This is a genomic window from Poseidonocella sp. HB161398, from assembly GCF_005870025.1.
Lineage (GTDB): Bacteria > Pseudomonadota > Alphaproteobacteria > Rhodobacterales > Rhodobacteraceae > Mangrovicoccus.
This window is the reverse complement of the sequence record NZ_VATA01000034.1, coordinates 1-57,085: the sequence shown is the minus strand read 5'-3', so window position 1 is coordinate 57,085 and position 57,085 is coordinate 1. Positions and strand designations below refer to the sequence as shown.

At 70.7% G+C, this 57,085-nt stretch carries 45 protein-coding genes and 1 pseudogene (1 of these 46 cut by a window edge); 23 read left to right on the top strand and 23 right to left on the bottom strand.

Features of this window, described 5'->3' with window-relative positions:
• On the top strand, positions 1-477 hold the end of the coding sequence (locus FGX59_RS22735) for a diacylglycerol kinase family protein (protein WP_138469422.1). It extends 483 nt beyond the left edge of the window; 477 of the gene's 960 nt are visible here — the last part of the coding sequence; its start codon lies off the left edge, out of view; its stop codon occupies positions 475-477.
• Positions 474-1,328 carry a metallophosphoesterase gene (locus tag FGX59_RS22730; RefSeq protein WP_138469421.1) on the top strand — a complete coding sequence of 285 codons (855 nt, stop codon included), beginning with the start codon at positions 474-476 and terminating at the stop codon, positions 1,326-1,328. Before FGX59_RS22735 ends, FGX59_RS22730 begins: the two co-directional genes overlap by 4 nt.
• A gap of 34 nt (positions 1,329-1,362) precedes the next feature.
• Here the strand turns inward: FGX59_RS22730 and FGX59_RS22725 are convergent, their stop codons facing one another.
• A complete protein-coding gene (locus FGX59_RS22725; RefSeq protein WP_138469420.1) occupies positions 1,363-2,865 on the bottom strand; it encodes a CoA-acylating methylmalonate-semialdehyde dehydrogenase in 1,503 nt (500 codons plus the stop codon).
• Between the two features lie 127 nt (positions 2,866-2,992).
• Here FGX59_RS22725 and FGX59_RS22720 point away from each other — a divergent pair, with 127 nt between their 5' ends.
• Entirely contained in the window at positions 2,993-3,880 is an 888-nt protein-coding gene (locus FGX59_RS22720; RefSeq protein ID WP_138469419.1) for a LysR family transcriptional regulator, read from the top strand.
• Between the two features lie 424 nt (positions 3,881-4,304).
• Positions 4,305-8,876, top strand: a complete 4,572-nt coding sequence (locus FGX59_RS22715; protein ID WP_138469418.1) for a M10 family metallopeptidase C-terminal domain-containing protein — start codon at positions 4,305-4,307, stop codon at positions 8,874-8,876.
• A gap of 19 nt (positions 8,877-8,895) precedes the next feature.
• Here the strand turns inward: FGX59_RS22715 and FGX59_RS22710 are convergent, their stop codons facing one another.
• Entirely contained in the window at positions 8,896-9,522 is a 627-nt protein-coding gene (locus FGX59_RS22710) for a TetR/AcrR family transcriptional regulator (RefSeq protein WP_138469417.1), read from the bottom strand.
• A gap of 178 nt (positions 9,523-9,700) precedes the next feature.
• On the opposite strand from FGX59_RS22710, the gene FGX59_RS22705 reads away from it, so the two are divergent.
• The 3 genes from FGX59_RS22705 to FGX59_RS22695 all read left to right on the top strand — a co-directional run bounded on the left by FGX59_RS22705 (position 9,701) and on the right by FGX59_RS22695 (position 15,217).
• On the top strand, positions 9,701-10,849 hold the full coding sequence (locus FGX59_RS22705; protein WP_138469416.1) for an efflux RND transporter periplasmic adaptor subunit: 1,149 nt from the start codon (positions 9,701-9,703) through the stop codon (positions 10,847-10,849).
• A 47-nt stretch (positions 10,850-10,896) separates the two neighbouring features.
• Positions 10,897-14,025 (top strand): efflux RND transporter permease subunit, encoded by a 3,129-nt coding sequence (locus FGX59_RS22700; RefSeq protein ID WP_138469415.1) that lies wholly within the window; start codon positions 10,897-10,899, stop codon positions 14,023-14,025.
• 160 nt (positions 14,026-14,185) lie between these two features.
• Complete coding sequence (locus FGX59_RS22695) at positions 14,186-15,217, top strand: hypothetical protein (RefSeq protein WP_138469414.1); 1,032 nt, start codon at positions 14,186-14,188, stop codon at positions 15,215-15,217.
• Positions 15,218-15,221: 4 nt separating this feature from the next.
• Here FGX59_RS22695 and FGX59_RS22690 read toward each other — a convergent pair whose 3' ends face one another.
• Positions 15,222-18,065, bottom strand: a complete 2,844-nt coding sequence (locus tag FGX59_RS22690; RefSeq protein ID WP_240722657.1) for an FAD-binding and (Fe-S)-binding domain-containing protein — start codon at positions 18,063-18,065, stop codon at positions 15,222-15,224.
• A 66-nt stretch (positions 18,066-18,131) separates the two neighbouring features.
• On the opposite strand from FGX59_RS22690, the gene FGX59_RS22685 reads away from it, so the two are divergent.
• The gene (locus FGX59_RS22685) at positions 18,132-19,058 is read left to right on the top strand and encodes a LysR family transcriptional regulator (RefSeq protein ID WP_138469412.1); all 927 of its coding nucleotides are present in this window, start codon (positions 18,132-18,134) and stop codon (positions 19,056-19,058) included.
• Here the strand turns inward: FGX59_RS22685 and FGX59_RS22680 are convergent.
• On the bottom strand, positions 19,055-19,672 hold the full coding sequence (locus tag FGX59_RS22680) for a LysE family translocator (RefSeq protein WP_138469411.1): 618 nt from the start codon (positions 19,670-19,672) through the stop codon (positions 19,055-19,057). The two genes, FGX59_RS22685 and FGX59_RS22680, sit on opposite strands and share 4 nt — an antisense overlap.
• A 353-nt stretch (positions 19,673-20,025) precedes the next feature.
• Here FGX59_RS22680 and FGX59_RS22675 point away from each other — a divergent pair, with 353 nt between their 5' ends.
• Entirely contained in the window at positions 20,026-21,243 is a 1,218-nt protein-coding gene (locus FGX59_RS22675; RefSeq protein ID WP_138469410.1) for a YbfB/YjiJ family MFS transporter, read from the top strand.
• Here FGX59_RS22675 and FGX59_RS22670 read toward each other — a convergent pair.
• Positions 21,218-21,565 (bottom strand): RidA family protein, encoded by a 348-nt coding sequence (locus FGX59_RS22670; RefSeq protein ID WP_138469409.1) that lies wholly within the window; start codon positions 21,563-21,565, stop codon positions 21,218-21,220. The two genes, FGX59_RS22675 and FGX59_RS22670, sit on opposite strands and share 26 nt — an antisense overlap.
• A gap of 274 nt (positions 21,566-21,839) precedes the next feature.
• Here FGX59_RS22670 and FGX59_RS37725 point away from each other — a divergent pair, with 274 nt between their 5' ends.
• Positions 21,840-21,980 (top strand): hypothetical protein, encoded by a 141-nt coding sequence (locus FGX59_RS37725; protein WP_171060789.1) that lies wholly within the window; start codon positions 21,840-21,842, stop codon positions 21,978-21,980.
• A gap of 419 nt (positions 21,981-22,399) precedes the next feature.
• On the opposite strand, the gene ggt is transcribed toward FGX59_RS37725, so the two are convergent.
• From ggt to FGX59_RS22640, 6 genes are all read right to left on the bottom strand, one after another.
• Positions 22,400-24,067, bottom strand: coding sequence for a gamma-glutamyltransferase (ggt, locus tag FGX59_RS22665; protein WP_138469408.1), 1,668 nt, complete (start codon positions 24,065-24,067; stop codon positions 22,400-22,402).
• A gap of 121 nt (positions 24,068-24,188) precedes the next feature.
• Complete coding sequence (locus FGX59_RS22660; RefSeq protein ID WP_138469407.1) at positions 24,189-25,583, bottom strand: FGGY family carbohydrate kinase; 1,395 nt, start codon at positions 25,581-25,583, stop codon at positions 24,189-24,191.
• Positions 25,584-25,586: 3 nt separating this feature from the next.
• Positions 25,587-26,807 carry an NAD(P)/FAD-dependent oxidoreductase gene (locus FGX59_RS22655; protein WP_138469406.1) on the bottom strand — a complete coding sequence of 407 codons (1,221 nt, stop codon included), beginning with the start codon at positions 26,805-26,807 and terminating at the stop codon, positions 25,587-25,589.
• Positions 26,804-28,168 carry an NAD(P)/FAD-dependent oxidoreductase gene (locus FGX59_RS22650; protein WP_240722655.1) on the bottom strand — a complete coding sequence of 455 codons (1,365 nt, stop codon included), beginning with the start codon at positions 28,166-28,168 and terminating at the stop codon, positions 26,804-26,806. Before FGX59_RS22650 ends, FGX59_RS22655 begins: the two co-directional genes overlap by 4 nt.
• Before the next feature lie 192 nt (positions 28,169-28,360).
• Positions 28,361-29,143, bottom strand: coding sequence for a DeoR/GlpR family DNA-binding transcription regulator (locus FGX59_RS22645; protein ID WP_138469405.1), 783 nt, complete (start codon positions 29,141-29,143; stop codon positions 28,361-28,363).
• A 93-nt stretch (positions 29,144-29,236) separates the two neighbouring features.
• Positions 29,237-31,021, bottom strand: coding sequence for an SLC13 family permease (locus tag FGX59_RS22640; RefSeq protein ID WP_138469404.1), 1,785 nt, complete (start codon positions 31,019-31,021; stop codon positions 29,237-29,239).
• A gap of 292 nt (positions 31,022-31,313) precedes the next feature.
• On the opposite strand from FGX59_RS22640, the gene FGX59_RS22635 reads away from it, so the two are divergent.
• The 8 genes from FGX59_RS22635 (at position 31,314) to FGX59_RS22600 (ending at position 39,774) form a co-directional block, all read left to right on the top strand.
• Positions 31,314-32,618 carry an extracellular solute-binding protein gene (locus FGX59_RS22635; RefSeq protein WP_138469403.1) on the top strand — a complete coding sequence of 435 codons (1,305 nt, stop codon included), beginning with the start codon at positions 31,314-31,316 and terminating at the stop codon, positions 32,616-32,618.
• Positions 32,619-32,849: 231 nt separating this feature from the next.
• Positions 32,850-33,671 carry a carbohydrate ABC transporter permease gene (locus FGX59_RS22630; RefSeq protein WP_138469439.1) on the top strand — a complete coding sequence of 274 codons (822 nt, stop codon included), beginning with the start codon at positions 32,850-32,852 and terminating at the stop codon, positions 33,669-33,671.
• A 9-nt stretch (positions 33,672-33,680) separates the two neighbouring features.
• Positions 33,681-34,523 (top strand): sn-glycerol-3-phosphate ABC transporter permease UgpE, encoded by an 843-nt coding sequence (ugpE, locus tag FGX59_RS22625; RefSeq protein ID WP_138469402.1) that lies wholly within the window; start codon positions 33,681-33,683, stop codon positions 34,521-34,523.
• A gap of 12 nt (positions 34,524-34,535) precedes the next feature.
• Positions 34,536-35,633: a sn-glycerol-3-phosphate import ATP-binding protein UgpC gene (locus tag FGX59_RS22620; RefSeq protein ID WP_138469401.1), complete on the top strand. Its 1,098-nt coding sequence runs from the start codon at positions 34,536-34,538 to the stop codon at positions 35,631-35,633.
• A gap of 128 nt (positions 35,634-35,761) precedes the next feature.
• Entirely contained in the window at positions 35,762-36,727 is a 966-nt protein-coding gene (locus tag FGX59_RS22615; protein WP_138469400.1) for a GAF domain-containing protein, read from the top strand.
• Between the two features lie 111 nt (positions 36,728-36,838).
• The gene (gene adh / locus FGX59_RS22610) at positions 36,839-38,356 is read left to right on the top strand and encodes an aldehyde dehydrogenase (RefSeq protein ID WP_138469399.1); all 1,518 of its coding nucleotides are present in this window, start codon (positions 36,839-36,841) and stop codon (positions 38,354-38,356) included.
• A gap of 223 nt (positions 38,357-38,579) precedes the next feature.
• Positions 38,580-39,005 (top strand): DUF805 domain-containing protein, encoded by a 426-nt coding sequence (locus FGX59_RS22605; RefSeq protein WP_138469398.1) that lies wholly within the window; start codon positions 38,580-38,582, stop codon positions 39,003-39,005.
• A gap of 1 nt (position 39,006) precedes the next feature.
• On the top strand, positions 39,007-39,774 hold the full coding sequence (locus tag FGX59_RS22600; RefSeq protein WP_138469397.1) for a CPBP family intramembrane glutamic endopeptidase: 768 nt from the start codon (positions 39,007-39,009) through the stop codon (positions 39,772-39,774).
• A gap of 350 nt (positions 39,775-40,124) precedes the next feature.
• On the opposite strand, the gene FGX59_RS22595 is transcribed toward FGX59_RS22600, so the two are convergent.
• The 9 genes from FGX59_RS22595 to FGX59_RS22555 form a co-directional block, all read right to left on the bottom strand.
• On the bottom strand, positions 40,125-40,850 hold the full coding sequence (locus tag FGX59_RS22595; RefSeq protein WP_138469396.1) for a hypothetical protein: 726 nt from the start codon (positions 40,848-40,850) through the stop codon (positions 40,125-40,127).
• A 114-nt stretch (positions 40,851-40,964) separates the two neighbouring features.
• Complete coding sequence (locus tag FGX59_RS22590; protein WP_138469395.1) at positions 40,965-41,885, bottom strand: YihY/virulence factor BrkB family protein; 921 nt, start codon at positions 41,883-41,885, stop codon at positions 40,965-40,967.
• Between the two features lie 123 nt (positions 41,886-42,008).
• Positions 42,009-42,650 carry a hypothetical protein gene (locus FGX59_RS22585; RefSeq protein WP_138469394.1) on the bottom strand — a complete coding sequence of 214 codons (642 nt, stop codon included), beginning with the start codon at positions 42,648-42,650 and terminating at the stop codon, positions 42,009-42,011.
• A gap of 47 nt (positions 42,651-42,697) precedes the next feature.
• The gene (locus FGX59_RS22580) at positions 42,698-43,060 is read right to left on the bottom strand and encodes a phage holin family protein (RefSeq protein ID WP_138469393.1); all 363 of its coding nucleotides are present in this window, start codon (positions 43,058-43,060) and stop codon (positions 42,698-42,700) included.
• Positions 43,061-43,213: 153 nt separating this feature from the next.
• Positions 43,214-44,341 (bottom strand): PRC-barrel domain-containing protein, encoded by a 1,128-nt coding sequence (locus FGX59_RS22575; protein ID WP_138469392.1) that lies wholly within the window; start codon positions 44,339-44,341, stop codon positions 43,214-43,216.
• 149 nt (positions 44,342-44,490) lie between these two features.
• Positions 44,491-46,062 carry a phospholipase D-like domain-containing protein gene (locus FGX59_RS22570; RefSeq protein ID WP_138469391.1) on the bottom strand — a complete coding sequence of 524 codons (1,572 nt, stop codon included), beginning with the start codon at positions 46,060-46,062 and terminating at the stop codon, positions 44,491-44,493.
• A gap of 3 nt (positions 46,063-46,065) precedes the next feature.
• Positions 46,066-47,568 (bottom strand): glucosylglycerol-phosphate synthase, encoded by a 1,503-nt coding sequence (gene ggpS, locus FGX59_RS22565; protein ID WP_138469390.1) that lies wholly within the window; start codon positions 47,566-47,568, stop codon positions 46,066-46,068.
• Positions 47,558-48,358: an HAD-IIB family hydrolase gene (locus tag FGX59_RS22560; protein ID WP_138469389.1), complete on the bottom strand. Its 801-nt coding sequence runs from the start codon at positions 48,356-48,358 to the stop codon at positions 47,558-47,560. The genes ggpS and FGX59_RS22560 overlap by 11 nt, the downstream gene beginning before the upstream one ends.
• Entirely contained in the window at positions 48,358-49,473 is a 1,116-nt protein-coding gene (locus FGX59_RS22555; RefSeq protein WP_240722654.1) for an NAD(P)H-dependent glycerol-3-phosphate dehydrogenase, read from the bottom strand. The genes FGX59_RS22560 and FGX59_RS22555 overlap by 1 nt, the downstream gene beginning before the upstream one ends.
• A gap of 451 nt (positions 49,474-49,924) precedes the next feature.
• On the opposite strand from FGX59_RS22555, the gene FGX59_RS22550 reads away from it, so the two are divergent.
• Positions 49,925-50,455, top strand: a complete 531-nt coding sequence (locus FGX59_RS22550; protein WP_138469387.1) for a hypothetical protein — start codon at positions 49,925-49,927, stop codon at positions 50,453-50,455.
• Between the two features lie 16 nt (positions 50,456-50,471).
• Here FGX59_RS22550 and FGX59_RS22545 read toward each other — a convergent pair whose 3' ends face one another.
• Both FGX59_RS22545 and FGX59_RS22540 read right to left on the bottom strand, forming a co-directional pair.
• Positions 50,472-52,637, bottom strand: coding sequence for a xanthine dehydrogenase family protein molybdopterin-binding subunit (locus tag FGX59_RS22545; RefSeq protein ID WP_138469386.1), 2,166 nt, complete (start codon positions 52,635-52,637; stop codon positions 50,472-50,474).
• 1 nt (position 52,638) lies between these two features.
• Positions 52,639-53,100, bottom strand: coding sequence for a (2Fe-2S)-binding protein (locus FGX59_RS22540; protein WP_138469385.1), 462 nt, complete (start codon positions 53,098-53,100; stop codon positions 52,639-52,641).
• A gap of 212 nt (positions 53,101-53,312) precedes the next feature.
• On the opposite strand from FGX59_RS22540, the gene FGX59_RS22535 reads away from it, so the two are divergent.
• Positions 53,313-54,359 (top strand): AraC family transcriptional regulator, encoded by a 1,047-nt coding sequence (locus tag FGX59_RS22535; protein ID WP_138469384.1) that lies wholly within the window; start codon positions 53,313-53,315, stop codon positions 54,357-54,359.
• Here FGX59_RS22535 and FGX59_RS22530 read toward each other — a convergent pair.
• Positions 54,312-54,872 (bottom strand): NTP transferase domain-containing protein, encoded by a 561-nt coding sequence (locus FGX59_RS22530; RefSeq protein ID WP_138469383.1) that lies wholly within the window; start codon positions 54,870-54,872, stop codon positions 54,312-54,314. The genes FGX59_RS22535 and FGX59_RS22530 overlap by 48 nt on opposite strands.
• A 176-nt stretch (positions 54,873-55,048) precedes the next feature.
• Here FGX59_RS22530 and FGX59_RS22525 point away from each other — a divergent pair, with 176 nt between their 5' ends.
• The 3 genes and pseudogenes from FGX59_RS22525 (at position 55,049) to FGX59_RS22515 (ending at position 57,065) form a co-directional block, all read left to right on the top strand.
• Positions 55,049-55,747, top strand: a complete 699-nt coding sequence (locus tag FGX59_RS22525; protein ID WP_138469382.1) for a fumarylacetoacetate hydrolase family protein — start codon at positions 55,049-55,051, stop codon at positions 55,745-55,747.
• Between the two features lie 73 nt (positions 55,748-55,820).
• Positions 55,821-56,255, top strand: a pseudogene (locus FGX59_RS22520) (transposase); the annotation flags it as partial.
• 204 nt (positions 56,256-56,459) lie between these two features.
• Complete coding sequence (locus tag FGX59_RS22515; RefSeq protein ID WP_138469381.1) at positions 56,460-57,065, top strand: hypothetical protein; 606 nt, start codon at positions 56,460-56,462, stop codon at positions 57,063-57,065.
• Positions 57,066-57,085: the final 20 nt, after the last annotated feature.

The window sequence follows — 57,085 nt, the reverse complement described above, 5'->3', positions numbered from 1 at the left end:
CTGAAGCAGCGCGAGAGCGTCTATGCCCGCTACGGCCGCCGCCGGATCATGGCGCACTGGTCGCTGGCGCGGACCTTCCTGAAATTCCAGCGGCCGATGCATCTGCAGATCGACGCCGACGGCACGCAATTCGAGGCGCGCACGCCGCTGCTTTTCGTCTCGCGCTCGGCCTACCAGCTGGAGACCTTCGGGCTGGAAGGCGCGGAGGCGATCAGCCGGGACGCCTTCGCGGTGCTGATCGGGCGCGGACGGACGCGGGCGGACCTGTTCCGCACCGCCTTCCGGCTCTGCACCCAGACGGCTGTGGAGGGGCGCGACTACGACTTCATCGCGGCGGAAAGCCTGACCGTGAACGCGGCCAAGAAGAAGACGCTGCTGGCCTATGACGGCGAGAAGGGGCTGGCCCCCTCGCCCTTCGAATTCCGCATGTCCGAGGCGCCCCTGACGATCCGGCTGCCGCAGACCGGGGACGCATGACCCGGATCGTCCATATCTCCGATCTCCACTACGGACGCGTCGATCCCGGGCTGGAGGCGCCCCTGGCGCGCGCGATCCATGCGCTGGCGCCCGATCTGCTGGTCGTCTCGGGCGACCTGACCCAGCGCGCGCGCCATGGCCAGTTCCGCGCCGCCCGCGCCTTCCTCGACCATCTGCCGGGGCCGCAGCTCTGCGTGCCGGGCAATCACGACACGCCACTCGACAATCTCTGGGTGCGCTTCCTGCGCCCCTTCGGCCGCTACCGCCGCCATATCTGCCACGATCTGGAGCCGGTCCACCGCGCGCCCGGGCTGGTGGTGGCCGGGGTGAACACGGTCAACCGCTTCTCCTGGCAGCGCGGACGGATCGGCGAGACGCGGCTGCGGCGGCTGTCGGCGCGGCTGGCCGGCGATGACAGCGCGCTCAAGGTCGCGGTGCTGCACCATCCGCTGCAGCACGGGCCGGAAACAGAGAAGCGGCTGATGCGCGGCGCCGACGAGACGCTGGACGCGCTGGCGCGCTCGGGCGCGGATCTGGTGCTGTCGGGGCATCTCCACATGGCCTCGGCCGAGCCGTTCCGCGCGGCGCCGGGGCTGCTCTTCGTGCAGGCCGGAACCGTGCTCTCGACGCGGCTCAGGCATGACGAACCCAACACCTTCAACCAGATCGAGCATGCCGGCGGGCGGCTCTCGGTCATCACCTGGGCGGCGCAGCGGGGCGGCTTCGCGCCGGTCGGGCGCTCGGACTGGCGGCAGGCCGCGGAAGGCTGGCAGCCTGCCCCCCTGCCCCGGCCGCAAAAAGGCGCCGTTCCCGGGGAGGGGAACGGCGCCGAGTTATCCGCCGCGCGCTAGGGAGGAGGTGCGCCCGGCGAAGGGAGAGTCGGGGTCAGCCCAGCGTCGGCATGGTGAATTCCGCATCGGTGCGGATGCCGGTCGGCCAGCGCATCGTGGTCGTCTTGATGCGGGTGTAGAAGCGGATGCCTTCCATCCCGTGCATCGAGTGGTCGCCGAAGAGCGAGGCTTTCCAGCCGCCGAAGCTGTGGAAGGCCATCGGCACCGGGATCGGAACGTTCACGCCGATCATGCCGACTTCGATATCCTGCGCGAAGTTGCGCGCGGTGTCGCCGTCGCGGGTGAAGATCGCGGTGCCGTTGGCGAATTCGCACTCGCCGATCAGGTCCACGGCTTCCTGGTAGGAGTTCTTGCGGACGACCGAGAGGACCGGGCCGAAGATCTCTTCCTTCCAGACCTTCATGTCGGTGGTCACGTTGTCGATCAGCGTGCCGCCCACGTAGAAGCCGTTTTCATAGCCCTGCTTGGCCTGCTTGAAGTCGCGGCCGTCGACGACGATCTTGGCGCCCTCGGCTTCGGCGCTGTCGACATAGCCCTTGATCCGCTCCATCGAGGCCTGGGTCACGATCGGGCCCATTTCCGATTCCTTGTCGGCCGCCGGACCGATCTTCAGCGCCTGGATCTTCGGGATCAGCTTCTCGATCATCGCGTCAGCGACGGCGTCCGTTACCGGAACCGCGACCGAGATCGCCATGCAGCGCTCGCCGGCCGAGCCGTAGGCGGCGCCCATCAGCGCGTTGACCGCCATGTCGATATCCGCGTCGGGCATGATGATCGCGTGGTTCTTCGCGCCGCCGAGCGCCTGGACGCGCTTGCCGTTGGCGCAGCCCTTGGCGTGGATGTACTGCGCGATCGGGGTCGAGCCGACGAAGGAGATCGCCTTGACGTCCGGATGCTCCAGCAGCGTGTCCACGGCCAGCTTGTCGCCCTGGACCACGTTGAAGACGCCTGCGGGCAGGCCGGCTTCGGTCAGCCATTCGGCGATCAGCAGCGAGGCGGAGGGGTCGCGCTCGGAGGGTTTCAGCACGAAGGTGTTGCCGCAGGCCAGCGCCACCGGGAACATCCACATCGGCACCATGGCCGGGAAGTTGAACGGGGTGATGCCCGCGACGACGCCAAGCGCCTGGCGGATGTTGTAGCTGTCGACCCCGGTGCCGACATTCTCGGAGAAGTCGCCCTTCAGGTGGCTCGGCACGCCGATGGCGAATTCCACGACCTCGAGGCCGCGGGTCACTTCGCCCAGGGCGTCGTCATGGGTCTTGCCGTGCTCGGCCGAGATCGCTTCGGCCAGCTGGTCGCCGCGCTCCCACAGGATGTTCTTGAACTTGTCGAGGATCCGCGCGCGGCGCAGGGCCGGGGTCTTCGACCAGGCCGGGAAAGCGGCATGGGCCGAGGCGACGGCCGCGTTCACTTCCTCGACCGAGGCCAGCGCGACGGTCTTTTCCGCTTCGCCGGTGGCGGGGTTGAAGACCGGCTGGCTCTTGCCGGAGGTGGAGGCGGATTTGGCGCCGTCGATATAGTGTGCAATCTCGGTCATGAGCTCACTCCCTTCCTGTGTCTGTCGTGTCTCTTGCGAGGCTGCCCCGGATCTACGTTTGCATATCCGCAAAGGAAACGGCAAAGATCGGAAAACGGTTATGCATATTTGCATAATGGAGGGCCGGATGGACTGGGAAGACGCGCGGATGTTCCTGACCGTGGCGCGGGAGGGGCAGCTTCTGGGGGCGGCGAAGCGGCTGGGGGTGAACCAGGCGACGCTGTCGCGGCGGCTGACGCATCTGGAGCGCGACCTGCAGGCGACGCTGATGCTGCGCGGGCCGCAGGGCTGCGCGCTGACCGAGGAGGGCCAGTCGCTGATGGCGCGGCTGGAGCGGGCCGAGACCGCGATGCAGGAGGGCGAGGCGCTGTTCCGCGGCCGCGAGGCGAAGCTCTCGGGCACGGTCCGGATCGGCGCGCCGGACGGGTTCGGGGTGCAGTTCCTCGCCCCGCGGCTGGGCATCCTGGCGCGGCGCCATCCGGAATTGCGGGTTGAGCTGGTGCCGGTCCCGCGCGCCTTCTCGCTGTCGCAGCGCGAGGCGGATGTCGCCATCCTCGTCGGCCGGCCCGAGCGCGGCCGCGCGGTCGCCGCGAAGCTCACCGACTACACGCTGGGGCTCTACGCCTCGCACCGCTACCTGGCCGCCGCCGGAACGCCCGCCACGCGCGAGGCGCTGCGCGGCCACCGGCTGGTCGGCAATGTGGAGGATCTGGTCTCGGCGCCGGGGCTCGACTACGTCACCGAGTTCTTCGGCGAAACCCGGCCGACCATCGCGATCTCCACCGCCTTCGGCCAGCTCGAGGCGGTGCGCGGCGGCGCCGGGATCGGCGTCCTGCATGACTTCGTCGTCGGCGGCGACCCGGCGCTGGCGCGGGTCCTGCCGGAGCTGACCGTCACCCGCTCCTACTGGCTGGCCTATCACGAGAGCCAGCGCGCCATCCACCGGGTGCAGGCGGTGGTGGAGTTCATCCGCTCCGGCGTCGCCGCTGCGGGCGGCTGGCTGCGCAGCCCCTAGAAACCGTTTCGCCCGCCCCGTATCCGGGAAATGGCGCAGCTGCATTTCCCGGGGACGCCCCCGCGCCATTTCCCGCCCCGACCCGGTCTTTCCGCCACCGGCGGGGGCCGCGTCCCCTGCCCCGGACCGCCTTCCAAGCCTCTGCAAATCCGCCTTTTTCCGGGAGAAGATGCGGCAGGATCATGGCAAAACCGGCCGCGATTCGGGCGCAATTGCGGCGGAAGAAAGGCAGGGTAAAAACCGCCCCGGACCAGCCTTCGGCGGAACCCGAGAAAACCCTTCCGCCAGCGCCCGTTGACAATGCAAGACACGCTTTCGTTGGTTAAGCCGCCTGCGTTTTCTAGCTTCTGCGCAAGCCGCACCGGGGGCACCGGGCGGCCGAACGGCCCCGGACGGTCCGGGCCGCAACGCGGAGGTCTCTGCCATGTGCGATATCTGCAGCTCGGTCCGGGTCGTGGCAGGCGATTGCAGCTTCGACGGTGCCGATGCCGGCGCCCAGTCCGAGGTATCCGCGGCGGGCACCGGCGGCGCAATGACCCTCTCGGCGGCGCTGCCGACCTACAGCCCGTCGCAGGTCGCCGACTTCCTCGAGAGCGGCTACTGGCAGTCGAACGGCTATTCCGCGCACAACTTCGACACCGTCGCCGGCGGCACGCTGATGGTGAAGCTCTCGGGGCTGAACTCCAAGTTCAAGGTCTTCGCCCGCGACGCGCTGAAAGCCTGGAGCGAGGTCTCGGGCATCACCTTCCAGGAGACCACCAGCAGCACCGCCGCGAATATCATCATGGACGACGCAGTCGCCGGCAGCGCCTATGCCTCGGGCAGCTGGGACGGCAACGGCGTCGTCACCCAGATGAGCATCAATATCGGCGCCGACTGGGACGATATCTGCGGCGACGCCTATACCTACCAGACCTTCCTGCACGAGATCGGCCATTCGCTCGGGCTCGGCCATGCCGGGCGCTACAACGGCTCGGCGCAGCTTTCCGACCGCGTCTTCGCCAATGACAGCTGGCAGGCGACGGTCATGTCCTATTTCGACCAGGTCGAGAACCCGGATGTCAATGCCGACCGCGCCTATGCCGCGACGCTGATGGCCGCGGACATCATCGCGATCCGCAACATCTACGGCGCCAATGTCACAGTGAATGCCGGCGACTCGACCTATGGCGCCAATACCAATGTCACCGGCACGCTGGCGCAGCTGTCGTCCAAGCTCGGCTCGGGCTGGGCGGCGACGATCTACGACAGCGAGGGCACCGACACGCTGGATGTCAGCGACCAGGCCGGGGCGAGCCGGATCAACCTGGCGCGCGGCGGCGTCTCGGATATCGGCGGGCGGCGCGGCAACCTGGTGATCGACACCTTCTCGGATATCGAGAATGCCGTCACCGGCGCGGGCAATGACACGATCACCGGCAATGCGCTTGCCAACCTGCTGGCCAGCGGCGCGGGCCATGACGCGATCTCCGGCGGAGCGGGCGACGACACGCTGGCCGGCGGGGCCGGGAACGACACGCTCTCGGGCGGCAGCGGCGACGACCTCTTCCGGCTCGACCTCTCGGCCGGCGAGGGCGGCACCGACACGGTACTGGACTTCTCGCTCGGCGACCGGCTGGAAGTGCTGACCGGCGCCGAGGACGCGGCCTCCTGCTATGCCGGGTACCGCCAGGTCGGCGCGGACCTCTTCCTCGATTTCCTCTCCTCCGCCAGCGGCGCCGCCTCGGTCTGCCTCGTCGGCACGGCCTGGGACGCCGATGCGCTGAGCTTCGGCAGCGGGCTGATCCGCTATGACGCGACCGGCAGCAGCCCGGCGCCGACCCCCGATCCCTCGCCCGATCCCGATCCGGAGCCCGCGCCGGTGCCGGTGCCGGAGCCCACGACCGAGTTCACCGGCACCGCGGGCAGCGACACGCTGACCGGCACCGCGGGCGACGACGTGCTGACCGGGCTCGGCGGCAACGACCTGCTGATCGGCAATGGCGGCAACGACCTCTACCTCTTCGACGTGCCCGCCATCACCGGCGGCGGCGGCAGCGCCGCCCTGCCCGACAGCGGCACCTTCTTCGCCGACCCTTCCGAGGCCTACCTGAATTTCGGCCTCGGCAGCGGCTACGACCCGCTCGACCGGATCTACGGCATCGAGGAAGGGCAGATCCAGGTCTCGGTCAATGTCGCCTCGACCGCCTCCACCGTCCTGATCGACGACAGCATCGCGACGCTGAAGGTCTCGGGCACGCTGACCTCGCTGACCGCCACCGGCGCGGGCAGCTTCCACGCGCAGAGCCTGGGCGAGAACATCGCCGCCAAGCTCGGCATCCATCTCGCGGCCTATGCCGACCTGACCGCGACCGGCCGCGGCAAGGGCAGCCTGATCCAGCTGCTCGACGCCGAGGGCGATCTCTCCGCCGGGATGAAGGTGCTGCTCTCGATCGCGGCGGGCGGCGGCGCGGTCGGCTCGGCCACGGATTACGGCCTGCGCCTCGGCGCCTTCGACATGACCGGCGACGGGCTTCTCGAAGTGCTGGTCGACGGCCGCAGCCATACCGACATCCTGCGCTTCGAGGGCGAGATCGCCAAGACGGCCTTCGCCCATGTCGGGATCGCCAATACCGCCGCGGACACGGTCTTTGCCGAGTACCAGGCCGAGCTCGACCGGCTCGGCGCGCTGATCGAGGATTTCCGCCCGGCCACGCGCAGCGACCCCTATGCCAATGCGCTGGCCGTCACCCGCCCCTATTTCTCGCTCGGGCTGCTGGATGCCGGGCGCGCCTACGAGCTGGGCGAGGCCACCGACTGGTTCCGCGTCGGCGGCACGCTCTATGACGCGACGGATGTCTCCGCGGCCGGCTATGCCGCGCTCGGCGCCCGGGCGGCGATCGAGGCGGGCTACGGGTTGCACGTCGCGGCGGGGCTCCTGCCCGGCGACACCGTTGCCGCGGCGCGCGAGCTGATGATCGGCGACGGCGCCGGCGGGCTCTCCGCCGAGTTCCGCGCGCTGCTGAGCATCGCCGATGCCGGCGGCGACGCGGGCAGCGCCCGCGACCTGAACCTGCGCCTGGGCGACTGGAGCGCCGGGGATGCCACGCTCGACATCTTCATCGACGGGCTCGAGACCACCGACATCCTGACCCTCACCGGCACGCGGGCGGCGCAGGCGCTCGGCTATCTCGGCTCGGCGGCCAACGATCTCGACCTGCTCTTCCCGCAGGCCGCCGCCCCGGCCGCGCCGGTTCTGGCGGGCGATGCGCTGAAATACCTGAATTTCGAGCTCGGCGACGGCTATGACCCGACGCTGCGCATCTACGAGGTGCGGCGCCCGCAGCAGAGCCTGAACCTGTCGAACCAGGCGACGACCGTGATCGTCGATGACAGCGTGACCAAGATCGGCCTGACCGGGCGGCTGGCGGATACCGCCGACCTGGCGGGCTTTGCCGGGCAGAGCCTGGCGGAGAACATCGCCCAGGGCTTCGGCATCCATGTCGCCGCGCTGGCCGACATGGACAACGGCGCCCGCGACAAGACCCGCGCGATCCGCATCCATGAGGCGGATGGCGAGCTGAGCGACGAGATGAAGGCGCTGCTCTCGATCGCGGCCGATGGCGGCGCGGTCGGCTCCTCCGGCGATACCGGGCTGCGGCTGGGCGAAAGCGACCTCTCGGGCACGGGCTGGCTGGAGATCCTGGTCGACGGCACCCGCCAGACCGACGTGATCCGGCTGGAAGGCGGGATCGCGCGCGAGGCCGCCGCCTATCTGGCCACCGAGGACGGCGCGGTGCTCGACGAGCTGCAGGCGCGGCTCGACGGGCTGCGCGGGCTGATCCAGGACTTCACGCCCTCGACGCTTTTCGATCCGTTCCGCTTCCGCCACCAGATCACCCGCGACAAGTTCGCCTTCTCGGTCACCGACGCGGCGCGGACCTATGTCTTCGACGAGACCGTCGAGACGATCTGCATCCGCGGGCGGCTGACCGACATCCGCAGCACCGCCGATGGCGGTTTCCTGGCGCAGAGCCTGCAGGAGAATATCGAGGACGGCTGGGGCCTGCATGCGGTCGCCGCGCTGGCCGCCCCGGTGGAGCGCCGCGGCGAGCTCAATGAAATCGACGTCTGGGACGATGCGGGCGGGCTCTCGGACGAGATGAAGGGCCTGATCGCGCTGGCGAAGGCCGGCGGGCTCGACGGCGCCTGGAACGACTACGGGCTGCGCATGGAGATCCCGCAGGACGCGGCCGACACGCTCCTCGTCTATGTCGACGGGCTGCGCGGCACCGACATCCTGAAGATGACCGGCGCGCTCGGCCGCGCGGCGCTGGATTTCGCGGCCTCCGCCGCAAGCTCGATCGAGGCGGTGTTCGGCTACACGCCGGGCGAGGCGCCCGGCGATACCGGGGAGAGCACCGCGCCGACGCCGGAGAGCCTGCTCTCCCCGGCCGTGGGCACCCATGTCGCCGTCCTGGAGCTGGGCTTCGGCCGCGACGAGATCCGCGGCTTCGATCTGGGCGACCGGATCGAGGTCGCCACCGAAACCGGCGCCGACACGCCGCTGGAGATCGTGCTTGCCGGACGCGACACGATCCTGAAATTCGGCACCGCAAGAAATAGCGAGATCACCATCAAGGGCTATTCGCTGGACCCATCCGAGATCTCATGGGACGGCACGACATGCATCATCGCGGCCAGCCAGGCCGCGGCGGAAAGCGCGGAGGCGGCCAAGGCGCTGCAATCCGGCACGGCGGGGGCGGATGCGTTCGACTTCGCCGCCGACGGCGCCGGGCTCGGCCGCCGGCACCTGAACCATCTGGGCGAAGGCGACCTGGTCGCGGTCGCGGCGGAGGCGGCGGATTTCCTCGGCCTGCGCGTCGCGGACGGCAATTCGATCCTGCGCTTCGCCGATGCCGAGGACGGCTGGAAGGGCGAGATCGTTCTCTGGCGCAGCGAGATCGGGCTCGACCAGCTCTCCTGGGACGGGGACCACCTGACGCTTCTGGTGTGATCCCCCCGGCTGGGCGGGCTCAGCGCCCGAGCCCGTCCAGCGCGATCCGCAGCGCCGTCTGGAAGCGGCGCTGCCGGTCTTCGAGGCTCTGCGCCGCCGACGGGTCCATCAGCTGGACGACCAGGTTCTGGTGCATCATGTCCAGCAGGATCTCCGCGACCAGCCCGGTATCGACCGCGCGGATCTCGCCCAGCATGACCGCCCGTCCCAGCTCGGCCTGCATGATCCCCAGCGCCCTCTGGCGCAGCTTGCGGGTGAATTCGCGCGCCATCTCCGGCCGCAGGGGCGCCTCGGCGATGATGCAGCGGAAGATCTCCAGCGGCAGCGCGGTCGGGCATTCCTCGCGCGGCTCGATCACCAAGGTCAGCCGCTCGGCCAGCGGGCGGGTGGCGGCGCAGGGCGGCAGGTCGCGGATGAAGTTGCAGCCGACCCGGTCGAAATACGCGCTGAAGAGCGCGCCGCGATCCTCGAAGATGCTGTAGAGCGTGCGCTTGGACATGCCCGCGCGCCGCGCCACCGCCTGCATGGTCAGCCCGGCGGCGCCGCCTTCCTGATAGGCCAGGTCGAGCGCATCGAGCACGAGCGCGCGGCGCTCGTCCTGGTCGAGCGCTGCAGGACGTCCCCGCCGCCGGATCCCGGTCTCCATCACATCTGCACCCCTTCTGCGCTTCCCCGCGTCATCACGGCAACGTGACCGTCAACGCTGCACCTGCATCATCGTTCCCGGACTTGCCAAGCGGGGGATTCCGCATTTATGAAACCCCGGAGTTTCGTAATTCAAGTCCCGGGGCCGGGCAAGGGTCCCCCCACGCGGAGTGACAGCAATGTGTTCCACCCGATTTTCCCGCCAGTTCCTGGCCCTTGCGCTTGCCGCCGGCATGCTCGCCCAGCCTGCCGTGGCGCAGCAGGGCGGCGGACAGCCGCCGAGCCCGGTGACCGTCGTCACCCTCGAGCCGCAGACCATCACCCTGACCTCGACCCTGCCCGGGCGCGTCGTCGCCTCGGCCGTGGCCGAGGTGCGCCCGCAGGTGGCCGGGATCATCACCGAACGCCACTTCGCCGAGGGCAGCCATGTCGAGCAGGGCGACCTGCTCTACACGATCGACCCGGCGACCTATGACGCTGCGGTGCAGCAGGCGAATGCCTCCGTCGCCGCCGCCCAGGCGCAGCTTGCCGCGGCCGAGCGCGACGAGAAGCGCGTGACCGAGCTGCTCGACCGCCGCGTCGGCACCCAGCAGGCCGTCGACGACGCCCGCACCGCGCGCGAGCAGGCGCAGGCGCAGGTTCTCGTGGCGCAGGCGCAGCTGACCTCGGCGCAGATCGAGCTGGACCGCACCTCGATCCATGCAAGGCTCTCGGGCGAGATCGGCCGCTCGGACGTGTCCTCGGGCGCGCTGGTGACCACCGGACAGACCAGCGCGCTGGCGGTGATCCGCAATATCGACACGGTCTATGTCGACGTCACCCAGTCGGCCGCCGACGTGCTGCGCTGGCGCCGCCGCGGCAGCGCCACCGAGCCCGGCGTCGAGGACCAGACGGTGCAGCTGCGCCTGGCCGACGGCACCATCTACGAGCAGACCGGGATGCTGACCGCCGCCGAGCCGCATGTCGACGAGCAGACCGGCGTGGTCGTGCTGCGCCTGACCTTCGACAATCCCGACAAGCTGCTGCTGCCGGGCATGTATGTCCAGGTGCAGATGCCGACCGCCACGGTCGACAATGTCTATGTCGTCCCGCAGGAGGGCGTGACCCGCGACCGCCGCGGCAATCCCACCGCGCTGGTCGTGAATGCCGACAATGTCGTCGAGATGCGCCCGCTCGAGATCATCGAGGACCGCGGCAACGCCTGGGTCGTCGATTCCGGCTTCAATCCCGGCGACCGCATCATCGTCGCGGGCCTGCAGAAGACCGCTCCCGGCGCGACCGTCGTGCCGCAGGAGCGCGAAGCCGCCACCGATGCCATGACGGAATGAGCCGCGTCCCCGGCTTGTTCTGACCCCCTGTTCCCCGGAGTACCCCCATGGCCCGCTTCTTCATCGATCGCCCGATCTTCGCCTGGGTGATTTCGATCATCATCATGGGGATCGGGATTCTCTCGATCTTCACGCTGCCCGTGTCGCAGTATCCGCAGATCGCGCCGCCCTCGGTGCAGATCCGCGCAACCTATCCCGGCGCCTCGGCCGAAACCGTCGCCAATACCGTCACCCAGGTCATCGAGCAGCAGATGACCGGGCTCGACGGCATGCGCTACATGTCCTCGAGCTCGACCTCGGCGGGCTCGGCGCAGATCACCCTGACCTTCGAGACCGGGACCGACCCGGACATCGCCCAGGTGCAGGTGCAGAACAAGCTGAGCCAGGCGACCTCGCTGCTGCCCGAAGCGGTGCAGCGCCAGGGCGTCACCGTGCAGAAGAGCTCGGCCGGCTTCCTGATGGTCGTGGGCCTGGTCTCGCCCGACGGCACCTTCGAGCAGGCCGACCTGTCGGACTACCTGGTCTCGAACCTGCTCGACGATCTCAGCCGGGTCGAGGGCGTGGGCAATGTCCAGGTCTTCGGCGGCCAGTACGCGATGCGGATCTGGCTCGATCCGGCCAAGCTGGCCGCCTACGAGCTGACGCCCTCGGACGTGGTCGCCGCGGTCTCCGAGGAGAACGCCCAGATCTCGGCCGGCGCCTTCGGCTCGCGTCCCGCCCCCGAAGGGCAGATGCTCAACGCCACGATCACCGCGCAGTCGCTCTTGTCGACGCCGGAGGATTTCCGCCAGATCGTCCTGCGCGCCGAGACCGATGGCGGTCTCGTCCTGCTCGACGACGTGGCGAAGGTGGAGATCGGCGCCGAGAACTACTCGACCATCGCGCGCTACAACCGCGGTCCGGCCTCGGGCATGGCGATCAGCCTCGCGCCGGGCGCCAACGCGCTCGACACCGCGCACCGGGTGAAGCAGCGGGTCGAGGAATTCGCCCGTTTCTTCCCCGAGGGCATGGAATACGTCATCCCCTTCGACACCACGCCCTTCGTGGAAATCTCGATCCACGAGGTGATCAAGACCCTGCTCGAGGCCATCGTGCTGGTCTTCCTGGTGATGCTGCTCTTCCTGCAGAACCTGCGGGCGACGATCATCCCCACCCTCGCCGTGCCGGTCGTGCTGCTGGGCACATTCGGGATCATGGCGGCGCTCGGCTTCTCGATCAACACGCTGACCATGCTCGCCATGGTGCTGGCGATCGGCCTTCTGGTCGATGACGCCATCGTGGTGGTGGAAAACGTCGAGCGGATCATGCACGAGGAAGGGCTGTCGCCGGTCGAGGCCACGCGCAAGTCGATGGACCAGATCACCGGCGCGCTGATCGGCATCGCCATGGTCCTGTCGGCGGTGTTCGTCCCGATGGCCTTCTTCGGCGGCTCGACCGGGGTGATCTACCAGCAGTTCTCGGTGACCATCGTCTCGGCCATGGCGCTGTCGGTGCTGGTCGCGCTGACCCTGACCCCGGCGCTCTGCGCGACGATCCTGAAGAACACCCCGCACAAGACGCGCGGCTTCTTCGGCCTCTTCAACCGCGGCTTCGACAAGGTGAACCACGGCTATGGCGGCTTCGTCGGCTATCTGGTCCGGCGGCCGCTGCGGGTCGGGATCCTCTACCTGCTGATCGGCGCGGGCGTGGTGACGCTGTTCCAGCGCACGCCCACGGGCTTCCTGCCCGACGAGGACCAGGGCATCCTCTTCACCCTGATCCAGGCGCCCACCGGCGCCACGGCCGAGCGCACGCTGGAAGTCGTCAAGCAGGTGGAGAACCACTTCCTCGACGTCGAATCCGAGAACGTGCAGGCGATGTTCGGCGTGGTCGGCTTCTCCTTCGCGGGCCAGGGCCAGAACATGGGCCTCGCCTTCGTGCGGCTGAAGGACTGGGAGGACCGGCCGCGGCCGGACCAGAGCGCCCAGGCCATCGCCGGGCGCGCCTTCCCGGCCTTCATGGGCATCCAGGACGCCTTCGTCTTTCCGATCGTGCCGCCTTCGGTGATCGAACTGGGCAACGTCTCGGGCTTCGACTTCTACCTGCAGGCGCGCGGCAGCCAGACGCATGAACAGCTTCTGGAAGCCCGCAACCAGCTTCTCGGCATGGCCTCGCAGAGCCCGCTGATCGGCTCGGTGCGGCCCTCGGGGCTGGAGGACGCGGCGCAGTACAACCTCGACATCGACTGGCGCAAGGCCGGGGCGATGGGGGTCTCGGCCTCGGATGTGGGGAACCTGCTCAACATCGCCTGGGCCGGCAGCTACGTGAACGACTTCATCGACAACGGCCGGATCAAGAAGGTCTATGTCCAGGGCCAGGCGGAATCCCGCGCCACCCCCTCGGATATCGAGCAATGGCGGGTCCGCAACGACTCCGGCGGGCTCGTGCCCTTCTCGAACTTCGCGCAGGGCAGCTGGACCTACGGGCCGCAGGGCGTCGTGCGCTACAACGGCGTGCCGTCGATGCAGATCCAGGGCTCGCCCGCGCCGGGCGTGACCACCGGCGAGGCGATGGCCGAGATGGAGCGGCTGGTGACCCAGCTGCCCGAGGGCTACAATCTCGCCTGGACCGGCCTCTCGCTCGAGGAGGTGGAATCCGGCAGCCAGGCGCCGATGCTCTACGCGCTGTCGCTGGCCGCCGTGTTCCTGTCGCTCGCCGCGCTCTACGAAAGCTGGTCGATCCCCTTCGCGGTGATGCTGGCCATGCCGATCGGGGTGCTCGGCGCGCTGCTCGGCGCCTGGGTCGGCGGGTTCGAGAACGGCGTGTTCTTCCAGGTGGGCCTGCTCACCGTGATCGGCCTGACCGGCAAGAACGCGATCATGATCGTGGAATTCGCCCGCGACCGCTACCAGCACGGCGAGCCGCTGCTCGAGGCGGTGCGCGAGGCGGCGCGGCAGCGCTTCCGTCCGATCATCATGACCTCGATGGCCTTCTCGCTCGGCGTGCTGCCGCTGGTCCTGTCGACCGGCGCGGGCTCGGGCGGGCGGCAGGCGATCGGCTCGGGCGTGCTCGGCGGGACGATCTCGGCGACCGTGCTGGGCGTGCTCTTCGTGCCGGTCTTCTTCGTGGTCGTCGCGCGGCTGACCCGCCGCAAGGCGCCGACCCCGGCAGCCGCTCAGGCCGATACCGGCCACTGAGCCGTCCGATCCCAACAATCCCAAGGGCGGCGCCTCCGGGCGCCGCCCGTTTTCTTGCCGGACGGGTCCGGCGGCGGCCGCTGCCCCTTTCGGCCGGGGCGCATTTATGGCCATATCGGCCCGATCGCGCCGCAGCCGGGCGCGACGGCAGGAGAGACAGATGGCAGAAGCGATTTTCCACATCGGCATGGGCAAGACCGGCACCTCGTCGATCCAGGCCGCCCTGCGCGACAGCCCGGCGGCGCTGCGTGCCGGCCGGGCGCGCTACATGGGGATGTGGATGGGCCAGCTCGACACCGCGTTCGAGGGGCTCGCCGGCTTCAACCGCTTCCGCGACCAGGACGCCTCGTCGCACCGGCGCCTGGCCGAGACGCTGGCCCGCCAGCTCGGCGACCTGGCCGAGCGCGAGGATGCCACCCGCTTCATCTTCTCCAACGAGGCCTATCTGCCGCTGCTCGAGAATTTCCGGCCCTTCTTCGAACGGCTGGCCGAGCGGATCGACCTGCGCGTCGTCGCCTATGCCCGCCCGGTCGGCAGCTGGCTGCCCTCGGCCTGCGCGCAGTGGTCGGTGCTGCACAAGACCAATGCCGGGCCGGTGGAATCGCTCGCGGAGGCCGGTGACCGGATGATGGCCCAGTACGCGCCGATCACCGGCTGGATCGACCTTCTGGGCGAGCGGGTCACCCTGCGCCTGTTCGAGCGCGGCATCGACCCGCTGGCGGATTTCTCGGAACTGATCGGCATCAAGCTCGGCTCGGACGGGCTGGAGCGCCAGGCCCGGCTGCCGCTCTCCGAGCAGATGCTGCGCGCCGCGGTCAACAACCAGGTCGACGCGCCCTGCCTGCCGGATTTCGCCGAGGCGACCTTCCTGCCGAAGAAGCGCCGGGGCCGGATGCCGCTGGCACTGTCGGAGCGGTTCCGCTTCCTCTTCGACAACAGCCAGTTCGCCCCGGTGATCGAGCGCCACGCGCCCATGCTGCGCGAGATCGAGGCGCGCACCGGCATCGACCTGCTCTCGGCGCCGGTCCCGGACGCGCCCGCCTATGACCCCGCCGTGATCGAGGACGAGATCATCGGCAGCCTGCTCGACATCGCCAGCCGCCAGTCGGTGCAGCTGCGCCGCGCCGAGCGGCGGCTCAACGACATGGAGCGGCGCCTGGCGGCGCTGGAGACGCGCCTGGCGGCGAAGTGAGCACTCAGCCGGCGCCGGCCTCCAGCCGGTCGGCGATCATCCCCAGCGGATGGCGCAGCGCGCGCCCCGTCAGCCGTTCGGCCTGGCAGCGGCAGGAATAGCCGGTCGCCGCGGCCTCGCGCGCCTGCGCGAGCGGCCCGGTCCAGGACAGGTCGAAGAGCCGCCGCGACATCTTCTGGTGGCGCGCCTTGTGGCCGAACATCCCCGCCATGCCGCAGCAGCCCGTCGCCGGCGTCCCGGCCTCGAGCCCGACCGCGGCAAAGACCGCCGCCCAGTCGCTGCGCGCGGCGGGCGCCCCGGTCGCCTCGGTGCAATGGGCGAAGACCGCGACCGTCCCGCCCGGCGCCTGCGGGAAGGCCCGCCCGCCCGCCGCCTCGGCCGCCAGGAATTCCTGCGGCAGCAGCAGCGCCGGCACATCGCGCCCCGCCTTGCGGTAGTCCTGCCGCAGCGCCATGACGAAGGCCGGATCGAGCCCGATCATCGGCGCGCCCGTGGCCGCCCCGGCCTTCAGCGCCGCCTCCAGCCGGTCCGCCATCTTCGCGAATCCCGCCCGGTCGCCCAGATCGCCCGAGAGCTTGCCCGCCGGCCGCATCTCGACGAAGCGCGGCCTGTAGCCGAGCGCCTCGAGCCCGCGCCGCACGTCGCGCTGCGCCGTGCCGTCGAACAGCGCCGAGAACCAGTCCATCCAGACCAGCACCGTGCCCCCGGGCAGCGGCCCGCGCCCCAGATCGGCCACCCGGATCCGCGCCGCCCGCGGCAGCGGCCGGGCCAGGCGGCGGGGCAGATCCTCCATCTCCATCAGCCGGCCCGCGATCCCCGAGGCCAGCGGCCAGAGCGGCCGCATCACCGGCAGCGCGCGCATCATCCAGGGGCTCAGCCGCTCCGCCAGCATCGACAGCCGGTCCGCCAGCGGCCGCGCCTGGCGGCCGTGATAGTCCTCGAGGAAGGCCGCGCGCATCGCCGGAATGTCGACCTGCACCGGGCAGGTCGAGGCGCAGGCCTTGCAGCCGAGGCAGGTGTCGAGCACCGCCGCCAGCTCTGCCTCGTCGACGCTCGCCATGCCGGTCCGCCGGTCCTCGTGCCAGGCGCGCAGCGCATCGGCGCGGCCCTTCGGCGAATGCCGCAGGTCGCCCGTCGCCTTGAAGGAGGGGCACATCGGCGTCGCCGCGGCATAGCTGAGGCACTGCGCATTGCCGTTGCAGCGGAAGGCCTTCTCCAGCGGATCGCCCTCGGGCGCGTTGAACGGCCGGAAGGGCGTGGTCGCGATCCCCATCACCGGCGCGCCGTTCGAGACCAGCTTGCCCGGGTTGAACCGCCCCTGCGGGTCGAAGGCCGCCTTGACCCCCTGCAGCGCGCGATAGGCCTCGGCGCCGATCCATTCCTCCAGATAGGCGCCGCGCACGCCCTTGCCGTGCTCGCCCCAGAAGATGCCGCCATGGCGGTTCACCAGCGCGAAGATCTCGTCCGAGACCGCCGCCAGCCGCGCGCGGTCCGCCTCGCTGTCGATATCGAGCGCCGGGCGGATATGCAGGCAGCCGACATCGACATGGCCGTAGATGCCGAAGCCCAGCCCGTGCCGCGTCAGGATGCCGAGGAAGCCGTCGAGAAAGCCGGGCAGTTCCTGGGGCGGGACAACGCAATCCTCGACGAAGGCCACCGGGCGGGCGCGGCCCTCGACCTTGCCGAGCAGCCCCACCCCGGCGGAGCGGATCGCCCAGAGCTCGCGGATCTCGGCCGGATCGCGCGCGACATGCACCGCGCGGATGCCGGGCAGCGACTGCAGCCGCGCCTCGCAGGCGGCGAGCCGAAGGGCCAGCTCTTCGGGATCGTCGCCGTTGAACTCCACGAAGGTATAGGCCGGGGCGGCGCCATCGGCGGGGCGCAGCGCTTCGGGCAGGCGGCCGAGCAGCCCGGCATCGCCCGCCAGCTGCGCCACCCGCTCGTCCATCACCTCGATCGCGGTCGGATCGTCCGCGAGCAGCGGCACGCCGGCCGCCAGAGAGTCGCGGAAGCTGGCAAAGCCCGCCACCACCAGCCGCTTCTCCTTCGCCAGCGGCCGCAGCTTGACCCGGATGCGGGTGATCGGCCCCAGCGTGCCCTCCGAGCCGGGGAAGAGCCGGCCCCAGTCGAAGCCGCCCTCTTCGGGGCAGGCGCGTTCCAGGTCGTAGCCGGTGAAGCGGCGGTTCAGCCGCGGGGTATGGGCGATGAAGGCCGCCCGACCGGCGCGCGCCGCCGCCTCCGCCGCCGCCAGCATCGGCTGCGCCCAGTCGGGCGCCGGGCCGAGGCTGGAGACCAGCCCCCGCCCGCGCGCGATCTCGACGCCCAGGAGGTTGTCCGAGGTCTTGCCGTAGATGCGCGAGCCCTTGCCCGAGGCATCGGTCGAGACCATCCCGCCCAGCACGCAGCGGGTCGAGGTCGAGGTCTCGGGCGCGAAGAACACGCCATGCGGTCGGAGCTGCGCGTTCAGGTCGTCCAGCACGATGCCCGGCTCGACATCCGCCCATTGCCCCGCCGGGTCGAGTTCCAGCAGCCGGTGCATGTGGCGCCGCATGTCGAGGATCACGCCGCGGTTCAGGCTCTGCCCGTTGGTGCCGGTGCCGCCGCCGCGGGCGGTGACGGGGACGGCGTCGAAGGGCGGACGCTCCAGCACGCGCATCGCGGTGACGACATCCTCGGCATCGCGCGGCGACAGGATCAGGTCCGGCAGGATGCGGTAGACCGAATTGTCCGTCGACATCGCCGCGCGCAGCGCGCTGTCGCGCTCGATCCCGCCGCGGAACCCGGCCGCTTCCAGCGCGGCGGGCAGACGGGACAGGGGCTGGCGGAAATCCGGTGAATCGACGGTCACTGGCAGGCACTCCTTACTGGCGTACCTATATTGACCAATCGGAAAGGTTCTTTGAAATAGAAAATTATGAAGACAGATTCGGAGAATACGAATTTCTCGCTGCGCCATTTGCGCGCCGTGCACGCGATCTGGGCCGAGGGCAGCTTCGCACGGGCCGCCGACCGGCTGGGGGTGGTGCCCTCGGCCCTGTCGGAGACCGTCCGCCAGCTCGAGGAACTGGCCGGGGGCGCGCTCTTCGACCGCCGCAGCCGCCCGCCCGAGCCGACCACGCTGGGGCTGGGCTTCCTCGAGGAGACCCGCCCGCTGCTGGCCGAGCTCGACGGCGCCGTCCGGCAGCTGCGCGCCCGCGCCCGCGGGCTGGAGGGGCGGCTGCGGATCGGCGCGGCGCCCTCGGCGGTCTCGCCGCTGGTGGCGCCCGCTCTCGCCGCCTTCCGCCGCCGCCATCCGGCCATCGAGGTGACGCTGCATGACGACATCGCCGAGGAGCTGGCCCGGCGGGTGGCCTCGGGCGCACTCGATCTGGCGATCGCCGGGCGGGCGCGCAGCTCTCCCGACCTGGAGCAGCGCGAGATCGACGCCGACCGCTTCGGCCTGGCCTGCCATCGCGACCACCCGCTGGCGCAGCGCGGAGGGCCGGTCGCGCTGGAGGAGATCCGGGCCGAAGAGCTGATCCATCTCGATGCCGATACCGGCACGGCGCGGCTCCTGGCGGAATGCCCCGCCCTGCCCGCGCGGCTGGCCTCCGGTCCGGTCCGCTGCCATTCGACCATCGCGCAGCTCTGCCTCGTGCGCGCGGGCGCGGGCATCGCGATCCTGCCGCGCGAAGCGGCGCTGCTCTTCGGCGATCCGCGGATCTGCCTGCTCGAGATCGCGGGGCTCGCGCTCGAGCGGCGGCTCTACCTGCTCCTGCCGAAGCGCGCCGCCCCCGGCGCCCCGGTCGCCGCCTTCCTCGACGAGCTCGCCCGCCAGCACGGGATGGGGCCCTCCGGCTAGGCGCGCCCGGGCTGCGGGCTGAAGAGGAGGAGCAGGCCGAAGACGATCATGCCGCCGCCCGAGCCCCGCTGGAACCAGTGCAGCCGCGAGGCGGCGAGGGCGGCGGCGAAGCGGCCCGCCGCGGCATAGATCAGGATCGCGCAGGCCTCGAGCGCGAGGAAGACCGCCCCGAGCAGCGCGTAGCTCTGCCAGTAGGCGGAGGTGTCGACGAATTGCGGGAAGAAGGCGGCGAAGATCAGGATCGCCTTCGGATTGCCGATCGCGGCCAGCGCCTCGCGGCGGAAGGCCAGGCGGAAGGCCGGCCTCTCTCCCGCCGCGCCACCGCCGGCCTGTGCCGGGCGGCTCCGCAGCAGCCGGATCCCCATCCAGATCAGATAGGCGGCCCCGGCGATCTTGACCGCGCCGAAGAGCAGCGCCGAAGCCGAGAGCAGCATGCCCAGCCCCAGCGCGCTGGCGGCGATCATCGGCACGAAGACAGCCAGGCGCGCCAGGCTGGCGGCCGCCGCGAAGGCGACGCCGTTCTGCGCGCCATGGGTCAGCGCCAGCAGGTTGTTCGGCCCGAAGGCCAGGTTCAGCGCGAAGCACGCAGGCAGGAAGAGCAGCAGGTCGGTCATCGGCAGCCACCGCGGTCAGGGACAGGATGCGCCATCTAGCAGGCTGCTGAAAAAGGAATCCAGCGCCTCGTCGTGGAGGAATTCGTTCCCGACCTGGTCAGGTGATTTCTTCAGGTATGGGCAAGTCCAGCCGCTTTCAGGACGATTGTTCCAGTCTTGCCCCCAGCTCCTCGGCCAAACGGACTTTTTCGGCATCCTGCGAGATCACGCCGGGCCGGCTCGGCAATCCCGCCGGTCCCGCGCCTGCGGCAAGCGGCGGCAGGGCAGGCGCCGCGCCCGGCTGCTAGCGTCGCCCTGCCCCGCCCCGGACGGCGGGCCAAGGCGCCCGGGAGGCGGCGCCCGGAGGAGAGCCCATGACGGCGACGGCATCCAGGGCGACGCGCGGCCAGATCCGCCGCGCCTTTCTCGGCGGCATCGCCGCGCATCTCCTGACCATCGGCATCGCCCGCTTCGCCTATACGCCGCTCCTGCCGGTGATGCAGGCCGAGGCGGGGCTGGGCCAGCAGGCCGCCGGGCTGCTCGGCGCGCTGATCTATGCGGGCTATCTCTCGGCAGTGCTGCTGCTTTCGGCGCTGCGCGACCCGGCACGGCGGCTGGCGGTGTTCCGCGCCTGCCTGGTGCTCGCGGTGGCCAGCACGGCGATGATGGCGCTGTCGGACCGGCTCTGGCTCTGGGCGCTGTCGCGCTATCTCGGCGGGTTCAGCGGCGCGGGCGGCATGCTCCTGGCGGCAGAGTTCCTGCTCGGCTGGCTGCGCCGCAGCGGCGCGCGCCCCGATCTGGGTCCGCATTTCACCGGCCTCGGCCTCGGCATCTGCCTCAGCGGGCTGGTGACGCTGGGGCTCGGCGGCCATCTCGGCTGGGCCGGGCAATGGAGCGCCTTCGCGCTGCTCGGCGCGGCCCTCCTGCCGCTGGCCTGGGTGCTGGTGCCCCGCCCCGCCCCCGCCGCCCCGGCGCAGGCCGCGGGGTCCGGCCCCGCCCCGCGCAGCCGCGGTGCGACGCGCTGGTTCGCGCTTTTCGGCGCGGGCTACCTGGCGGCCGGCTGGGGCTATGCCGCAGGCGCAACCTTCGCCGTCGACATCCTCGCCGCGGCGGGCCATGGCGGCGGCACCGCGGCCTCGGTCTGGGTGATCCTCGGGCTCGCCACCGCGGCCGGGCCGGTGATCGCCTCGGCCTGCGCGCGCTGGTCCGGGCTGATGCCGGTGCTCCTGGCAGCGATGGCGCTGCAGGCCCTGTCTCTGGCGGGCTTCGCCCTGCCCCTGGGACTGGCCGCCTCCTTCGCCGCCGCGATGCTCTTCGGCGCCAGCTTCATGGCAATCGTCGCCACCTCGCTGCTGCTGGCCGGGCTGAAGCAGCCCGAGGCGGCGGGCCAGGCGATGGCCCGGCTGACCCTGCTCTACGGCACCGGCCAGATGCTCGCCCCGCCGGTCACCGCCTTCCTGGCCGAGCGGAGCGGCGGCTACGCGCTGCCGATCCTCCTGGCGGCCGGGCTGAGCGCCGCCGGGCTTGCGCTGATGGCCCTGGCCGGCGGCAGCTCCGAGGGTCCGGTCAGCCCTCGGCAAGCGCCGCGGTGACGATTACCTCGACCTTCAGCACGTCCCGGGCGAGCTTGGCTTCGCCGCAGGCCCGCGCCGGCGCGTGTCCTTCCGGCACCCAGGCATCCCAGACCGCGTTCATCTCGGCGAAATCGGCCATGTCCGAGAGCCAGACGATCGCCTGCAGGATATGCTCCCGGCTCGAGCCGGCCTCGGCCAGCAGCTGGTCGACCCGCGCCAGGCAGTCGGCGGTCTGCTCGGCCACGGTCTCGCCCGCGCCGACCTGGCCGCACAGATAGACGGTGCCGTTGTGCTTGACGATCTTGCTCATCCGGGCGCCGGTATGGAGACGTTCAATCATCGCATGGATCCTTTCCTGTTCCCTGCTGTCCGGCCCGCAGATAGCAGCCCTCCTGCCGGACCGGTAGGGCCGCAAGAGCGGTCCGGCCGCTTCAGCGCACGGATCGCCCTTGCGGACTGGGGGGGGCGGCACCTCCGGCTTTTCCGGACGGCCGCGCGCACGCCCCGGGGCTGCAGAACGGCCCTTGCCCCGGGCGGGACCCGCCGGCCTGATCCGGCCCCCGGAAACCGATCCTCTCCGAAGCGGGCTCCCGAGCCGGATGGACAAAGGAAACATGGGACAGACCCTCTCGGGAGCCCGCTTCGGCCGGAGCAGCGCCATTGCCCGCGCCCCGCCGATCCTGCGGACCGTCGGCCTGCGCCTCCAGCGCGGAAACGCGGCGGTGGCAACAAGAGATCTCCCCGGCAAGGTCTGATCGCAAGTGAAGGCCACCATCTCCGCCGCGAAGACCGGCAAGTGGCGCGACCTCCGCCAGCGGGCAGCGCATAACGGACCCTGCTCCCGGAAAGAGACAGTGCGCCACATGGGCCAAAGCCCGGCCAGCGCCGCGCTATCCGCGGCGGACGCGACCGGCCCTCGCTGCCCTCTGCGCAGAACTCTCACGCAGGACGGATGGCCTCCGCGAAAAGCCGGCATGACCGCGGCCGTTCGGACTGGCGGCGCAGCGCACCTGCCCATCCCCGGCCCGGCAAGCTACCGCAAGACACCCTCGCGCTCCGGCCTTCCGACGCCAGCGCCCCCGCCAGAGCAGAGGGCTGGCCCGATCCGGCTGCGATCGGGGAAAGGGCGCTGGCGGCAGCCGGGTCGGGCCACGGCTGCCGCCAGCGGAACCGCTCAGATATGGAAGGCCACGCCCTCGTCGGCGAAGCCGCCGCCAAGCGCGAAGACCGTTCCGTCGGCGCGCCAGCAGGCCGCGCCGGTCATCGCGCCGCCCGAGCCGAAGGCGATGGCGTTCATCCCGCCGCCGATATGCGGCACGATCTTCACCTCGTGCCCCTTCGCCCGCAGCGCCTCGGCGTGGTGCGCATGGGCCGGCTCCAGCTCGACATGCGCGCCCTCGGTCCAGATCCGCGGCGCCTCGACCGCCTCCTGCACCGTCATCCCGTGATCGACCAGATTCAGGATCGCCTGCATCGCCGAGGGGAAGATCCGCAGCGCCCCGGGCAGACCCAGCGCGAAGCGCGGGCTGCCGTCCTTCAGCACGATCATCGGCGCCATCGAGGTCGGCACCCGCTTGCCCGGCGCGACCGACAGCGCCTTCCCGGGATGCGGATCGAAATTGTACATGTAGTTGTTGGGGATCATCCCCGTCCCCGGCACCATGAAGCGCGCGCCGAAGAGCCCGTTGATCGTGTGCGTCGCGGTGACGATCATGCCGTCCCCATCGGCCACGGTGATATGGGTGGTGTTGCGGCTCTCGTAGCCCGGCGGCACCGCGCCCGGGCCGCCCGCACCGCGCAGCCGCCCGCGGCAGGCCTCGCCATAGTCCTTGGAGATGAGCTTCTCCACCGGGATGTCGACGAAATCGGGATCGCCCGAGGCGGCGCGGCGGTCCTCGAAGCCGACCCGGATGGTCTCGGCCAGAAGATGCAGCCGCTCGGCGGAATCGAAGCCCATCGCCGCCAGGTCGTAGCCCTCGAGGATGTTGAGCATCTGCGCCACATGCACCCCGGAGGAGGCGGGCGGCGGCGGCCCGGCGATGTCATGGCCGCGATAGCTGCCGAAGACCGCCTCGCGCTCGCGCGGGACATAGCCTTCCAGATCGGCGAGCGACACCAGCCCCTCTTCCGCGCCGTCCCGCGCCAGGCGGTCGACCAGCGCCCGGCCGAGCGCGCCGCCATGCAGCGCCGCGGCGCCCTCCTTCGCGACCAGCCGCAGGCTCTCGGCATAGTCGGCCTGGACGATCCGCTCCCCGGCTTTCACCGGCTGGCCGCCGGGCAGGAAGATCGCCGAGATCTCGGGATCGGCGCTCATGTCCGCGGCGTGGCGCTCGATATTCGCGCTGAGGTAGTTCGTGGCGCGGAAGCCCGCGGCGGCACGGTGGATCGCCGGGGCGATGACATCGGCGAAGGGCAGCGCGCCATGGGCCTCGTGCATCTTGCACCAGCCCGCCAGGTTGCCCGGCACCGCGACCGAGGCCGCGCCGACGAGATTGCGGCGGCCCTCGGTCTCCATGTAGTCGGGCAGGCTGTCGGAGACCGGGCGGAACTGGTCCGGCCGCGCCGCCGCGGGCGCCTGGGAGAGGCAGTCATAGACCGTGTGCCGCCCGTCGGGCAGGCGCAGATGCGCCACGCCGCCGCCGACGATGCCGACCATCATCGGCTCGACCACGGTCAGCGCCAGCAGCGCCGCGACCGCCGCGTCCACGGCATTGCCGCCGAGCGCCAGCATCTCCTGCCCGGCCGCGGAGCCGAGCGGATGGTTGGTCACCACGACGCCGCGGGCACTGGTCGCGGGCAGCTTGCGGCAGGTGAAGGGCAGCTTTCGGGCAGCAGGGCTCATCGGACTCGTCTTCTTCTTGCGGATGGAGGGACGCGGACCCGGCAGCGCGCGGATCCGCAGATGGAGGCAGGGCGCCCCACAGGGGCGGCGCCGGAACGGCGCGGAAGGTTGGCGCGGCGGCTCATCTCCGCCAGCCGCGGGCGCGGTCCACGGCATCGGCAAAGCGCGCCATCCGCGCCTCCCGGTCCGTGTCCCGCGGAGCGATTTCGTCACGCGGCGGCAGCGCCGGAAGCGGCGCGCCGAGCGCGGCCGCGGCAAGCTGCGCGGCGCCGAGCGCGGTCAGTTCGTCATGGCCCGGGCGCAGGATCGCCGCGCCGGTGGCATCGGCCAGCATCTGGCAGAGATAGCCCGAGCGGGCCAGCCCGCCATCGACCGAGATCCGCGCGACCGGCGCCCCCTCGGCCATCCGCGCGACGATCTGCGCGGCGCGCAGCGCGATCCCCTCGACCAGCGCCTGCGCCATGTCGGCCCGGCTGGTCGCGCCGGTCATACCAAGGTACATCCCCGCCGCGCTGCCGTCCCAATAGGGCGCGGCCAGTCCCGAAAGCGCCGGGACGAAGGCCAGGCCGCGGTCGATCGCGGGCGGCGCCCCGAAGCCCGAAAGCGCCTCGGGACCGTCCAGCAGCCCGATCCGCATCGCCCATTCCACCGCCGCGCCCGCGGCATGGACGCCGCCCTCGACGGCATGGGCGGTCTCGGCGCCGATCTGCCAGGCGATGGTCGGCAGGAGGCCCTCGGGCACCCTGCCCCGCCCCGCGGTCAGCGCCAGCGCGAAGGCGCCGGTGCCGAAGGTGATCTTGGCATCGCCCGGCGCGCGGCAGCCATGGCCGTAGAGCGCCGCCTGCTGGTCCACCGCCGCCGCCATGACCGGCACGCCGCCGATCCGGCCGAATTCTCCGGCGGTGGGGCGGATCTCCGGCAGGCAGTCGACGGGCACGCCGAAAAGGGCGCAGAGCTCCGGGTCCCATTGCCCGGTCTCCAGCGACATCAGCGACGTGCGCGAGGCGGTGGTGATATCGGTGGCCGCGACGCCCGCGAGGTTCTGCAGGAAATAGGCATCCGTGGTGCCGAGCCGCAGCCGCCCGGCGCGATGCGCCGCCCGGACCGGTTCGGACTGCGCCATCAGCCAGCCGAGCTTCGAGGCGGAGAAATAGGGATCGAGCGGCAGACCGGCCCGCGCGCGCACCAGCGCCTCGGAGGCTTTCATGGCGGCCAGCTGCGCCTCGGTGCGCCGGTCCTGCCAGACCAGCACCGGCGACAGCGCCTCGCCGGTCAGCGCGTCCCAGGCCAGGCAGCTCTCGCCCTGGTTGGCCAGCGCGATGGCATCGATCGGCCCGGCCGCGGCGATCACCGCGCGCAGGTTTCCCAGCAGCTCGGCCGGGTCCTGCTCCACCCGGTCGGCGGCGGGGAAATGCTGGGCATGGCGGAGCGCATGGACGATGCGGGCGCCGCCCCGGTCGTCGGCCAGGAGGCCGCGGGTCGAGGTGGTGCCCTGGTCGAGCGCGAGGATCCGCAAGGCTCAGCCCTCCCTGTCGAGCCGAAGATGCAGCTCGGCGGGCAGATCGGCAAGGGCGGGCACGTCGAGGCGCAGCGGCGTCTCGGGCGCGGCATTGACGCTGGCGGCGGCGTATTCGCGGCCCTCCGGCCCGGCCAGGACCAGCCTCCCGCGCACCCGTCCCTCGGCGCGGAGGTTGAGCGTCACCGCGCGGCCCGGCACCAGCGCCTGCGGCACGACATAGCGCAGCCCCGGCCCGGGCGCGAGCGCCGGGCGCGGCGCCTCCGCGGCCAGCGACCCGGCCAGATCGGCCGCGATCCGCCGCGCCATGCGCCGCCCTTCGTCCCAGCAGTAGCCCGCGGTCTCGACCGGATGCAGCACATTGCCCGCGACGAAGACCAGCGGATCGGAGCTGCGCCCCTCGGCATCGATCCGCGGGCCCTGCGTGCCGGCATCGAGCGCCAGGCCGCTGGCGCGGGCCAGCGCCGCCTCGGGGGTGAAGCGGCCCGAGAAGATCACGCCGTCGCAGCCGATCCGATGCTCCGTCCCGTCCGCCAGCCGCAGCCGGACGCCCGAGACGCGGCCCCGGCCCTCGATCCCCAGGATCTCGGCGCCGCAATGGAGCGGCACGCCGAAGAGGCGCGGCAGCAGTCCGAAGGCCCGCCGGGTCTGCACCCGCGGCCGGGTTTCGACCATGGCGGCCGGGCGGATGCCGTGGCGGCGGCAGCTCAGCAGCGCCGAGAGCGCGACCAGCTCGCTGCCGATCACCACCGGCCGGGCGAAGGGCGCGCGGCCCTCCTCGTAGAGGAAGGACTGCAGCGCCGCGGTGTTCATCACCCCGACCGGACGCATCCCGGGCACCAGGCTCTGGGCGCGGGTGGTCTCGCGGTTGCCGGTGGCCAGCAGGATGCGCCGGGCGCGGAGCTCCTGCGGGCCGTCGGTGGTGGCCAGCTCCAGGATCCCGCCGGGGCGGATCGCAGTGACGCTGGTGCGGGTGCGGATCTCGGCGCCGGCCGCCTCCGCCGCTTCGACGAGCCGGGCGGCATAGGCCGGGCCGGTCAGCACGCGGCGGAATTCGCGCAGCCCGAAAGGCGGATGGCCGCAATGGCGCGGGATGCCCCCGGCCGTCTCGAACCGCTCCAGCACCACGACGCGGGCGACGCCCAGCCGCCTGAGTTCCGCCGCGGCGCCGAGCCCGGCCGGCCCGCCGCCGATGATCGCGACATCCCAGATCTGCCCGCTCATGCCCCGGCCTCCGCGGCGATCGGCCGGGAGAGCCGGTCATCGGCCATCGAGGACAGCCGCGCGAGGCAGTTGAAGCCCTGGCAGCGGCCCATCGCGCAGCGGGTGCGGCGGCGCAGCCCGCCGAAATCCCCGGGCGGCAGCGGGCTGTCGAGCGCGGCGCGGATCTCGCGCGCGGTGACCATCTCGCAATGGCAGACGATGCCGTCATGGCCCGGCGCCTGCCAGTCGCGCGGCAGGTGCTCGGCGAGGTTCGGCATCACCGGCACCGGCGGATCGGCGGGCGGCGCGGCGGCATGGCCCGCCCCCTGCCAGAGCCCGAAGACATGGCGCGCGATGCCGAGCGCCGCGGTCAGCCCGGTGGAGCGGATGCCGCCGGCGCAGAAATAGCCCTGCTCCGGCTCGGCATGGACGCGGTATTCCTTACGGTCGGAGGCGGGGCGCAGCCCGGCATAGACCGCCGTGACCGGCATCTCCGCCAGTCCCGGGACCAGCCGGCCGGCATGGGCGATCAGCGTCTCCAGCTCGGGGCGGGTCACTTCGGGGCGCTCGCGGTCCTCCTGCTCCTCGGCGGTGGGGCCGACCAGCAGGTTGCCGAAGATCGTCCGGGTCAGCACCACGCCCTTGGTCCGCTCGGTCGGCACCGGCAGCAGGATGGTGCGCAGGAGCGCGGCGGAGGCCTTGTCGAAGACCACGAACTGCCCCTTGCGGGGGCGGATCTCGAAACGCGACCGGCCGAGCAGCAGCGCCTCGATCCGGTCGCCCTGGTTGCCCGCGCAATTGACGACGCTGGCCGCGGTCAGGGCCGTGTCGCCCGCCTGCAGGTGCCAGATCCCGCCCTCGCGCCGCGCCGCCGAAAGCGGCGCGTTGAAGAGGAAGCGCGCGCCCAGCATCTTCGCCTGGGTGGCATAGGCCAAGGGCGCCGACCAGGGATCGACCAGATGCTCGCGCGGGACCAGCAGCGCGGCGCGGACCGAGGGGGCGATCTGCGGCTCGCGCTCCAGCGCCTCGGCGCCGGTGACGATCCTTGCATCCCCGACGCCATTGCCATGCGCCTGGGCCAGCAGCGCGGGCAGCCGCGCCTCTTCCTCGGCGGTCCAGGCGGCGACCATCGCGCCGGTCTCCAGAACCGGCAGGTTCATCGCGCCGCGGATCTCCATGTATTCGCGGTAGCCGTCCTGCATGCAGGCGAGCTCCAGCGAGCCCGGCGGCGCGTCGAAGCCGGTATGCAGGATCGCGCTATTGGCCTTGGAGGCGCCGGAGAGAATGTCGGGCGCCGCCTCGATCACCGCGACCCGCGCGCCTTCCAGCGCAAAGCGCCGCGCCATCGCGCAGCCGACCACCCCGGCCCCGATGATCGCCACATCCGCGTCCGTGCCTGCCCCGACCAAGTTCCGCCTCCATTATCCGTCCGCCTCCGGCGTCCGGGGCGCGGGTCGAGCCGTGCACCTTTTTGACCGTATCCACAATATTACCCGGAAAATATCGGCCGTATGGTCAATCAGATGCCTAAAATAGCCGCATCCGGGCAGATTCATGCCCGGATGCAGGCAAGCTCAGGGTGTCCCCGCCACCACGATTTCGACCCCGGCCGCCAGCAGCGCCGCCGCCAGCCCCGCAGGCGGCGCGCGGTCGGTCACCAGCCGGTCGATCACCGCCAGAGGCGCCACCTCGAAGACCGCAGCGCGGTCGAGCTTGGCGTGGTCGGCCAGCACCGTGACCTGCGCGGCGCGATGCGCCATGGTCCGCGCCAGCTCGGTCTCGCGCAGGTCGTAATCCATGATCCCCCCCTGCGTCACCGCGCCGACGGTCAGCACCGCATGCCCGGCGGTGAAGCTGGCGATCTGCTCGATCGCCAGAGCGCCCAGCGTCTCGCGCCCTTCCGAGGCGACCTCGCCGCCCAGCAGATAGGCCCGGTTGCGCCCTTCGGAGGCCGCCATCAGCCCGGCGATCTCGGGGGAATTGGTGATGACCGTGATGCCGCCGCGCCGCGCCAGCGCCCGGGCGAAGGCGATCGTGGTCGAGCCGGCATCGACGAACAGCACCGCGCCCTCCTCGAAAAGCGCCGCCGCATGGCGCCCGATCGCCGCCTTCTCTGCCGCCTGCGTCACCATCCGCGAGGCGAAGCTGCCCTCGACCGGCAGCTCGGCGGCGGCCAGCTGCGCCCGCCGCGCCCCGCCATGGAACTTGCGCACCAGCCCCGCCGCGTCCAGCTCGGTCAGGTCGCGCCGGATCGTCTCGCGCGACGTGTCGAACCTGGCGGAAAGCGCGATGACATCGACCTCGCCCTCCTCGTCGACCAGGCGGCGGATCATGTCACGGCGCGCGGATGGCTTCATGCAGGTGCGTCCTCCAGGATCAGGGCCCGGCAGAGGGCACCCTGTTTCCGGATTTTGCCTAATTGAGAAACTTCCGCAATGACAATGCACGACTCATAGCGGCCAGAAGACCGGGATCAGCAGAACTGTTGCCAAACCTGCAATGATGTTCATCGGCAGGCCCACCCGCAGGAAGTCCGAGAAGCGGTAGCCGCCCGCATTGTAGACCAGCGTGTTCGTCTGGTAGCCGATCGGCGTCGCGAAGCTGGCCGAGGCGGCGAACATCACCGCGATCAGGAAGGGCCGCGGGTCGACGCCCAGCTGCTGCGCCAGGCCCGCCGCGATCGGCACCATCAGCACCGCGACGGCGTTGTTGGTGACGAGCTCGGTCAGCACCGAGGTCGCGACATAGACCAGCGCCAGCGCGATCAGCGGGCTGCCCGCCGACAGAAAGGGCGCGATCCAGCCGACGATCATCGCCACCGCGCCGCTCTGCTCCAGCGCGGCGCCGATCACCAGCATCGACACGATCAGCAAAAGGAGCCGCCCGTCGACCGCGGCCAGCCCCTCCTCGCCGTCGACGCAGCCGGTGGCCAGCACCGCCGCCGCGCCGACCAGCGCCAGCGACAGGATCGGCGCGACATTGGCGGCGGCCAGCCCGACCACGGCCAGCAGCACCGCCACTGCGACGGGCGCGCGCCCGCGGCGGTAGCCCCGCGCCGCCGTCTCCGACAGCAGGATCAGCTTCTCCTCCGCGGCCAGCCGCTCGAGATCGGCGGGCGCGCCCTCGACCAGCAGCGTGTCGCCGGACATCAGGGGCACGTCCTCGAGCCCGGCGCCGACCGAGCCGCCGCGCCGGTGCAGCGCCAGCGGATAGGTGCCGAAGCGCCGCCGCCAGCCCAGCGTGCCCAGCCGCCGCCCGACCGCGCGGCCGCCCGGGGCAACCAGCATCTCGACCACCCGGCTGCGCCGCGCCTGTGCCGGCGAAAGCCCGGTCAGGTCGGCGCCCTTGGCCGCGCCCTCGCGGAAGCCCATCAGCTCCACCTCGCGGGTCTTGACGACGATCGTGTCGCCCGGCTCCAGCACCACGGCGGCCAGGTCGCGGCGCAGCGAGACATCGGCGCGGACCACGTCGATCACCCGGCTGCCGCCGCGCTTCAGCGCCGCGATCTCCAAGGGCCGCGCGCCGATCATCGGCGAACCTGCCGGGATCACCAGATTGGCCAGCCAGGAGCGGCCCTCGCGGCGGCCGAGCGCCTCGGCCATGCTCTGCCGCTCGGGCAGGAGCCGCGGCGCCGCCACGGCGAGGAAGAGCCCGCCGACCGCTGCCACCGCAAGGCCCAGCGGCGCGACCTCGAAGAGGCCGAAGGGCTCCAGCCCGAGACTGCGCGACATGCCGTCGACCAGCAGGTTGGTCGAGGTGCCGATCATCGAGACCGTGCCGCCGAGGATCACCATGAAGGAGAGCGGCATCAGCAGCCGCGAGGGCACGGTGCCGACCTGCCGCGCCAGCGCGCCGGCCACCGGGATCAGCACCATCACCACCGGCGTGTTGTTGACCAGCGCCGAGGCGCCCGCCGCAGCGAGGAAGAAGGACAGCAGCGCCAGCCGCGGATGCCGCCCCGAAAGGCGGCCGAGCCCGGCGGTCAGCGCCTCGAGCGCGCCGGTCCGCACCAGCGCGGCGCTGAGGACGAACATCGCGCCGATCGTGGCGGGCGCCGGGTTGGCGATGGCCGCCAGCACCTGGTCGGGGCCGACGAGCCCCAGCGCCAGCGCCGCGGCGGCGCCGGTGAAGGCGACGATATCGGCCGGCCAGCGCTCGGCGAGGAAGGTGGCGAAGACGCAGGCGATCAGCGCCAGCGCCAGGAAGGGAGCAAGGAAACCGGGATCGAAGAACATCGAGTGGCCAAGGCGGAAGAGGTGGGGAACGGCCGGACCGGGCACCTCCGCAGCGCCGGGACCGGGTCGGGAAACGTCGTCTTCATCGAAATTGCCAAGGGAGGATACTAGCGGCGCGCCGCGGCGGCGGCAATCTCCGCCGCACGGGCGGGCCACGGCCCGGCGGGACTTGGCGCATTTGTCACAAAAACGAAAAGCTCCTGCAGCAAAACTGTCACCACCCGGACCTAAGACCCCGCCGGAACAGCACAAGGGCCGCCCCGCGCCGGGCGCCGCAATCCGAGGGACTCACATGATCCGCACCGTCACGGTTTCCGCACTCGCCCTGGCCGCCTCGCTGGCCGTGGCCAAGGCCGACGACGCCACCCAGATCCAGTGGTGGCACGGCATGGGCGGCAAGAACCAGGAGGTCATCAACGAGATCTCCCGCAAGTTCAACGACGCCCAGTCCGCCTGCGCGCTGACCCCGGTCTCCAAGGGCACCTACGAGGAGGCCCTGGCCTCGGGCATCGCCGCCTTCCGCTCGGGCGAGCAGCCGAACATCCTGCAGGTCTTCGACGCCGGCGCCGCGACCATCATGAACGCGCCCGGCGCGACGATCCCGGCCGAGGACCTGATCACCCAGGCAGGCTACGGCTTCGACCGCGAGGCCTTCATCAACGGCGTGCGCTACTTCTACGCCGATGCGGACGGCAAGTTCGTCGGCATGCCGTTCAACTCCTCGGCGCCGATCATGTACATCAACACGCAGGCCTTCGAGAAGGCCGGGGTGGAGCCGCCGAAGACCTGGGAAGACTTCGAGGCGATCGCGCCGAAGCTGAAGGACGCGGGCTACATCCCGATGACCGCCTCGCAGCTGACCTGGATGTTCTTCGAGAACTTCTTCTCGCGCAACGACATCCAGATGGCCTCGAACAGCAACGGCTACGATTCGGTCGAGGGCACCACGATCAACGCCACCGATCCCGATCTGGTCATGATGTTCGAAAAGCTGAAGGCCTGGCATGACGAAGGGCTCTTCGGCTTCTACGGCGCGGGCTGGTCGGACAACCAGGCGCCCTTCGAGCAGGACAAGGTCGCGATGTGGATCGGCTCCTCCGGCTCCTTCGGCGGGCTGCAGCAGACCGCGGAAATGCCCTTCTCGGCCGTCTTCATGCCCTATTGGGACGCGATCGAGGGCGCGGGCACCAACAGCTTCATCGGCGGCGCCGCGCTCTACGCGATGGCCGGCCATGACGAGGCGCAGAACAAGTGCACCGCCGACTTCTTCCAGTTCCTGACCTCGCCGGATGTGCAGGTCTTCTGGCACAAGTCGACCGGCTACGTGCCGATCACCAATGCCGCCTACGAGCAGGCCAAGGCCGAGGGCTGGTACGAGGAGCAGCCGGTGGCCGAAGTCGGCATCCAGCAGCTGAGCCTGCCGGGCGGCGAATGGTCCAAGGGCTACCGCCTGGGCTTCTACCCGCAGATCCGCTCGGTCGAGGAGCGCGAATTCAACCGCATCTTCTCGGGCGAGACCTCCGTCCAGGAGGCCTTCGAGACCATCAAGTCCGAAGGCGACAAGCTGCTGGCGCGCTTCGCCAAGACCTCGGGCTGAGCCCCACCGATCCAGGACCGGGGCGGCCGAGAGGCAGGCCCCGGTCCCTGCCGTTCCAGACGCCGCCTGCACCGCTCCGGGAAACCCGCCTTGGCCGAGATCACCGACACCACCGCCCTTCGCGGGCTCTTCCGCCGCCGGACCGCCCGGCCGGCCGCAGCGCCCGAGCCCGCCAAGCGCGTGCAGTTCGACCGCCCGCTGCTGCCCTGGATCTTCATCGCGCCGCAGCTGATGGTGGTGGCGATCTTCTTCTACTGGCCCTCGGTCCAGGCGGTGACCTCGTCCTTCTACATCGAGGATCCGTTCGGCTTCGGCGCGACCTTCGTCGGCTTCGACAACTACCGCGACGCGCTGGGAAGCGCCGAGTACCACCGCGTGGCGCGCTTCACCGCGGTCTTCACCCTCGCCGTCACCGCGCTGTCGCTGGGGCTCGGCCTGCTGCTGGCGGTCAAGGCGGATGCGGTGATCCGCGGCGCCTCGGCCTACAAGACGCTGCTGATCGCGGTCTATGCCATCGCGCCGCCGGTGGCGGGGCTGATCGGCATGATGTTCTTCGACATGCATATCGGCCCCTTCGTGACGCTGGCCTCCTGGCTGGGCTGGGACATGCAGGTCGGCATCGACTATTTCGACACCGCCTTCGCGATGATCGCGGTCGCCGTGTGGAAGCAGATCCCCTACAACTTCATCTTCTTCCTGTCGGGGCTGCAATCCGTGCCGGTCTCGGTGCGCGAGGCGGCGGTGATCGACTGCCGCAACGGCTGGCGGCGGTTCCGCACCGTGACGCTGCCGCTGCTGGCGCCGACCGCCTTCTTCCTCTTGATCATCAACATCACCTACGCGCTCTTCGACACGTTCGGCATCATCGACGTGATGCTGAAGGACAAGCCCGCCAACAACCCGGTCACGCTGGTCTACAAGGTCTACAATGACGGCTTCCGCGGCAATGACATCGGCGGCTCCTCGGCGCAGTCGGTGATCCTGATGCTGGTGGTCTTCGCGCTGACCATCCTACAGTTCCGCGTGCTGGAAAAGCGCATCCATTACAGCTGAGCCCGTCCGATGCACCGCACACGCCCCTTCGACCACCTGATCCTGATCCTCGGCGCGCTCTTCCTGATGCTGCCGGTGCTGGTCGCCTTCACCACCTCGACCCATACCGCGGCAGAGATCCACAGCCGCGGCCTGCAGATCCTGCCCGGGGACAATTTCGCCGGGACCTACGGCACGGTGCTGACCCACAAGGGCGGCTTCACCGGCCAGGTCACCGGGCTGCGGATGCTGATGAACTCGATGATCCTCGGGCTCGGCTTCGCGGTGGGCAAGATCGCGCTGTCGATGATGGCGGCCTATGCGCTGGTCTATTTCCGCTTCCGCCACGCGACGCTGCTGTTCTGGATGATCTTCACCACGCTGCTGCTGCCGCTGGAGGTGCGCATCGTGCCCTCCTTCCAGGTGATGGCCGAGCTGGGGCTGATCAACACCTATCCCGGGCTGATCGTGCCGCTCCTGGCCTCGGCCACCGGCACGTTCTACTTCCGCCAGTTCTTCAAGTCGGTGCCCGACGAATTGCTGGAGGCGTCGCGGATCGACGGCGCCGGGCCGCTGAAATTCTTCTTCGACATCCTGGTGCCGCTGTCGCGGACGATGATGGCGGCGATGTTCATCATCATGTTCGTCTATGGCTGGAACCAGTATCTCTGGCCGATGCTGATGACCACGGACGAGGGGATGTTCACGCTGATGCGCGGCATCAAGTCGATCCTGCAGGTCTGGGTCGGCAGCCAGATCCCCGATTACAACCTGGCCTTCGCCCTCGCGGTGCTGGCGATGGTGCCCCCCGTGGCGGTCGTCGTCATCTTCCAGCGCTGGTTCATCAAGGGCCTGACCGAGAGCGACAAGTAAGGAGCCGTCCCCATGGGATCCATTTCCGTCAGCCAGGTCGGCAAGACCTATCCCGGCGCGGCCGCGCCCTCGGTCTCGGGCGTCGACCTGGAGATCGCCGATGGCGAGTTCCTGGTGCTGGTCGGCCCCTCGGGCTGCGGCAAGTCCACGCTCCTGCGGATGATCGCCGGGCTGGAGACCGTCACCGAGGGCACGATCTCGATCGGCGGGCGCGAGGTGAACACCGTCGACCCGGCCGACCGCGACATCGCCATGGTGTTCCAGAACTACGCGCTCTACCCGCACATGTCCGTGCGCGACAACCTCGCCTACGGGCTGAGGAACCGCCGCGTGCCGAAGCCCGAGATCGACGCCCGTGTCGCGGAGGCCGCCCGCATGTTGGAGCTCGGCCGCTATCTCGACCGGAAGCCCCGCGCGCTCTCGGGCGGGCAGCGCCAGCGCGTCGCCATGGGCCGCGCCATCGTGCGCGAGCCGGCCGTCTTCCTCTTCGACGAGCCGCTCAGCAATCTCGACGCCAAGCTGCGGGTGCAGATGCGCGGCGAGATCAAGCAGCTGCAGGCCCGCCTCGGCACGACCTCGGTCTATGTCACCCATGACCAGCTGGAGGCGATGACCCTGGCCCACCGGCTCGTCGTGCTGAATGGCGGCCGGGTGGAGCAGGTCGGCCGTCCGCTGGAGCTCTACCACCAGCCGGCCTCGGCCTTCGTCGCGGGCTTCATCGGCTCGCCGGCGATGAACCTGCTCGATGCCGACTGCCTGGGCGGGCAGGTCCGGCTGGGCCCGGCGGTGATGCAGATCCCGGGCGTCCCCGACGGGCCGGCGATCCTCGGCATCCGCCCCGAGAGCCTGCTGCCCGCCTATCCCGGCAGCGCCGGCGCCTTCGCGCTCGACATCCTCTATGTCGAGGAGCTGGGCGCGCAGCGGCTGGTCCATGGCCAGGTCGGCGGACAGGCGCTGGTCGCCGCGCTGCCCTCCTCGGTCGAGATCGGGCCCGAGCTGTGGCTCTCCCCGGCGCAGGGCTCGCTGCATGTCTTCGACATCGCCACCGGCCGCCGCATCGCCACCCAGGCGCCTGCCCGGGCCTGGCAGGATGCCGCCCCCGCCGTCTGAGCCGGACGCCTTTCGACCTTGGTCGCACAGGACATTTGTCGGACTTCCAATCCGGCCCCCGACAGGGTGACCTCCTGACCGGAACCCCGCCCGCCGCGCCCCGCGGCCGCGGGCACCGGGAGGAGAGAATGCACCAAGCCCATGCCGATCGCGTCCTGGCCAGCGTCACCTCCGGGCAGGCGGCCGCGCGCTCGAAGATCGCCGCGTCCTGGCAGCGCTGCCACGACCGCCACAGGCTCGACCCCGCCGCCGCCTGCCCGCCCGCGCGGCTGGAGCGCCGCCGCCTGGCCGAGCGGCGCGAGGCCGAGGGCCGGCTTCTGCACCTGGCGCAGCCGCGGCTGGGCGAGCTGCACCGCATGATCGGCCATTCCGGCCGCGCGATCTTCCTGACCGACCGCGACGGGCTGGTGCTGCAGGAGGTGCTGCGCCCCGCCGACACGGACGCCTTCGAGCGCGCCGGCCTGCGCGAGGGCGCCGACTGGAGCGAGGCCGCCCAGGGCACCAACGGCATTGGCACCTGCCTGGCCGAGCGCCGCGCGCTGATCATCCACCGCGACCAGCACTACCTGCCGCGCAACACCTCGATGAGCTGCATCGACGCGCCGATCTTCGGCGCGGCGGGCGAGCTTCTGGGCGCGCTCGACATCTCCTCGGCCCGCGCCGACGAGAGCGACAGCTTCAACCCGCTGATCGCCGCCATGGCCGCGCAGATCGCCGCGCAGATCGGCAGCGACCTCTTCCGCGACCGCTTTGCCGGGCACCGCATCCTGCTGGCCGGGGACGGCGCCGATTCGGCGGCGCTGCTGGCCGTGGACCGCGACGACATCGTCACCGGCGCCACCCGCGCGGCGCGGCGGCTGCTGGCGATGGCCGAGGACGGCACGCTTGCCCCGCGGCCGCTGCGCGACCTGACAGGCGAGGCCTCCGAGGGACTCGACGGCGCCGAGCGCGCCGCGGTGATCCGCGCGCTGACCCGCGCCCAGGGCAATGTCTCGCGCGCCGCCCGCGATCTCGGGCTGGGCCGCGCGACCCTCTACCGGCGGATGAAACGGCTGGGGATCGGCGAAACCGGCCCCAGGGTGTTTCACGCCTGAGACAGTCGGGGGCGGCAAACGGATCCGCCCCCGGTGACGCGCCGGGCCCGGCCCGGCATCTTCATTCCCAGAGGCGCCACGCGCCGCATCATTGGCAGGGAGGACAATGCCATGAACGAGATGACCCAGATCGACGCAAGCCGCACGTCGCCGTTCAAGACCCGCTACGACAACTTCATCGGCGGCAAGTTCACCGCCCCGGTCGGCGGCGAATATTTCGACAACATCACGCCGATCACCGGCGAGGTCGTCTGCCAGGTCGCCCGCTCGGGCGCGGCCGATATCGAGCTGGCGCTCGACGCCGCCCATGCCGCCAAGGATGCCTGGGGCCACACCTCGGCCGCCGAGCGCGCCAACACGCTGCTGAAGATCGCCGACCGGCTGGAGGAGAACCTGGACCTGCTGGCCCGCGCCGAGACCTGGGACAACGGCAAGCCGATCCGCGAGACGACCGCCGCGGACATCCCGCTCTCGATCGACCATTTCCGCTATTTCGCCGGCGTGCTGCGCAGCCAGGAAGGCTCGATGTCGGAAATCGACGCCGATACCGTCGCCTACCACTTCCACGAGCCGCTCGGCGTCGTCGGCCAGATCATCCCCTGGAACTTCTCCATCCTGATGGCCGCCTGGAAGCTCGCCCCGGCGCTGGCCGCGGGCAACTGCATCGTGCTGAAGCCCGCCGAGCAGACCCCGGCCGCGATCCTCGTGCTGATGGAATGCATCGCCGACCTGCTGCCGCCGGGCGTGCTGAACATCGTCAACGGCATGGGCGCCGAGGTTGGCGCGCCCCTGGCCAAATCCCCGCGGATCGCCAAGATCGCCTTCACCGGCTCCACCCAGACCGGCAAGCTGATCATGCAGGCCGCGACCGAGAACCTGATCCCGGTCACGCTGGAGCTGGGCGGCAAGTCGCCGAACATCTTCTTCTCCGACGTGATGGCCGAGGATGACGCCTTCCTCGACAAGGCGGTCGAGGGCTTCGTGCTCTTCGCCTTCAACCAGGGCGAGGTCTGCACCTGCCCGTCGCGCGCGCTGATCCAGGAGGACATCTACGAGGAGTTCATCAAGCGCGCCATCGCCCGGGTCGAGGCGATCGTCCGCGGCGACCCGCGCGACATGGCGACCATGGTCGGCGCCCAGGCCAGCCAGGAGCAGCAGGAAAAGATCCTCTCCTACCTGACCATCGGCGTCGAGGAAGGCGCCGAGGTGCTCACCGGCGGCAAGGCGGCCAGCGTCCCGGGCCTGGAGAACGGCTTCTACATCGAGCCGACCATCCTGAAGGGGCACAACAAGATGCGCGTCTTCCAGGAGGAGATCTTCGGCCCGGTCGTCTCGGTGACCACCTTCAAGGACGAGGAAGAGGCGCTCGCCATCGCCAATGACACGATGTACGGGCTCGGCGCCGGCGTCTGGACCCGCGACGCGAACCGCTGCTACCGCTTCGGCCGCAAGATCCAGGCCGGCCGCGTCTGGGTGAACAACTACCACGCCTATCCGGCGCATGCGGCCTTCGGCGGCTACAAGCAGTCGGGCATCGGCCGCGAGACCCACAAGATGATGCTGGACCACTACCAGCAGACCAAGAACATCCTGATGAGCTACAACCCGAACAAACTCGGCTTCTTCTGACCCTCCCCATCGCAGAAGACAGGTGGCGGCCTCCCCTTCCGGGGGAGGCCGTTTCCGTTCCGCCACGGCGGCTGCGTCCTATCGGCCTCACCCGGCAGGCTGCGGCGCCGCGGCGGTGGAGATCCCGCCCCGCTGCGCTATTGTCTAGCCAAAGCAGGCGCCTGACCGCCGCGGCGGGCGCCCGATTGGCAGGCCGAGAGGCCGGGACATAGGGGGAACTGACATGGGGTTTGCCGGAGCCGTGGGAACCTGCCTGCGGAAATACGCGACCTTCGCCGGCCGCGCGCCGCGTTCGGAATTCTGGTGGTTCGCCCTCTTCGTCTATGGCGGGCTCACGGTCTGCGGGCTGATCGACCTGGCGCTTTTCGGCGAGACCGTCACGGTGGAGACCGAAACCGTCAGCAGCGTCCAGTCGGAGACGCAATTCGCCCCCTTCTCCTCGGTCTACGGGCTTCTGGTGCTGCTGCCCTACATTTCGGTCACGGTGCGGCGGCTGCACGATATCGGCCGCAACGGCTGGTGGTACTGGATCATGCTGGTGCCGCTGGTCGGCTTCATCGTGATGCTGGTCTGGATGCTGACCGGCGGCACGCCGGGGCCGAACCGCTACGGCGAGAACCCGCTGCCCGCGACCGGAGACGGCGGCTAGAATGGCGCGCTCCCGGCCCCTCCGGCCGGGCCGCCCTGCCCTCGCCCTCGCGGCGCTCGTGCTCTGGGGCGCCATCACCATCCTCGGCGCCAAGCTGATCTACCCGCCCGACATGAAGCTGTCGGATCTGGCGACCAGCGGCATCGGCTGGCACGTGCTGGCGGCGGCGGGGATGCTCGGGGCGCTGATCCGCTGGCAGGGCTGGGACGACCTGGGCTTCCGCGCCCCCGTGCCCGGCACGCTCTGGCTCCTGTGGCTGCCCGGGCTGATGCTGGCCGTGCTCTTCGGCGGCGCGCTGGAGCTCGGACTGCCGGGGCCGGGCGTGGCCGCGCTGGTGCTGGCGAATTCGATGCTGGTGGGACTGTCGGAAGAGACCATGTTCCGCGGCGTGCTCTTCTCCGCGCTCCGCGAAAGGCTGCGGATCTGGCCCGCGATCCTGTGGACGACCGGCGCCTTCGGCGCGGTCCACCTCTTCAACGGCGTTCTCACCGGCGAGGTCGCGGTCTCGGCGCTGCAGGCCGTCGCCGCCTCCTGCACCGGGCTGATGCTGCTCGCGATCCGGCTGCGCACCGGGTCGATCTGGACGGCAATCGCCATCCACGGGCTCTGGGACTGCGCGACCTTCCTCGTCGTGCTCTCGGCCGGCCCGATGCCAGCCGACGGCGGCGCCGGCATGCCGCTGATGCCGCTGCTTCTCGTGCCGCTGCTGCTGGTGCTGCCGGGGCTGCTCTACGGCCTCTGGCTGCTGCGCGGCATCGGGCAGCGCTGAGCCGGTCGCCTCGAAAAGCCCGACGGGACGGCCACGAAGTCTCATGTGCAGGGAAACGGGTCCGCGTCTTCGCGACCCCGCCCCGAAAGCCGGCCGTTTCGGCGGCCATGGAGAACGATGGTCCGGCTTCGGACAGCCTTTGGGCTGCACCATGAGCTTTCCGACGCAATCAGCCCGCATCCTGCCGGAATGGACGGAACGCGGGCCCCGTGCTGCGGAGGCACGGGCGGTGTTGGGGGACCACCGGACAGCGGGCTGCTACTTGAGGGGGGACACCGCAGGCCGCCGCCGGTACGGGGGTAACCGCCGGGTCGCGGCAAGGTTCCCGCCGCTGCCGGAAAAAATCCGCCTCAGGCCGCGCTGCCCGTCCGCCGCTCCGCCTTGGGCAGGGGATGACGGCAGGGCAGGAAGCGCACGCCGTCAAGCGCCGCCTCGAAAAGCCGGTCCGGGCTGGCATGCAGATAGCCCGGCAGCAGCGTCTTCACGATCCGGTCGACCCCGGTGAGGAACTTCACCGTCGCCTCGGGCGCGGCGCCGCGGTCGCGCACCAGCGCCATGTAGCCGCCCAGATGCGCCTCCATCCAGTCGCGCAGCGCGACCGGGCTGGCCTCCCGCGGCAGGTCGCGGACGAGGTCGCGGTCGAAAAGCACCATGCCGCCGCCGAAGCAGGCGGCGTGGTAGGCGGCGCTGCGGTTGCCGGTGGCGCGGCAGGCCTCGGTCGCGCCGGCCCGCAGCCCGGCCAGATGGGGCCCCGCCCCGAAGACCGAGAAGCCGGCCGCCCCGGCCGCGCGGCGCATCGCCAGCGGCGCCTCGGCCACTGGCCCGCAGACCAGGCGCATGCGCGCGGGCATCGCCGGGTCCGCTTGCGGGTACCAGGCGATCATCGCCGTGCCGAAGCCGACCTGGCTGCTGCCGGGGCGCAGCTCCACCGCCGCGTCGGTGCCGATCGCGGCCAGCCCCGTTCCCGGGCCCATCAGCTCGCGCATTGCCGCCGATACCTCGCCCTCGTAGAGCGCGTGGTGGTAGAGCGGCAGATGGACATTCTGCATGCGCAGAAGCGGCGTCGAGGACGGCATCGGCAGGTTCCGGTGATGAGCGCAATTGAGACGTATTCGTCCCCAAATTGACTATCAGACGTTTAAAATCCGTTCGATTGATTCCGGGAAAACTGGTTGACGGCCCCGCGGCGCTCAGCGCGTCGGCAGGTAGGTATCCGCCGCCTCGGCGCCGCGCTGGCCCAGCGGGCGGGGACGGCCGATCGTGCTGTCCTCGGCGGTGCGCCGCTCCAGCTCCGCATTCAAGGCCGCGCCGAAGAGCACCGAGAGCGCGCTGATGAAGAACCAGATCTGCAGCGCCACCACCGCGCCCAGCGAGCCGTAGAGGCGGCTGAGCGCCGCGAAATGCTCCAGGTAGAAGGTGAAGCCCAGCGAGGCGATCGCCCAGAGCGCGGTCGCGGTCAGCGCGCCGGGGCTCAGCCAGGGCACCCGCGCCGCCCGCCGGTTCGGCCCGACGCGGTAGAGCAGCCCCAGGGACAGCAGCACCAGGCCGGTCGCGATGCTCCATTTCGCCACCCGCAGCAGCGTCTCCGCGAGGAAGGAGACCGGGATCTGCGACAGCACCACCGGCAGGAGCACCATCAGCGCCAGAACCGCGGCGGTCAGGCCCAGGAGCAGGAGCGTCAGGACGAGCGCGCTGGCGAATTCGCCGAGCCCGCGGCGGTTCTGCTCGCCATAGACGGTGTTCAGCCCGCGGGTCAGCGCGCCGACCCCGGCCCGCGCCGACCACAGCGCCACGAAGAGCGACACGCCCCCCGCCCAGCTCAGCGCCGCGGGCGGCGCCGAGACCAGCGCGGCGACCTGGCCCGCGACCAGCTCGTAGGCGGCGGTCGGGATCAGCCGCGAGAGCAGCGCGAGCTGGGGCTGGATGTCGAGCGGATCGGCGAAGACCGCCCAGACCGAGACCAGGGCGGTGATCGCCGGAAACAGCGACAGCAGGCTGTAGAAGGCCACCCCGGCGGCGATCAGCCCGAGATTGCGCCGGTCGATCTGCGCCAGCGCGCCGCCGAGCGCGGCCAGCCAGACCGCCTTGCGGGAGCGCGGCAGCAGGACCATCTCAGCCCCGCCCGCTACGGGCGGGGCGGCCCGCCTGGCAGGACGGGTCGCCGCCGCCGCCCCGCCGCGCCGGCAGGCCGTCGCCCGCCTCGCGGCAGGCGGGCCGGTCGGCGCGGCACGGCATCAGTGCCGCCCGTTCGGCAGCGGCATCTCCTCTTCGGAGGGCATCTTCGCCTCCATCGACTTCGCCAGGTCGTCGAGCTCCTCGGCGAGGTCCTCCATCGTCGCCTCGGCGCTCTCCTTCGCGTCTGGGCGGCTGCGCAGCGCACGGGCCGCGGCGGCGATCGCCAGGGCGCCCAGCCCCGCGACCAGCGGCCCGCTGGCCGAGCGCATCTGCGACTTGCGCTTCTCGTCGCGGCGGCGGTCCTCGGCGTCGCGCTGCAGCTCCAGCGCCTCGAGCCGCGCCTTCAGCACCTTGACCAGCGCCTCGGTATCGCGGCCGGCCTCGGCCATCGCCTCTTCCGCGCGGTGGCGGAACCGGGTCATGCGGGTTTCCGGCTCGGGGCGGCGGCGCAGCCGCGAGGCGCCCCAGAGCGCCAGGGCCGCGGCCCCGCCGATCGCGGCGGTGCGGCCGGGATTGGCCTTGGCCGCCGAGAAGGCCAGCTTGCCGGCATCGCGGCCGCAGGAGGCGGCCAGCGCCGCCGCCTCGGCCCAGAGATCGCCGCGGCCCAGCCGGCCGGAGAGCTGCTCCAGCGTGTCGGCCAGCGCGTCGCGCTGATCCTTCAATTCGCGTTCCAGATCGTCCTGGGTCAGTTTCCTGGCCATCGTCCCGTCTCCTTCCGTTTCGTCGGTTTCAGGTCATGGCCGGAGCGCTAGCGGCGGTCCCGCCGCCGGCGCTCCCGCCGGGAATTCGGTATCAGCCCCCGCAGAAGCAGCCCGCCGGCCAGAAGGCACAGAAGCGCCGCTGCCGCCGCCCCGGCTGCCACCAGCCCGTCCGCCGAGGATTCCTCCCAGCCGGACTCGACCAGCTTCTGGACCGCCACTTCCGCGGCGAAATTCAGTGCCGTCATCCCCAGCACGGCGGCAAAGACTGCCAGCCCGATGGCGAAGATGGCGCGGTGCAGGGCCCGCTCGATGCGCGCCTTCACCAGATCGACTTCGCCCTGAAGCAGGGCGCCGGCCTGGCGGATCAGAATGGAAACGAGCGACTCGTCCCCAGGTTCCCGCCCGCTCATGACGAAATTCCGGCCATTGCGCCGGGCAGGAAGAGAGCGGGGAACACATTCTGGGTCATCGGGTCACGTCAATCTGCAGGTCAATCCAGTCTCGAGGATATTGCAGCCAGACGGGCGGCCCCGCAAGGGACCGCCCAGGAGGGGCGCAGGGGGTTACCCCTCGTATTCGGGCATTTCCTTGAGCTGCTCCTCGGTCGCGTTGACCTGGATGCGCAGCTCGTCGCCGCCATTGAGCTTCTCGATATTCATCTGGTCGAAGCCCAGCTCGACCCGCTTCTCGCCGATCCCGAGGAAGCCGCCGACATCGACGATCGCCTTGCCGGGCTGGCCGTCGGCCGTCATCGCGACCTCGTGGACCTCGCCGATGCGCTTGTCGTTGAGGTCGTAGACCCGCGCGCCGGTCAGCTGTTCGGTCGTCACGTCGCCGATATCGGCGGTCACGTAGTCTGCCGAACCGGCATCGGTCCCGGCCTGCTGCATGTCCTCGCCGGCATCTTCGACTGCGGCGCCTGCGCTGGTGGCGGCCCCGGCCAGCGCGTCGCCGGCACGGTCAGCGGCCTCGCCCACGCCCTCGGCTGCGCTCTGCATGTCCTGCTGCGCGCTCTGGGCCATGTCGGACGCCTTGTCGCCGGCGGCATCAAGCGCCTGCTCGCCCTGGGCGGTCTTCTCTTCCGCCCAGTCGGCCGCGTCCGAGCCGGCATCGCCGACCGTTTCGGAGACCGAGCCCGTCGGCGCCACGGCTGCGCCGGCATCGGCGCCGTCCATCGCGGCCGGATCGGCCGGGGGCTCGTAGGCCGGGGCGTTCTCCAGCGTCTCGCGGTCGGAGGTGAAGACGACCATCCAGTCCTGCGCGGCGGCGGTGTCCGGGACGAATTCGAGCTTGTCCATCGAGATCGCCACCTGCTTCTCGCCGATGCCGAGGAAGCCGCCGACATCCACGAGGATCGCCTCGATCTGGCCGTCCTGGCTCATCAGCACGTCGCCGATTTCGCCGACATCGGCATAGTCGTCGCGCGGATCGGCCGGAGCGGTGTCCCCGGCGGCCATGTCGTCGGCCTCTTCGGCGCCGTTGCCGACCCCGTCAACTGCGGAGCCGTCCGCCGACATGGCGGCCTCTTCCGGCGCCGCGGCGTAGACGCGGGCGCCGATGAATTGCGATGCGCGGACCTCGTCACCCGTGGGGCTGTAGGCGAAGCCGCTTTGCTCGTCTGCGGTCTGGGCGCTCAGCGGCGTCGCCAGAACGAGCGCGAGGGCGGTCGATGCAACATAGAACCTGGTCATGTCTTTCTCCCGAAGTTTCCGGATCGTTGACTTGCGATCTGGGAGGGAAACCGCGGGAGGGGTCGGAATGTTCCGGAGAAGCTCTTGAATTAAATCGGCTTTCGGCGGGAACCTGCCGACGGGCTCCGGCGTTGCGCGCGCGGAGGCCCTTACACGGCCTCGGCCGGGAAGCCCGGAACCTCGGTGGCGAAATCCTCGGCCCGCGCCCAGGGATAGGGCATGACATAGCCCTCCCGCGACGCCGGATCGCGCGCCGCATTGGCCCGGGCCCGGCCGCGCCAGGCATCCGCGCTCTGCCGGAAGGGCGCGGGATCGGCGTCATAGCCTGCCCCCAGCCAGTGGCGCATGCAGCGGTCGCGCAGCTCGGCCGCGTCCTCCGGCCGCTTCAGCATCACCCCGGCCTCGGTGTCCCAGCGCAGCGAGCGGCCGTTGAGATTGGCCGAGGAGACGATCGCCTGCCGGCCATCGAAGATCGAGACCTTGGCATGGACGTAGATCTGCGGCGCGCCCTTGACGGTGTCGCGCTCGCCTTCGGAGGCGGCCGGGCGCGGCTGGGCCGGGCAGACCGCGTAGAAGCGGCGGCCGAAAGCCTCGGCCAGCGTCTCGAGGCAGCGGATCTGCAGCGCCTCGGCATGGCGCATGCCGATGCCGTAATCGCTCTGGAAGGCGACATCCTCGGGGGCGGCGGGCAGCATGGCGACAAGGCCCAGCCCCGGCGCCTCGCGTCCGCGCTTCGCCAGCGCGCGCGCCAGCGGCAGGTCCCGCAGGAACTGGGTCTCGAGGAAGATGAACTCCTCCGCGCGGGCGATCGCGTCGCGATGCGCGGCGGCGATCTCGCCCAGCACCGGCCGCGGCCCGAAGAAGGGCAGCGCCACCCGGCGGGCCCGCGACAGCGTGCGCAAAAGCTCGCGCCCCGGTCCCGGGCGCTGCCGCCCCTCGGTCTCGCCGAGGAAGCGGTCGAGATGGGCCTGTGCCTCGCGCGCCACCGGTCCCTCCATCAGCACCTGCACGTCATGCCAGGTCTCGGCGGCGGCGCGGCGGTGCTCGGGCGTGTCCCAGCGGCGCTCGTCGAGATCGAGCCCGCCGATATAGAGCCGCGCCCGGTCGAAGACCGCGATCTTCTGGTGATGGGTGGCGGGCAGCACCTCGGGCAGGATCAGCCGCTTCACCCGCAGCTTTCCGCCGCGCTCCTCGAGATAGCCGGCAAGGCCGGGACTGTCCTCGAGCGCCTGGCGGCGGTCCTCGGGCGCCATCGCGCCGATCGCCTCCGCGGTCTCGCGCAGGTGCTTGCGGATCACCGGCAGCAGCAGGAGCCGCGGCAGCGCGCCCATCCGCGCGGGATGCGGCGCCAGCCGCAGGGTCAGCCGCCCCGCCCCCTCGGGCAAGGCGTCACGCACCGCCTCCAGCGCGCGGGCATGGCCATGGGCCATGCGGTGCAGCTCGGGGCGCGCGATGGCGTCGAAATCCGACAGGACCAGCGTCACATGCACGCCCTTGCCCAGCACATGCGCCAGGAGGTCGGCCCAGCAGCCGCCGACAGCCCGTCCAGCCTCGCCGCGCAGCCGCGTCGAGGGATCGAAGACCCGGAAGGAGGCGTGGATCTCCTGCCGGGCAGAGAGGAATTCCTCCTCCAGCGCCGGATACGCCTCGGCCGCTGTCAGGCAGATGCGCCGCAGCCGGGTTTCGGCGGCGGCCATGCCCGCCAGCACCGTGCCATCCATGGGTCAGTCAGCGCTGGCAAGGTCGAGGGCATGGCCGAGGCCCTCGAAGCTGCTCATCTGCTCTGCCGCCCAGGCCTCGACGCTATGGCGGTGGGTCGCCGCGCGCAGCGAGGCCATGCGGTGGCGCCGCGTCTCCTCGCCCATCGCCAGCGCCCGCTCGATCGCGGCATCCATGGAGCGGTGCGAGAACGGGTTGGTCAGCACCGCATCCGACAGCACCACTGCGGCGCCGGCGAATTCCGACAGCACCAGGCAGCCGTCGCCATCGGTCCGGGCCGAGGCGTATTCCTCGCAGACCAGGTTCATCCCGTCCGCCAGCGGCGTGATCCAGGCGACATCGGCCGCGCGGTAATAGGCGATCAGGTCGCGGAACGGCACCGGGTTCGAGATGAAGGCCAGCGGCTGCCATTCGAAGCTGCCATAGAGCCCGTTGATATGGCCCGCCAGCGCTTCCAGCCCCGACTGCACCTCCTGGTAGGCGGTCATGTTGGCATTCGCCATGACCGAGACATGCATCAGCCGGACCTTGCCGCGCAGGTCGGGACGGCGCTTCAGCAGGCGCTCGTAGGCCTGCAGCTGCTCCACCCCGCCCTTGGTGTAGTCGGTGCGCCCGACCGAGAGGATCAGCCGCTTGCCGTCGAGCTCCTCGCGGATCGCGGCGACCTTCGCGGCGGTCTCCTCGCTGGCGGCGAGCTCCTCGATATAGCTGACATTCACCCCGACCGGCGCGGTCGCGACGGTGATCTCGCGGTCGCGGTAGCGCAGGCGGTGCGGCACGCGGCGGTCCGACAGGGCGCCGCCATCGGTCATCAGGCTCTCGGGCACGTCACGGCGCCCGGTGACCTCGACATCCAGAAGCGACTGCGCGGCGCCGACGAAATTCTCGGCATAGCGCGGGATGTGGAACCCGACCACGTCGCAGGACAGCAGGCTCTGCATGATCTCCTTGCGCCAGGGCAGCACGTTGAACATGTCCGCCGAGGGGAAGGGCGTGTGGTGGAAGAAGGCGATCCGCACATCCGGGCGCAGCTTGCGCAGGTAGCCCGCGACCAGCCACAGGTTGTAGTCGTGGATCCAGACCACGGCGCCGGGATTGGCCTCGGCCGCGGCGGCCTCGGCGAACTTGCGGTTCACCTCCTGGAAGGTCGGCCAGTCCACGGGGTCGTAGTTGTAGCGTTCCTTGAAGTTGTGGAGGATCGGCCAGAACGCCTCTTTCGAGGTGATGTGGTAGAAGCTCGACACCTGCTCGGCGGTCAGCGGCAGGCGGCTGACCCGGTACTTGCCATAGGCGTCGTCGATCTCGACGACCTGCTCGAAGCCCGGATTCTCGGGATCCTCGGCCTGCTTCCAGGCGATCCAGGCGCCGGTCGGCACGTTGCCGAACAGGCTCTTGAGGGTCGGGACGATGCCGTTCGGCGACTTGTTCTCGCGGAACTCCACCTTTCCGTCGACCTCGACCTCCTCGTAGGGCTGGCGGTGATAGACGATGACCAGATCACTTGGCATGGGCGGTGGCTCCTGTCGGATGAAGATCGAAATGGACGATGGCCTCGGCGATGCCCGCGCAGCCATGCCGCTCGGCATGGTGCAGATGCGGGTGCTCGCCCTGGGCCAGCGCCTCCTTCAGGGGTGCTTCGGAATTGCCGACCGCAACCGCAGGCACCCCGGCCGTCAGCAGCGAGTAGTCGTTGAGCGTGTCGCCCGCGGCCAGCACGCGGCCCTCGGCGATCCCCAGATGCGCCAGCAGGCGCTTCAGCGACGGGCCCTTGGAGATGCCCCTGGGCAGCACGTCGAAATAGCGGTTGTCCGAGATCAGCCAGTCATGGCCCATCTCCTCGACCGCGGCCTTGGCGCCCTCGTCGAATTCGTCGGCGATCAGGTCGTAGCTGACGCGGTAGCGGAAGGGCGTCGGCTGCAGCTTCAGCCCCTGCCAGCCGTCGAGCCGCGCGCGGACGCTGTCCCCGGCATTGCCCCAGATCTCGGCGATCTGCTCCTCCAGCTCCTCGATCGGCTCGACGCCGTTCTCGGGCGAGACCCGGGCGATCGTGGTGCCGACATCGCCGACGGCGTAGTCCGGCCAGGGCGTGCCCTCGGCCTCGACCAGCCCGGCAATGAATTCCGGATCGCGCCCGGTGACGAAGATCAGCCCGACCGTGTCGCGGTTCTCCTCGATCCAGTCATAGAGAGCGCGCCGCTCCTCCGCGGTGCCGCCCAGGAAGGTGCCGTCGAGATCGGTGGCAAGCACCATCGTCTTCTCGGCAATCTCGGGCAGGGTCACTCGGTCTTGGATGGTCATCACGCCTCCAGGCTTACAGGATGGGGGATTTCGACGGCCATGGCCGCCGGTTCTGCCTCGAGCGGGCTCGACCAGAGCGCCGCGAAGCTCTCGCGCAGATCCGCGCCCTCGTGGAGGATGCGGTAGACGGTGCCGCAGATCGGCAGGCGCAGGCCCAGCCGGCGGGCCAGGTCATGGACCGAGCGGGCGTTGCGCTCGCCCTCGACCACGACGGGCTTGCCGCCGAAGCAGTCCTGCCGCGGCACGCCCTCGCCCAGCTGCAGCCCGAGGCTCATGTTGCGCGAGGTCTTGGAATTGCAGGTCAGCGTCAGGTCACCCACCCCGCCCATGCCAAGCACCGTGTCGGTGCGCCCGCCGAGCGCCAGGGTGACGAGCTGGATCTCGCCCAGCCCGCGGGCGATCAGCGCCGCGCGGGTGTTCTCGGCGAAGCCGACCCCGGTCATCATCCCGCAGGCGATGGCGATGACGTTCTTCATCGCGCCGGCCGTCTCCAGCCCGACGAGATCGTCCGACAGGTAGGGGCGGAAGCTCTCGCAGCCTAGGCTGACGGCAAGCCGCGCGGCCGGGCTGCCCTCGGGGTTGATCCGGTCGATGGTCTTGAAATCGAAGGCCAATGTCGCCGCGGTGTAGTCGCCGCGCGCCGCCTCGGCCGCGAAGGTCGGCCCCGAGAGCGCGCCGACCGGATGGCCGGGCAGCTCTTCCTCGACGATCGAGGACATCAGCAGGCCGGTCTCGGCCTCGATGCCCTTGGCGCAGACCACGATCGGGGTCAGGCGGTGGAGCAGCGGGTTCAGCAGCTGCGCCATGCCGCGGATCGAATGCGATGGCGTGACGAGGAAGATCGCCTCGGCATCCCTGACCGCACCGGCAAGATCGGTATAGGCCGAAATGCCCTCGGGCAGAGGGATGCCGGGAAGATATTTCTCGTTGCGGTCGTTGTCGTTGATGTCGCGCGCCACATCCGGGTCGCGCGCCCAGATCGTCACGGTGCGCCCTGCGCGGCGGGCGATGGCCGCGATCGCGGTGCCCCAGGAACCGGCGCCGAGAATCGCCACCCGGGAATATGGCCGTATGGCGGCCAGACTGTCCTTCGCATCAGGAAGGTCATGCTGCATTGGGTCCTCCTTTGCCATGCGCTAACGCTGCACTCGCGAAAGAGTTCCGGCCGGGATGGGAAAATCCGACAGCCCCTCTACCGCCGAAAGGCAGGAGAGGCCCGTTATATTGCACGTAGCGCATGGCAGGGACGTAGGCACTCCGCCGCCGAGGGTCAACGAAACCGCCCGCTTCCGCGGCAATTCTGTCCAGTGTTTGCCCGGTTTTTGGGCTTTAAGCATAGATCCCCGGCAACTTCGGTACCCAAATCCAGTGCCCTGACGGGCGCCTTTTCGGCGGTGCAGCATGAACAGGCAGCTTCGGCGGCGGCATGGCGGGATTCCACCGGTCCGGCCCCACTGGGAAGTTAACACTTTAACTGTTCTGCGGACCGGGCAGACTGGCGCGCATGCCGCAGGCGCCCCCGCGCGTCCTGTCAGCCGACATTTTTTCCATTTAGCGAGATCATCCATGATTAAGTCCTGCCTTGCCGCGGTGCCGATCGCCATGGCCTCGTCCCTCCCCGCATCAGCGGCCACCTACCAGATCTCCGGCTATTTCGACGGCGGCCAGCTCGGACTGGTGGAATTCGACCTGGAGATCGAGGCCGACCTGACCGCGAGCATCTCCGGCACCACCGACGGCCTGACCATCACCGAGCTGACCTTCCCCCCGGCGGGCGGGCTCGGCTACGCCTACAAGGCCGGGTCCGACACGCTGATCATCGGCGGGCTGACCAATGGCGTGAACGTCGTCCAGTCGAACAAGTCCGACTTCTACATCCGCATCGCCGATATCAGCGAAGCGAGCTACAGCATCACCATCCGCGACTCCGACGGCGCGGTCAGCGGCACCGGCGACCCGGTCAGCTATTCCGTCGTGGTCGGCAATCCGTCCATCGTGCCGCTGCCCCCGGCGCTGCCCGCGGCGGCCGCCGGACTGGCCGCGCTCTGGGCCGTGTCGCGGCGCCGGCCGCCCCGGCGGATGGCCGCGGCGGCCTGAGGCCGCCGCCGCGCAGTCAGGCGAAGGCGACGCCATTCGCGGCCAGCGGCAACTCGGTGACGAGCTCGCCCCCCGCCGCGATCGCATTGGCCAGGGCCGGGCCCGCAGGCGGCACCCCCGGCTCGCCGATCCCCGAAGGCGCCTCGGCCGAGGCCAGCACATGCACCTCGATTGTTCCGATATCGGTGATCCGCAGCGGCTCGTAATCGGGGAAGTTCGACTGCACGACCTCGCCGTCCTCCAGCGTGATCTCGTTGCGCATGACCGCGCCCAGACCGTAGCCGATGCCGCCCTCGATCTGCGCCTTCACCACGTCGGGATTGATCGCCAGCCCGCAATCGACCGCCGCCGTCACCTTCTCGATCTTCACGCCATCCGAGGCATTGCCCGAGATCTCGGCGACCTCCGCCACGAAGGAGCCGAAGGAGTGGTGCGCCGCGATCCCCTGGCTGTTGCCCGGCGCCGGGCTGCCCCAGCCGGCCGCCTCGGCCGCGGCCTTCAGGACGGCGGCCATGCGCAGCTGCTCGGGCCGGTCTCCGGGCAGATGCGCCAGGCGGAATTCCAGCGGGTCGCGCCCGGCCGCGCGCGCCGCCAGATCCATCATCGTCTCCATCACGTAGGCCGTGTGGGTATGCCCGACCGAACGCCACCACAGCACCGAGGTCGCCTTCGCCGTGTCGGTCAGCCCGGTATACATGCCCGGGATCGCATAGGGCGTGTCCGCCACCCCCTCGACCGAGCTGCCATCGACCCCGTCGACCACCACGGCTGCCTCGAAGATCGAGCCCTTCATCAGCGACTGCCCGGCGATGCGGTGGTCCCAGCCGGCGATATCGCCGTCGCCGGTGATCCCGACCCGGACGCGATGGGCGAAGGCCGGACGGTACCAGCCGCCGCGGATGTCGTCCTCGCGCGTCCAGACCAGCTTCACCGGCCGCGACCGGTCGGTCATCGCGAAGGCCAGCGCCGCCTCCACCTGGTAGTCCGCCGCCGGATTGCCGCGCCGCCCGAAGGAGCCGCCGGCATAGACCGTCTTCACCCGGATCTTCTCCATCGGCAGCCCCAGCAGCCCGGCCAGCGCGGTATGCGGCGAGGTCGGCATCTGCGCCCCGTCGATCAGCGTCACCCCGCCATCGGCATCGGGCCGGATCGTGCAGGTCAGCGGCTCCATCGGCGCATGCGCGAGAAGCGGGAAGTAGAAGCTGCGCTCGATCACCGTCGCGGCGCCCTCGATGCCCGCGGCATCTTCCGGCGCCCCGGCGGCGTTGTATTCCGCGGGTGCCGCCACGGCCGCCAGAAGCTCCGCCCGGACCTCGTCCGAGCCGCGCGTCTCCGCCGCCGAGAGATCCCAGTCGACCGACAGGGCGTCGCGCCCCCGGATCGCCGCCCAGGTGCTTTCGGCCAGGACCGCGACGCCCGCCCCATTGGCCAGCACCTCGGCCTTGATGACCCCGGGCACCGCCTCGGCCGCGGCGCCGTCGAAGCCCGAGACCACCGCGCCCATCCGCGGCGACCGCGTCACCAGCGCCACGATCTGGCCGTCCAGATGGATGTCCATCGCGAATTGCGCGGTGCCATTGATCTTGCCCGGCGTGTCCTTGCGCTTCACCCCCGGCTTGCCGATCAGCACGAACTCCTCCGGCGCCTTCAGCCGCGGCTCGGCCGGCACCGGCATCCCGGCGGCGGCGGCGGCATAGCTGCCCGCGGGGACCGGATCGCCATGGCCGCGGATCATGCCCTCCGACAGCGTCAGCGTCCCGGGCTCGACGCCCCAGTCCGCGGCCGCCGCCTTCAAGAGCATCTCGCGCGCGGCCGCCCCGGCCTGGCGGTACTGCATCCAGCTATTGGCCATGGCGGTCGAGCCGCCCGTCGCCTGGAACTTGCCGAAGAAGAGGTTGTTGTAGACCTCCGGATCGGAGGGCGCGAAAGCGATCTGCATGGCCTCCATCGGCATGCCCATCTCCTCGGCGATCAGCGTGGTCAGCCCGGTGGTGGTCCCCTGCCCCATCTCGAAATGCTTCAGGATGGCGGTCACGGTGCCGTCGGGATCGACCCGCACGAAGGGCGTCAGCATGGCGGCGTCATCGCCCTGGGCCATCAGCCCCTGCGGTCCGAAGCCGAGCACCAGGGCCCCGGCGGTTGCGGTCTTCAGGAAACCGCGGCGCGTGGTCTGCAATGTCATCTCAGGCCTCCATGATCTCGGCGGCGCGGTGGATCGCGGCGCGGATGCGCTGGTAGGTGGCGCAGCGGCAGGCATTGCCCCACATCGCGCCGTCGATATCCTCGTCGGTGGGCTTCGGCGTGTCCGACAGCAGCCCGACCGCCGACATGATCTGCCCCGACTGGCAGTAGCCGCACTGCACCACGTCAAGCTCGGCCCAGGCGGCTTGCACGGCCTTCGCGGCGGCGCCGCCGATGCCCTCGATCGTGGTCACGGAGGCGCCTTCGGCATCCTCGATGAAGGTCTGGCACGAGCGCACCGCGACCCCGTCGAGATGCACCGTGCAGGCGCCGCAGCTCGCCACGCCGCAGCCGAACTTGGTCCCGGTCAGCTTCAACTCGTCTCGGATCACCCACAGAAGCGGCGTGCCAGGTTCCGCCTCGACGGTCACCGGCTGGCCATTCAGTGTCAGGGTCGTCGTCATGTCACGTCCACCTTTGGCTTGGGGCTCGGGACGGCGGAGGCCGTCCCAAGGTGGTCCCTTCGATGCCCCCATCCTGCCATGACAGCGCGGCGACGCCATGCCGCGGTTCTTGCATTTCGCGCCAAGCTGCTAACAATTCGCGCCACAGAGCTTGCCAGCTTCCCCGCGCCGCGCAAAATGGGCGAAAACAACCATAACGGGAGGGGGAGTCCATGAGTAGAAAGTCGCTCTATCCGGTTGCCCGGGTGGTCCAGATGGGATGCCGGCTGCTGGGGACCGACCCGGCAGAGGTGCTGGACCAGGCGGGCCTGCCGGCCGACCATCTTGAGACCGAGGGCCACGGCGTGCCGGCCCGCGCCTATATCGACGCCTGGAGCGCGCTGATCGAGCTGGCGCCAGGCCCCGGCGCGGTGCTGGAGCTGGCGCGCGCGGCCGCGCATCAGCCGGCCCATGCGCCGATCATCGCCTTCGCCGCGTCGCGCGACATCCGCACCGGGCTGGGGCGGCTTGCGCTCTTCAAGCCGCTCTCGGCGCCGGTGCGCATCACCGTGGCCGAGACCGGCGGCGGGGTGAAGATCGCCTTCGCCGTGACCGAGCCCGGCATCGCCCCGGACCCGCATCTGGGCGCCTTCGACATCGCCTTCGTGACCGAGCTCTGCCGCCACTATTCCGGCGTCCGCGTGGTGCCGCGGCGGGTGCGCATGCCGGTCCCGCCGCGCGAGCGCGCCGAGTACGAGCGCTGGCTCGGCTGCCCGGTCAGCACCGATCCCGAGATCTCGCTGGAGATCGCCGCCGAGGATGCCGTCCGGCCGCTGCTGTCGGAGAATGACGAGATCTGGCGCGGCATGGAGCAGGCGCTGCGCCGCCGCCTGCGCGACCGCGCCGCCTCTGCCTCCTTCGCCACCCGCGTCACCGGCGCGCTGGCGGAGCTGCTGCCGGCGGGCAAGTCCGGGGCGGACGATGTCTGCGCCCATCTCGGGCTCAGCCGCCGCAGCCTGCAGCGCCGCCTGCAGGAAGAGGGCGAAAGCTTCCGCGCCGTGCTCGACCGCACCCGCGAGACGCTGGCGCTGCAGTACCTGCGCGACGCCTCGATCACGGTGCCGGAGATCAGCTACCTGCTGGCCTATCGCGATCCGAACTCGTTCTACCGCGCCTTCCATGGCTGGACCAGCATGACCCCCGGCGAGGCCAGGGCGCGGCTCGCCCCGCTGTCAGGACCCGGCCGCGCGCAGATCTCCGAGCGTATCAATGTCGCGTAGCCGCTCCGGCGGCAGCGGCACAAGGCGCTCGGGCGGCAGCGCGCGCAGGATCGCCCGCGCGCCCTGATCGCCCTCCGCCGCGGCTAGCGCCGGGAAGAGCGCCCGGCCGAAGGCCGCCGGCGGCATCGGACGGCGGCCGTCGGTGACCGCGGCCGCCCCCTCGCCTGCCAGCGCCAGCACCCGGGCCATGTCCCCGGCGGTGACGAAGGGCATGTCGCCCAGCACCACCAGCAGATGCGAGGCGCCGATCTCCTCCGCCCAGGCGGCGGCCGCCGCCAGGCTAGCCGACTGCTCCGACCCGGCCGGCGCCTCGAGCCGCGCGAAGCCGGGAAAGAGCCCGGCCCGCTCCGGCGGGCACACGGCCGCCCGTGCCCCCAGGGGCACCGCCGACAGCGCCGCCGCCGCATGGGATGCCAGCGGCCGCCCGCCAAGCAGCGCCGCCAGCTTGTCCTGCGGCCCGAACCGGGTGGAGCGCCCCGCCGCCAGCACCGCGCCCGCGCAAAATTCCGTCATTCCCTGCCTCCGCGCCGCCCGCCCTTGTTGACGGGGCGAGCATGACCAGCCATGCAGCAGGTGCAAGCCCCCATGCGCGGCGAAGGACCGCAGGCCGCCCGCCGCCGCCTTGTGGTTTCACTTCTGCCAGCCGCAAGGATTGACGCAGCCCCGAGACCATCCCGAAAGGACCCGCCATGCCCCAGGACACGATCTTCGCCGTTGCGCCGCCCGTGCCCGTCACGCTGCCCGTCGCCGGAGAGGAGGCTGTCTTCCCGGTGGGCCGCCTGTTCTGCATCGGCCGCAACTACGCCGCCCATGCCGCCGAGATGGGCCATGATTCCAGCCGCGAGCCGCCGTTCTTCTTCATGAAGCCGAACACCGCGGTCTGCCCGCCGGGCACCGACTTCCTCTATCCGCGCCATTCCTCCGACGTGCATCACGAGGTGGAGATGGTCGCCGCCATCGGCACCGGCGGGTCGCATATCGAGGTGGCCGACGCGCTGTCGCATGTCTGGGGCTACGGCGTCGGGCTCGACATGACGCTGCGCGACATCCAGGCGACGGCCAAGTCGATGGGCCGCCCCTGGGAAACCGCGAAGGCGGTGGACGGCTCGGCGCCGGTCGGGGCGATCCATCCCGTGGCGGAGACCGGCCACCCGGTCTCGGGCGCGATCACCCTGGCGGTCAACGGCAACATCAAGCAGCGCGGCGACCTTTCGCAGATGATCTGGTCGATCCCCGAGATGATCGCCCATATCTCGAAGAGCTTCACCCTGCGCCCCGGCGACCTGATCATGACCGGCACCCCCTCGGGCGTCGGCCCGGTGCTGATGGGCGACCTGCTCGAAGGCACGGTCGAGGGCGTCGGCACCGTCTCGGTCAAGGTGCGCTGATCCCGCGGATCACGGTTATCCGGGTTACAACCGGCTAACGCGCCCGTCCCGCAAGGGCGGCCCCCCGGTCACGGTCGCCCACTGCTGGGCACATGCGCGGCGCAAGCTGAAGGAGGTCTTCGACCGCGACGGGTCCGAGATTGCCGCCGAGGGCCTGCGCCGCATCGCCGAGTTCTACCGCATCGAGGCGGAGATCCGCGGCATGGGTCCCGGCCAGCGGCTGTCTGCCCGCCAGGCCCGCACCGCGCCGCTAGTCGCCGCGCTCGGCATCTGGCTCCAGGAGCAGCGGCGTCGCGTCTCCGCAAAATCCCGGCTGGGCGAGAAGCTCGCCTATATCCAAAACCACTGGGACGGGATGCGGTGGGTTTCAATGGGGTTGTCACCGGTGTCTATTTTCAGGCTGCGCACTCCGCTGACCCGGCCATGGGGCCGCCGCCGACTGCTTCCGTGGCGAGCGCGTCGGCGGCCCCATGGCCTCGCGGCATCTCGTCAGGCCGTTCCGGGTTGAGCCAGACGGAGCCGATCGGGGTCCAGCAGCGCGGGCGGCCTGACCAGCGTTCCGGCCGCGCCGCCCGGGCCAACTCGCAGACCTGGCGGCGTCGTTCCAGAACTTCCCGTTCTTCGCCACGGTGACGCCCCCCCTCGTGCAGGGTTGTTGTCACCGACCTCCGATCTGAAACTATGCAGCGAGGCGGGCATGACAGGATGGCAAGTGGCCTATTCACCGGAACGAAAGGCGGCGGTTCTCGCGAAAATGCTGCCGCCGAACAACATCCCTCTTAGCCGTCTTGGCGAGGAGGAAGGGATCTCGCGGGCAACGCTTGCGAAATGGCGCGCGGAGGCGCGGGCGAAGGGAAAGCTGCTGCCCGAGGCTGACGCGCATGTCGAAGGCTGGACGTCGGGCGACAAGCTTGCGGCCGTGATCGAGGCGGCGGCGCTGAACGAGGCGGAACTGGGCGATTACTGCCGCCGCCGCGGGATATTCCCCGAGCAGATCGCGATCTGGCGGGAAGCCTGCGAGATGGCAAACGACTGGGACAGGACGGCCTCGGCGCGGATTGCCCGCGAAACGAAGGACGACAGGAAGCGCATCAAGGACCTGGAACGGGAGCTGGCGCGCACGGAGAAGGCGCTGGCGGAGGCCGCGGCGCTGCTGGTCCTGAGAAAAAAGGCGGCGGCGATCTGGGCCCCTAACTTCGACAGCTGGGGGCGGGAAATCGATGGTCCCTGGCGGCCACGGGACGTATTTTCAATAAGTTACAGGGCTGAAATGGCCGAATTCGGCCCAAGCTCCGTAGTTACACGCCGTATTGCATAACCCACTTGGAAAGCGATGGA

What these genes read in the sequence shown, in the direction of transcription:
- ggt (WP_138469408.1), bottom strand. Translation starts at nt 24,067, where the DNA reads ATGAGCCCTGCTGCCCGAAAGCTGCCCTTCACCTGCCGCAAGCTGCCC.
- FGX59_RS22670 (WP_138469409.1), bottom strand. Translation starts at nt 21,565, where the DNA reads ATGATTGAACGTCTCCATACCGGCGCCCGGATGAGCAAGATCGTCAAG.
- FGX59_RS22705 (WP_138469416.1), top strand. Translation starts at nt 9,701, where the DNA reads ATGTGTTCCACCCGATTTTCCCGCCAGTTCCTGGCCCTTGCGCTTGCC.
- FGX59_RS22710 (WP_138469417.1), bottom strand. Translation starts at nt 9,522, where the DNA reads ATGGAGACCGGGATCCGGCGGCGGGGACGTCCTGCAGCGCTCGACCAG.
- FGX59_RS22530 (WP_138469383.1), bottom strand. Translation starts at nt 54,872, where the DNA reads ATGACGGAATTTTGCGCGGGCGCGGTGCTGGCGGCGGGGCGCTCCACC.
- FGX59_RS22560 (WP_138469389.1), bottom strand. Translation starts at nt 48,358, where the DNA reads ATGACCATCCAAGACCGAGTGACCCTGCCCGAGATTGCCGAGAAGACG.
- FGX59_RS22630 (WP_138469439.1), top strand. Translation starts at nt 32,850, where the DNA reads ATGGTGGTGGCGATCTTCTTCTACTGGCCCTCGGTCCAGGCGGTGACC.
- FGX59_RS22615 (WP_138469400.1), top strand. Translation starts at nt 35,762, where the DNA reads ATGCACCAAGCCCATGCCGATCGCGTCCTGGCCAGCGTCACCTCCGGG.
- FGX59_RS22640 (WP_138469404.1), bottom strand. Translation starts at nt 31,021, where the DNA reads ATGTTCTTCGATCCCGGTTTCCTTGCTCCCTTCCTGGCGCTGGCGCTG.
- FGX59_RS22620 (WP_138469401.1), top strand. Translation starts at nt 34,536, where the DNA reads ATGGGATCCATTTCCGTCAGCCAGGTCGGCAAGACCTATCCCGGCGCG.
- FGX59_RS22720 (WP_138469419.1), top strand. Translation starts at nt 2,993, where the DNA reads ATGGACTGGGAAGACGCGCGGATGTTCCTGACCGTGGCGCGGGAGGGG.
- FGX59_RS22590 (WP_138469395.1), bottom strand. Translation starts at nt 41,885, where the DNA reads ATGGTCCTGCTGCCGCGCTCCCGCAAGGCGGTCTGGCTGGCCGCGCTC.
- FGX59_RS22535 (WP_138469384.1), top strand. Translation starts at nt 53,313, where the DNA reads ATGAGTAGAAAGTCGCTCTATCCGGTTGCCCGGGTGGTCCAGATGGGA.
- FGX59_RS22545 (WP_138469386.1), bottom strand. Translation starts at nt 52,637, where the DNA reads ATGACATTGCAGACCACGCGCCGCGGTTTCCTGAAGACCGCAACCGCC.
- FGX59_RS22675 (WP_138469410.1), top strand. Translation starts at nt 20,026, where the DNA reads ATGACGGCGACGGCATCCAGGGCGACGCGCGGCCAGATCCGCCGCGCC.
- ggpS (WP_138469390.1), bottom strand. Translation starts at nt 47,568, where the DNA reads ATGCCAAGTGATCTGGTCATCGTCTATCACCGCCAGCCCTACGAGGAG.
- FGX59_RS22575 (WP_138469392.1), bottom strand. Translation starts at nt 44,341, where the DNA reads ATGACCAGGTTCTATGTTGCATCGACCGCCCTCGCGCTCGTTCTGGCG.
- FGX59_RS22700 (WP_138469415.1), top strand. Translation starts at nt 10,897, where the DNA reads ATGGCCCGCTTCTTCATCGATCGCCCGATCTTCGCCTGGGTGATTTCG.
- FGX59_RS22680 (WP_138469411.1), bottom strand. Translation starts at nt 19,672, where the DNA reads ATGACCGACCTGCTGCTCTTCCTGCCTGCGTGCTTCGCGCTGAACCTG.
- FGX59_RS22570 (WP_138469391.1), bottom strand. Translation starts at nt 46,062, where the DNA reads ATGGATGGCACGGTGCTGGCGGGCATGGCCGCCGCCGAAACCCGGCTG.
- FGX59_RS22695 (WP_138469414.1), top strand. Translation starts at nt 14,186, where the DNA reads ATGGCAGAAGCGATTTTCCACATCGGCATGGGCAAGACCGGCACCTCG.
- FGX59_RS22730 (WP_138469421.1), top strand. Translation starts at nt 474, where the DNA reads ATGACCCGGATCGTCCATATCTCCGATCTCCACTACGGACGCGTCGAT.
- FGX59_RS22645 (WP_138469405.1), bottom strand. Translation starts at nt 29,143, where the DNA reads ATGAAGCCATCCGCGCGCCGTGACATGATCCGCCGCCTGGTCGACGAG.
- FGX59_RS22685 (WP_138469412.1), top strand. Translation starts at nt 18,132, where the DNA reads ATGAAGACAGATTCGGAGAATACGAATTTCTCGCTGCGCCATTTGCGC.
- FGX59_RS22585 (WP_138469394.1), bottom strand. Translation starts at nt 42,650, where the DNA reads ATGGCCAGGAAACTGACCCAGGACGATCTGGAACGCGAATTGAAGGAT.
- FGX59_RS22655 (WP_138469406.1), bottom strand. Translation starts at nt 26,807, where the DNA reads ATGAGCGGGCAGATCTGGGATGTCGCGATCATCGGCGGCGGGCCGGCC.
- FGX59_RS22605 (WP_138469398.1), top strand. Translation starts at nt 38,580, where the DNA reads ATGGGGTTTGCCGGAGCCGTGGGAACCTGCCTGCGGAAATACGCGACC.
- FGX59_RS22725 (WP_138469420.1), bottom strand. Translation starts at nt 2,865, where the DNA reads ATGACCGAGATTGCACACTATATCGACGGCGCCAAATCCGCCTCCACC.
- FGX59_RS22715 (WP_138469418.1), top strand. Translation starts at nt 4,305, where the DNA reads ATGTGCGATATCTGCAGCTCGGTCCGGGTCGTGGCAGGCGATTGCAGC.
- FGX59_RS22600 (WP_138469397.1), top strand. Translation starts at nt 39,007, where the DNA reads ATGGCGCGCTCCCGGCCCCTCCGGCCGGGCCGCCCTGCCCTCGCCCTC.
- FGX59_RS22580 (WP_138469393.1), bottom strand. Translation starts at nt 43,060, where the DNA reads ATGAGCGGGCGGGAACCTGGGGACGAGTCGCTCGTTTCCATTCTGATC.
- FGX59_RS22525 (WP_138469382.1), top strand. Translation starts at nt 55,049, where the DNA reads ATGCCCCAGGACACGATCTTCGCCGTTGCGCCGCCCGTGCCCGTCACG.
- FGX59_RS22635 (WP_138469403.1), top strand. Translation starts at nt 31,314, where the DNA reads ATGATCCGCACCGTCACGGTTTCCGCACTCGCCCTGGCCGCCTCGCTG.
- FGX59_RS22540 (WP_138469385.1), bottom strand. Translation starts at nt 53,100, where the DNA reads ATGACGACGACCCTGACACTGAATGGCCAGCCGGTGACCGTCGAGGCG.
- FGX59_RS22595 (WP_138469396.1), bottom strand. Translation starts at nt 40,850, where the DNA reads ATGCCGTCCTCGACGCCGCTTCTGCGCATGCAGAATGTCCATCTGCCG.
- FGX59_RS37725 (WP_171060789.1), top strand. Translation starts at nt 21,840, where the DNA reads ATGGGACAGACCCTCTCGGGAGCCCGCTTCGGCCGGAGCAGCGCCATT.
- ugpE (WP_138469402.1), top strand. Translation starts at nt 33,681, where the DNA reads ATGCACCGCACACGCCCCTTCGACCACCTGATCCTGATCCTCGGCGCG.
- adh (WP_138469399.1), top strand. Translation starts at nt 36,839, where the DNA reads ATGAACGAGATGACCCAGATCGACGCAAGCCGCACGTCGCCGTTCAAG.
- FGX59_RS22550 (WP_138469387.1), top strand. Translation starts at nt 49,925, where the DNA reads ATGATTAAGTCCTGCCTTGCCGCGGTGCCGATCGCCATGGCCTCGTCC.
- FGX59_RS22555 (WP_240722654.1), bottom strand. Translation starts at nt 49,473, where the DNA reads ATGCAGCATGACCTTCCTGATGCGAAGGACAGTCTGGCCGCCATACGG.